The 57671-nt window shown below is 52.1% G+C and carries 58 protein-coding genes and 1 pseudogene (1 of these 59 running past the window's edge); 30 read left to right on the top strand and 29 right to left on the bottom strand.

What is annotated here, in order from left to right; all coding sequences use genetic code 11:
• On the bottom strand, positions 1-341 hold the 5' portion of the coding sequence (yiiM, locus tag OGX67_RS00825; protein WP_046671344.1) for a 6-hydroxyaminopurine reductase. 334 nt of this gene lie to the left of the window's left edge; 341 of the gene's 675 nt are visible here — the first part of the coding sequence; it begins with the start codon at positions 339-341; the stop codon falls past the left edge of the window.
• Positions 342-493: 152 nt separating this feature from the next.
• Here yiiM and OGX67_RS00820 point away from each other — a divergent pair, with 152 nt between their 5' ends.
• Positions 494-1390: a dihydrodipicolinate synthase family protein gene (locus OGX67_RS00820; RefSeq protein ID WP_048234205.1), complete on the top strand. Its 897-nt coding sequence runs from the start codon at positions 494-496 to the stop codon at positions 1388-1390.
• Between the two features lie 41 nt (positions 1391-1431).
• On the opposite strand, the gene kdgT is transcribed toward OGX67_RS00820, so the two are convergent.
• Positions 1432-2415 carry a 2-keto-3-deoxygluconate transporter gene (kdgT, locus tag OGX67_RS00815; protein WP_003028743.1) on the bottom strand — a complete coding sequence of 328 codons (984 nt, stop codon included), beginning with the start codon at positions 2413-2415 and terminating at the stop codon, positions 1432-1434.
• 233 nt (positions 2416-2648) lie between these two features.
• A complete protein-coding gene (gene sodA / locus OGX67_RS00810) occupies positions 2649-3269 on the bottom strand; it encodes a superoxide dismutase [Mn] (protein ID WP_003840480.1) in 621 nt (206 codons plus the stop codon).
• Positions 3270-3558: 289 nt separating this feature from the next.
• Here sodA and rhaT point away from each other — a divergent pair, with 289 nt between their 5' ends.
• Complete coding sequence (gene rhaT, locus OGX67_RS00805; protein ID WP_003840477.1) at positions 3559-4593, top strand: L-rhamnose/proton symporter RhaT; 1035 nt, start codon at positions 3559-3561, stop codon at positions 4591-4593.
• On the opposite strand, the gene rhaR is transcribed toward rhaT, so the two are convergent.
• Both rhaR and rhaS read right to left on the bottom strand, forming a co-directional pair.
• On the bottom strand, positions 4590-5438 hold the full coding sequence (gene rhaR / locus OGX67_RS00800; protein WP_003847872.1) for an HTH-type transcriptional activator RhaR: 849 nt from the start codon (positions 5436-5438) through the stop codon (positions 4590-4592). The two genes, rhaT and rhaR, sit on opposite strands and share 4 nt — an antisense overlap.
• Before the next feature lie 131 nt (positions 5439-5569).
• Positions 5570-6418: an HTH-type transcriptional activator RhaS gene (rhaS, locus tag OGX67_RS00795; RefSeq protein WP_003840473.1), complete on the bottom strand. Its 849-nt coding sequence runs from the start codon at positions 6416-6418 to the stop codon at positions 5570-5572.
• Positions 6419-6721: 303 nt separating this feature from the next.
• Between rhaS and rhaB the strand changes: the two genes are divergently transcribed.
• The 5 genes from rhaB to rhaM are packed head-to-tail and all read left to right on the top strand — an operon-like array spanning position 6722 to position 11801.
• Positions 6722-8191, top strand: a complete 1470-nt coding sequence (gene rhaB, locus OGX67_RS00790; protein WP_071696221.1) for a rhamnulokinase — start codon at positions 6722-6724, stop codon at positions 8189-8191.
• On the top strand, positions 8188-9447 hold the full coding sequence (rhaA, locus tag OGX67_RS00785) for an L-rhamnose isomerase (protein WP_003028731.1): 1260 nt from the start codon (positions 8188-8190) through the stop codon (positions 9445-9447). The genes rhaB and rhaA overlap by 4 nt, the downstream gene beginning before the upstream one ends.
• Positions 9448-9505: 58 nt before the next feature.
• The gene (rhaD, locus tag OGX67_RS00780) at positions 9506-10330 is read left to right on the top strand and encodes a rhamnulose-1-phosphate aldolase (protein WP_032950687.1); all 825 of its coding nucleotides are present in this window, start codon (positions 9506-9508) and stop codon (positions 10328-10330) included.
• Between the two features lie 11 nt (positions 10331-10341).
• A complete protein-coding gene (gene fucO / locus OGX67_RS00775; protein ID WP_257651933.1) occupies positions 10342-11490 on the top strand; it encodes a lactaldehyde reductase in 1149 nt (382 codons plus the stop codon).
• Entirely contained in the window at positions 11487-11801 is a 315-nt protein-coding gene (rhaM, locus tag OGX67_RS00770; protein WP_032950683.1) for an L-rhamnose mutarotase, read from the top strand. Before fucO ends, rhaM begins: the two co-directional genes overlap by 4 nt.
• A 57-nt stretch (positions 11802-11858) precedes the next feature.
• On the opposite strand, the gene OGX67_RS00765 is transcribed toward rhaM, so the two are convergent.
• Positions 11859-12407: a helix-turn-helix domain-containing protein gene (locus tag OGX67_RS00765; RefSeq protein WP_286525650.1), complete on the bottom strand. Its 549-nt coding sequence runs from the start codon at positions 12405-12407 to the stop codon at positions 11859-11861.
• 101 nt (positions 12408-12508) lie between these two features.
• Between OGX67_RS00765 and OGX67_RS00760 the strand changes: the two genes are divergently transcribed.
• The 6 genes from OGX67_RS00760 to OGX67_RS00735 all read left to right on the top strand — a co-directional run bounded on the left by OGX67_RS00760 (position 12509) and on the right by OGX67_RS00735 (position 18381).
• On the top strand, positions 12509-13168 hold the full coding sequence (locus OGX67_RS00760; protein WP_003028720.1) for an AzlC family ABC transporter permease: 660 nt from the start codon (positions 12509-12511) through the stop codon (positions 13166-13168).
• Entirely contained in the window at positions 13168-13491 is a 324-nt protein-coding gene (locus tag OGX67_RS00755) for an AzlD domain-containing protein (RefSeq protein WP_048234211.1), read from the top strand. Before OGX67_RS00760 ends, OGX67_RS00755 begins: the two co-directional genes overlap by 1 nt.
• 182 nt (positions 13492-13673) lie before the next feature.
• Entirely contained in the window at positions 13674-14120 is a 447-nt protein-coding gene (locus OGX67_RS00750) for a PTS fructose transporter subunit IIA (RefSeq protein WP_046671347.1), read from the top strand.
• A gap of 10 nt (positions 14121-14130) precedes the next feature.
• Entirely contained in the window at positions 14131-15576 is a 1446-nt protein-coding gene (locus OGX67_RS00745) for a PTS fructose-like transporter subunit IIBC (protein ID WP_286525647.1), read from the top strand.
• Positions 15566-16636, top strand: a complete 1071-nt coding sequence (locus tag OGX67_RS00740) for an aminopeptidase (RefSeq protein ID WP_257651927.1) — start codon at positions 15566-15568, stop codon at positions 16634-16636. Before OGX67_RS00745 ends, OGX67_RS00740 begins: the two co-directional genes overlap by 11 nt.
• Positions 16636-18381 carry a putative frv operon regulatory protein gene (locus OGX67_RS00735; protein WP_204583124.1) on the top strand — a complete coding sequence of 582 codons (1746 nt, stop codon included), beginning with the start codon at positions 16636-16638 and terminating at the stop codon, positions 18379-18381. The genes OGX67_RS00740 and OGX67_RS00735 overlap by 1 nt, the downstream gene beginning before the upstream one ends.
• A 56-nt stretch (positions 18382-18437) precedes the next feature.
• On the opposite strand, the gene OGX67_RS00730 is transcribed toward OGX67_RS00735, so the two are convergent.
• Entirely contained in the window at positions 18438-18650 is a 213-nt protein-coding gene (locus OGX67_RS00730; protein ID WP_003825262.1) for a YdgH/BhsA/McbA family protein, read from the bottom strand.
• 129 nt (positions 18651-18779) lie between these two features.
• Between OGX67_RS00730 and OGX67_RS00725 the strand changes: the two genes are divergently transcribed.
• Together OGX67_RS00725 and OGX67_RS00720 are read left to right on the top strand one after the other, a co-directional pair.
• Complete coding sequence (locus tag OGX67_RS00725; protein ID WP_115489730.1) at positions 18780-19301, top strand: Crp/Fnr family transcriptional regulator; 522 nt, start codon at positions 18780-18782, stop codon at positions 19299-19301.
• 58 nt (positions 19302-19359) lie between these two features.
• Positions 19360-19866, top strand: coding sequence for a YgjV family protein (locus tag OGX67_RS00720; protein WP_071696219.1), 507 nt, complete (start codon positions 19360-19362; stop codon positions 19864-19866).
• Here the strand turns inward: OGX67_RS00720 and fdhD are convergent.
• Positions 19833-20669: a formate dehydrogenase accessory sulfurtransferase FdhD gene (fdhD, locus tag OGX67_RS00715; protein ID WP_049016198.1), complete on the bottom strand. Its 837-nt coding sequence runs from the start codon at positions 20667-20669 to the stop codon at positions 19833-19835. The genes OGX67_RS00720 and fdhD overlap by 34 nt on opposite strands.
• Before the next feature lie 192 nt (positions 20670-20861).
• Between fdhD and fdnG the strand changes: the two genes are divergently transcribed.
• The 4 genes from fdnG to fdhE are packed head-to-tail and all read left to right on the top strand — an operon-like array spanning position 20862 to position 26385.
• Positions 20862-23912, top strand: coding sequence for a formate dehydrogenase-N subunit alpha (gene fdnG, locus OGX67_RS00710; protein ID WP_257651934.1), 3051 nt, complete (start codon positions 20862-20864; stop codon positions 23910-23912).
• Between the two features lie 12 nt (positions 23913-23924).
• Positions 23925-24827 (top strand): formate dehydrogenase O subunit beta, encoded by a 903-nt coding sequence (gene fdoH / locus OGX67_RS00705; protein ID WP_003028691.1) that lies wholly within the window; start codon positions 23925-23927, stop codon positions 24825-24827.
• Positions 24824-25459 (top strand): formate dehydrogenase cytochrome b556 subunit, encoded by a 636-nt coding sequence (fdoI, locus tag OGX67_RS00700; protein WP_003028686.1) that lies wholly within the window; start codon positions 24824-24826, stop codon positions 25457-25459. Before fdoH ends, fdoI begins: the two co-directional genes overlap by 4 nt.
• Positions 25456-26385: a formate dehydrogenase accessory protein FdhE gene (fdhE, locus tag OGX67_RS00695; RefSeq protein WP_003028685.1), complete on the top strand. Its 930-nt coding sequence runs from the start codon at positions 25456-25458 to the stop codon at positions 26383-26385. The genes fdoI and fdhE overlap by 4 nt, the downstream gene beginning before the upstream one ends.
• A 36-nt stretch (positions 26386-26421) precedes the next feature.
• On the opposite strand, the gene OGX67_RS00690 is transcribed toward fdhE, so the two are convergent.
• Together OGX67_RS00690 and OGX67_RS00685 are read right to left on the bottom strand one after the other, a co-directional pair.
• Positions 26422-26796, bottom strand: a complete 375-nt coding sequence (locus tag OGX67_RS00690) for a type II toxin-antitoxin system VapC family toxin (protein WP_003028682.1) — start codon at positions 26794-26796, stop codon at positions 26422-26424.
• A complete protein-coding gene (locus tag OGX67_RS00685) occupies positions 26796-27038 on the bottom strand; it encodes a ribbon-helix-helix domain-containing protein (protein WP_043018956.1) in 243 nt (80 codons plus the stop codon). Before OGX67_RS00685 ends, OGX67_RS00690 begins: the two co-directional genes overlap by 1 nt.
• A 205-nt stretch (positions 27039-27243) precedes the next feature.
• On the opposite strand from OGX67_RS00685, the gene OGX67_RS00680 reads away from it, so the two are divergent.
• Positions 27244-28152: an alpha/beta hydrolase gene (locus tag OGX67_RS00680; RefSeq protein WP_257651928.1), complete on the top strand. Its 909-nt coding sequence runs from the start codon at positions 27244-27246 to the stop codon at positions 28150-28152.
• 150 nt (positions 28153-28302) lie between these two features.
• Here the strand turns inward: OGX67_RS00680 and fabY are convergent, their stop codons facing one another.
• From fabY to yihU, 10 genes are all read right to left on the bottom strand, one after another.
• A complete protein-coding gene (fabY, locus tag OGX67_RS00675; RefSeq protein WP_003825286.1) occupies positions 28303-29244 on the bottom strand; it encodes a fatty acid biosynthesis protein FabY in 942 nt (313 codons plus the stop codon).
• Positions 29245-29288: 44 nt separating this feature from the next.
• Positions 29289-29726, bottom strand: a complete 438-nt coding sequence (dtd, locus tag OGX67_RS00670; RefSeq protein WP_003028671.1) for a D-aminoacyl-tRNA deacylase — start codon at positions 29724-29726, stop codon at positions 29289-29291.
• A complete protein-coding gene (locus OGX67_RS00665) occupies positions 29723-30595 on the bottom strand; it encodes a virulence factor BrkB family protein (protein ID WP_257651929.1) in 873 nt (290 codons plus the stop codon). Before OGX67_RS00665 ends, dtd begins: the two co-directional genes overlap by 4 nt.
• Positions 30589-31188: a glucose-1-phosphatase gene (gene yihX / locus OGX67_RS00660; protein ID WP_003028663.1), complete on the bottom strand. Its 600-nt coding sequence runs from the start codon at positions 31186-31188 to the stop codon at positions 30589-30591. The genes OGX67_RS00665 and yihX overlap by 7 nt, the downstream gene beginning before the upstream one ends.
• A gap of 90 nt (positions 31189-31278) precedes the next feature.
• Complete coding sequence (locus OGX67_RS00655) at positions 31279-32169, bottom strand: aldose epimerase family protein (RefSeq protein WP_071696215.1); 891 nt, start codon at positions 32167-32169, stop codon at positions 31279-31281.
• A 30-nt stretch (positions 32170-32199) separates the two neighbouring features.
• Positions 32200-33525, bottom strand: coding sequence for an MFS transporter (locus tag OGX67_RS00650; protein WP_257651930.1), 1326 nt, complete (start codon positions 33523-33525; stop codon positions 32200-32202).
• Between the two features lie 104 nt (positions 33526-33629).
• Positions 33630-35063, bottom strand: coding sequence for an MFS transporter (locus OGX67_RS00645; protein WP_071696214.1), 1434 nt, complete (start codon positions 35061-35063; stop codon positions 33630-33632).
• Positions 35064-35132: 69 nt separating this feature from the next.
• Positions 35133-36143, bottom strand: a complete 1011-nt coding sequence (locus tag OGX67_RS00640; protein WP_071696213.1) for a zinc-dependent alcohol dehydrogenase — start codon at positions 36141-36143, stop codon at positions 35133-35135.
• Between the two features lie 31 nt (positions 36144-36174).
• Positions 36175-37062 carry an aldolase gene (locus OGX67_RS00635; RefSeq protein ID WP_071696212.1) on the bottom strand — a complete coding sequence of 296 codons (888 nt, stop codon included), beginning with the start codon at positions 37060-37062 and terminating at the stop codon, positions 36175-36177.
• A gap of 25 nt (positions 37063-37087) precedes the next feature.
• The gene (yihU, locus tag OGX67_RS00630) at positions 37088-37978 is read right to left on the bottom strand and encodes a sulfolactaldehyde 3-reductase (RefSeq protein WP_286525628.1); all 891 of its coding nucleotides are present in this window, start codon (positions 37976-37978) and stop codon (positions 37088-37090) included.
• A 172-nt stretch (positions 37979-38150) separates the two neighbouring features.
• Here yihU and OGX67_RS00625 point away from each other — a divergent pair, with 172 nt between their 5' ends.
• Positions 38151-39047, top strand: a complete 897-nt coding sequence (locus OGX67_RS00625) for a sugar kinase (protein ID WP_071696210.1) — start codon at positions 38151-38153, stop codon at positions 39045-39047.
• Between the two features lie 39 nt (positions 39048-39086).
• The gene (locus OGX67_RS00620; RefSeq protein WP_071696209.1) at positions 39087-39875 is read left to right on the top strand and encodes a DeoR/GlpR family DNA-binding transcription regulator; all 789 of its coding nucleotides are present in this window, start codon (positions 39087-39089) and stop codon (positions 39873-39875) included.
• Positions 39876-39942: 67 nt separating this feature from the next.
• Here the strand turns inward: OGX67_RS00620 and typA are convergent, their stop codons facing one another.
• A complete protein-coding gene (gene typA, locus OGX67_RS00615) occupies positions 39943-41766 on the bottom strand; it encodes a ribosome-dependent GTPase TypA (protein WP_003028641.1) in 1824 nt (607 codons plus the stop codon).
• Positions 41767-42146: 380 nt separating this feature from the next.
• On the opposite strand from typA, the gene glnA reads away from it, so the two are divergent.
• From glnA to OGX67_RS00595, 4 genes are all read left to right on the top strand, one after another.
• A complete protein-coding gene (glnA, locus tag OGX67_RS00610; RefSeq protein WP_003028638.1) occupies positions 42147-43556 on the top strand; it encodes a glutamate--ammonia ligase in 1410 nt (469 codons plus the stop codon).
• Positions 43557-43837: 281 nt separating this feature from the next.
• Positions 43838-44887, top strand: coding sequence for a nitrogen regulation protein NR(II) (glnL, locus tag OGX67_RS00605; RefSeq protein ID WP_003028636.1), 1050 nt, complete (start codon positions 43838-43840; stop codon positions 44885-44887).
• 10 nt (positions 44888-44897) lie between these two features.
• Positions 44898-46307 (top strand): nitrogen regulation protein NR(I), encoded by a 1410-nt coding sequence (gene glnG / locus OGX67_RS00600; protein WP_003028633.1) that lies wholly within the window; start codon positions 44898-44900, stop codon positions 46305-46307.
• A 111-nt stretch (positions 46308-46418) separates the two neighbouring features.
• Positions 46419-46529 carry a YshB family small membrane protein gene (locus OGX67_RS00595; protein ID WP_003028631.1) on the top strand — a complete coding sequence of 37 codons (111 nt, stop codon included), beginning with the start codon at positions 46419-46421 and terminating at the stop codon, positions 46527-46529.
• A gap of 89 nt (positions 46530-46618) precedes the next feature.
• Here the strand turns inward: OGX67_RS00595 and hemN are convergent, their stop codons facing one another.
• The 3 genes and pseudogenes from hemN to OGX67_RS00580 all read right to left on the bottom strand — a co-directional run bounded on the left by hemN (position 46619) and on the right by OGX67_RS00580 (position 49044).
• The gene (gene hemN, locus OGX67_RS00590) at positions 46619-47992 is read right to left on the bottom strand and encodes an oxygen-independent coproporphyrinogen III oxidase (RefSeq protein WP_071667077.1); all 1374 of its coding nucleotides are present in this window, start codon (positions 47990-47992) and stop codon (positions 46619-46621) included.
• A 188-nt stretch (positions 47993-48180) separates the two neighbouring features.
• Entirely contained in the window at positions 48181-48690 is a 510-nt protein-coding gene (gene yihI / locus OGX67_RS00585) for a Der GTPase-activating protein YihI (protein ID WP_003028627.1), read from the bottom strand.
• 168 nt (positions 48691-48858) lie between these two features.
• Positions 48859-49044: pseudogene (locus tag OGX67_RS00580) on the bottom strand (hypothetical protein).
• A 209-nt stretch (positions 49045-49253) separates the two neighbouring features.
• Between OGX67_RS00580 and yihA the strand changes: the two are divergent.
• The gene (gene yihA, locus OGX67_RS00575) at positions 49254-49886 is read left to right on the top strand and encodes a ribosome biogenesis GTP-binding protein YihA/YsxC (protein ID WP_003847926.1); all 633 of its coding nucleotides are present in this window, start codon (positions 49254-49256) and stop codon (positions 49884-49886) included.
• 119 nt (positions 49887-50005) lie between these two features.
• Here the strand turns inward: yihA and spfP are convergent, their stop codons facing one another.
• On the bottom strand, positions 50006-50053 hold the full coding sequence (gene spfP / locus OGX67_RS26915; RefSeq protein WP_071892919.1) for a small protein SpfP: 48 nt from the start codon (positions 50051-50053) through the stop codon (positions 50006-50008).
• Positions 50054-50219: 166 nt separating this feature from the next.
• Positions 50220-53006, bottom strand: a complete 2787-nt coding sequence (gene polA, locus OGX67_RS00570; RefSeq protein WP_003028623.1) for a DNA polymerase I — start codon at positions 53004-53006, stop codon at positions 50220-50222.
• Between the two features lie 363 nt (positions 53007-53369).
• Between polA and yihG the strand changes: the two genes are divergently transcribed.
• A complete protein-coding gene (gene yihG / locus OGX67_RS00565; RefSeq protein WP_003028622.1) occupies positions 53370-54305 on the top strand; it encodes a 1-acylglycerol-3-phosphate O-acyltransferase, YihG family in 936 nt (311 codons plus the stop codon).
• A 13-nt stretch (positions 54306-54318) separates the two neighbouring features.
• Here yihG and dsbA read toward each other — a convergent pair whose 3' ends face one another.
• From dsbA to OGX67_RS00550, 3 genes are all read right to left on the bottom strand, one after another.
• The gene (gene dsbA, locus OGX67_RS00560; protein ID WP_003028621.1) at positions 54319-54942 is read right to left on the bottom strand and encodes a thiol:disulfide interchange protein DsbA; all 624 of its coding nucleotides are present in this window, start codon (positions 54940-54942) and stop codon (positions 54319-54321) included.
• A 16-nt stretch (positions 54943-54958) separates the two neighbouring features.
• Positions 54959-55945 carry a serine/threonine protein kinase gene (locus tag OGX67_RS00555; RefSeq protein WP_257651932.1) on the bottom strand — a complete coding sequence of 329 codons (987 nt, stop codon included), beginning with the start codon at positions 55943-55945 and terminating at the stop codon, positions 54959-54961.
• A 76-nt stretch (positions 55946-56021) separates the two neighbouring features.
• Positions 56022-56291 (bottom strand): YihD family protein, encoded by a 270-nt coding sequence (locus OGX67_RS00550; RefSeq protein WP_003028616.1) that lies wholly within the window; start codon positions 56289-56291, stop codon positions 56022-56024.
• 69 nt (positions 56292-56360) lie between these two features.
• On the opposite strand from OGX67_RS00550, the gene mobA reads away from it, so the two are divergent.
• Positions 56361-56945 (top strand): molybdenum cofactor guanylyltransferase MobA, encoded by a 585-nt coding sequence (mobA, locus tag OGX67_RS00545; RefSeq protein ID WP_003028614.1) that lies wholly within the window; start codon positions 56361-56363, stop codon positions 56943-56945.
• Entirely contained in the window at positions 56942-57445 is a 504-nt protein-coding gene (gene mobB, locus OGX67_RS00540) for a molybdopterin-guanine dinucleotide biosynthesis protein MobB (protein WP_286525614.1), read from the top strand. The genes mobA and mobB overlap by 4 nt, the downstream gene beginning before the upstream one ends.
• The last annotated feature ends 226 nt before the right edge of the window (positions 57446-57671 follow it).

Raw genomic sequence — 57671 nt, 5'->3', positions numbered from 1 at the left:
GTGACCTGAATCAACGCCTCTCCCCACTGGAAAATGTCACCAATATACACATTCTCTTCAGTCAGCCCCTCAGTAGAGAGGTTCTCACCAAACGCGGGCGCGACAAATAGCTCCGCCTGCTCCGGAAACGCTTGTCTCCAGTGCTGATAGTGTTCACGCGGATAGTGACACAGCGCGCGATCCGGCCCGCCATGAATTTTCGCTTCCGCCTGTTCATCTCCCGTCAGCCCCAGTTCGGTCAGCATCAGCTCACCGTCAATCTGGACTTTAGCAATCGCGCTTGGACGGCTTCCCGTGTAGTCCCGAACTTTGCCCGTAAAAACATCGACCGGATATCGCATCTGTTCCCTCTCCCGATAAATTTCCCCCATTACACCACATTTATTTTACCCCAGTCGCTCAAAATGAGAGCACGGTTCACATGAAACTTAGGGACACATGCTATCAATGTAAGCTGGTTTTGAAACATCATTTCAAATAAGGAGTCGACAACGTGACTGGTCAATCGCAATTTGCTGGCGTCTGGTGTCCTTCCATTACGCCAATGGACAATGACGGTAAGATCGATCTCAACGGTCTAAGCCAGCATCTCAAACGCCTTACCGAGGCCAAAATCGACGTGATTTTGCTGATGGGCAGCATCGGAGAATTTGCTTCCTTTACGCTCGAAGAAAGGCTGTTGCTGATCCGCGAGGCCCGCGCCATGAGCTCGCTGAAGATGGTCGCCAACGTCTCATCCACCTGCCAGAATGATGTATTGTTGATGGCGCAGGAAGCGTATCGCTCAGGTTACGATGCCGTGATGATCCTGCCGCCCTACTACTACGGACAAACGGCGAAACAGCTGCTGAGCTACTTCCGTCAGCTGGGGCAGAAACTCAGCGGCAAATGGTTTGCCTATAACTTCCCGGCACGCACCGGCTGCGATTTAACCCCCGAGCTGGTTGCCTCCCTCGCCGCTGAGTTCCCGAATTTCGCTGGTATCAAAGACACCGTCGACTGCCAGTCTCATACTCGCAGTATGATTCAGACCACCCGCGCCGTGCGGGAGGATTTTGCCGTGCTGTCCGGCTACGACGAATACTATATTCCCAACCTGTTGGCAGGTGGCGCAGGGATTATTTCAGGGTTGAACAACGTCATGCCGGAACTGTTTGTCAGCGCGCGGGAAGCGTTTAAACAGGGCGACCTGGCAGCGCTTCGCGATATTCAGGACCAGATTGGCACCTATATGTCCATCTATGCCATCGGCGAAGATTTTGTCACCACCATCAAAACCGTGGTATCGCGTAAGTTTGGCTATTGCTCCGGCGTGTCACGTAATGCCGGTGGAGAGTTGAACGAGAGTGAGTGTAGAACAATCGATGAGGTGTTTGTCGTCAAAGGGTAAATAATTAAGCCGGATGGTGCAGACCATCCGGCTTAAGAGACTTACTTCACGGTGCCACGAAGATCAATTTCTGCCGCCCTTGCTTTGGCCCTTTTCGACCAGATAGACGTGATAATCGGCACCAGAATGGAGGTCACAATCACCGACGTGGCGACCAGGGAAGTTGCTGCCGGTGCCATCGGTTTAAATGCCGGAACCATTTCAGCAATCAGCACAGGCGTAGCAACCGCCGCCCCCGCAGAACTGGAAGCCGCAATCCCCGCCGTACCATCGCCACCACCAATCAGTTTATCGGCGATAATCAATGGAATACCAGTGATGATAATCACTGCCACGCCCAGCAAAATACCCAGCACGCCGGTCTGAGCAATCACGCTCAAATCAATAGTGTTACCTAATGCGAAGGCAAAGAACGGGATCAGTGTCTGCACCGCTTTGCTGAAGAACTCCCGCAGTTCAGGGTCCAGATTCCCCAGCGCAAAGCCAATCAGGAACGGCAATACTGCGCCAACAAATACGTGCGGTTCAAACGACGCGATCCCTGCAGTTCCCAGAATCACCATGGTCATCAGCGGGCCAGACTCCAGCGACATAAGGACAAACGCCCCAGCCTCTTCTTTGGTGCCGTACTGCTGCATAATCGAGGCATACAACCCGCCGTTGGTCATATCCATGGCGGCCACCAGCGCCAGCGTAGACAACCCAGCGAAGAATCCGACCTCTACGCCATGTTCCGGCAGAATGCGTGAGGCAATCGCTGCAACCACCCACGCCACCAGAATCTTGGTTATGACTAACGTACCTGATTTACGCAGCACGGTGCCGGTGGCGCTTAGCTTGATCGACGCCCCCATGCAAAAGAACCAGACCGCCAGGATAGGTACCGTACCGGTGATCATACCGTTGGTAAAGGAGCCGAAGTATTTCCCGGCACCGGGGGAAAAGGTGTGACACAACGCGCCCAGGAAAAGCGGCACCAGCATCATACCGCCTGGGATTTTCTCTATCGTACGTTTGATCTGCATTTCCATCACCTGTAGACATAAAAATGGGGCAATTTTTATGGGCGATTGCATCTTGCTTTGAGATGCGCCCGTCTTGATGAAAAGAAGATAGACATTCATAGAGACTATAAAAGTGATCCCACTCGCATAATAAAACCTTGTTTCAATTTAAGTGGATCATTGTTTTTGTATTGAGTTTGATCACAAAAAAACCCCACAAGCATCGCTTGCAGGGCTTCGTTAAAGCATAGAACTTATTTTTTTGCTGCGAAACGCGCGGCAGCTTCGTCCCAGTTCACGACATTCCAGAACTCTTTGATGTAGTCCGGGCGACGGTTCTGGAATTTCAGGTAGTAAGCGTGTTCCCAAACATCCAGGCCCACGATTGGGAAACCGGAAGCGCCAGAGATAGCTTCACCCATCAGCGGGGAATCCTGGTTGGCGGTGGAAACAACAGCCAGTTTGTCACCTTTCAGCACCAGCCACGCCCAGCCGGAGCCAAAGCGGGTTGCCGCTGCTTTTTCAAATTCAGCTTTGAAGTTGTCAACGGAGCCGAAGTCACGTTCGATAGCCGCTTTCAGGTCACCCTGCAGCGTAGTACCGGTTTTCAGGCCTTTCCAGAACAGGCTGTGGTTAGCGTGACCGCCCGCGTTGTTACGCAGTACGGTTTTCTTGTCTGCTGGCAGTTGATCCAGTTTGGTGATCAGCTCTTCAGCGGACAGGCTGGCGAATTCTGGCAGGCTTTCCAGCGCAGCGTTCGCGTTGTTTACGTAAGCCTGGTGGTGTTTGGTATGGTGGATTTCCATCGTCTGCTTATCGAAGTGCGGTTCAAGGGCATCATAAGCGTACGGCAGGGATGGCAGTGTATAACTCATAATCATCTCCAGTGTTGTCGGGCGGCCAGTGTTAACGCCGCGTAAGCAGTTGGGTCATTATAGTTAATTAAATGATATTGAAAATGATTATCAATGCCGTACTTTTTACAAGGTTTTAATAGCGCATGTTGATTGCTAAAGATGTGAACCAAATCACCCAGTTAACGTGATGATTGCCAACATGCGCAAAATGGCGGCAATCGTTAAAAGGTTAACACCCTGCGTAATTTTTAAACTCGTTTGGTCGGAGGGGTCATTACCGACGATAAAAAATAACGAGGATTAAGTCATGAGTAACGCGATTACGATGGGTATCTTTTGGCATTTGATAGGCGCAGCCAGTGCCGCCTGTTTCTATGCCCCGTTCAAGCAGGTCAAACATTGGTCATGGGAAACGATGTGGTCGGTTGGCGGGATCGTCTCTTGGCTTATCCTGCCATGGACCATTAGCGCCATGTTGCTTCCCAATTTCTGGGCCTACTTCAGTTCTTTCAGCCTCTCTACGCTGGCGCCGGTGTTTCTGTTCGGCGCGATGTGGGGGATTGGCAATATCAACTATGGTCTGACCATGCGCTATCTCGGTATGTCGATGGGGATCGGCATTGCGATTGGGATTACGTTGATTGTCGGCACGCTGATGACCCCAATTATCAACGGCAACTTTGATGTGCTGATCAATACTTCCGGCGGACGCATGACGCTGCTTGGCGTACTGGTCGCGCTGATTGGCGTCGGTATTGTGACTCGGGCCGGTCAGTTAAAAGAACGCAAAATGGGCATCAAAGCGGAAGAGTTCAACCTGAAAAAAGGGCTGGTTCTGGCGGTCATGTGCGGCATTTTCTCCGCCGGGATGTCATTTGCGATGAACGCCGCTAAACCAATGCACGATGCCGCCGCCGCGCTGGGTGTCGATCCATTGTATGTCGCCCTGCCCAGCTACGTGGTTATCATGGGCGGCGGCGCGTTAGTCAACCTGGGCTTTTGCTTCATTCGTCTGGCAAAAGTGAAAAACTTGTCGATAAAAGCCGACTTCTCGTTAGCCAAACCACTGATTATCACCAACGTGCTGCTGTCTGCGCTTGGTGGCCTGATGTGGTATTTGCAATTCTTCTTCTACGCCTGGGGCCACGCGCGTATTCCGGCTCAATATGATTATGTAAGCTGGATGCTGCACATGAGCTTCTATGTTCTGTGCGGCGGGATTGTCGGGCTGGTGCTGAAAGAGTGGAAAAACGCGGGTCGCCGTCCGGTCAGTGTGCTAAGCCTTGGCTGCGTGGTGATCATTGTCGCGGCAAACATTGTTGGTCTGGGAATGGCCAGTTAATCATGTTGGTTGCTGAGATGACGCCACTGGCTCGGCGTCATCCCGGTTTCGCGCGTGAACACCACCGAAAAGTAGTTACTGTCCTCAAAGCCGCAGCGCATAGAAATCTCACTAATCATCAACCGACTATGTTTGAGCAGATACTGCGCATGGCAGACCCGCACCTGGCGGAGATACTGGTTGATGGTCATGCCGGTCTGGCTGCGAAACTGCTGGCGCAAAACGCGCTCGCTGCACCGTTCGCGCTCGCAAAACTTATTCAGTTCGAACGCATGCTCATGGCTACCGGCTAACGCGGTGATCAGTTTATCCAGCAGCGTTTCGCTCGACGTCGCCGGGAGCGTATCCGTGGCATAACGATGCCGCTTAAGGTGGGTCACCAGTTGCCCGAACAGCAGCTCAGCCATGGTAAAAGCCTGCGCATCACGTTGATTACTTTCATGCTCAAGCTGGCTTATCACCTGTCTGACCTGGCTCATGCCAACGCTACCGAGTCGCCAGTGCGGGTGCCTTGGCGCACCATCAAATCCGGGGATCGCCCCTTGCCAGTCAACATTCAGCGTCAACCGCTCCGGACAGTAGATGATATTTTGCAGCACAAGGTCGTTAACGGAAGTGTAGGAGTGTTTATCTTCGGCGCGAATGTAAAACAGATCGCCACGGGTTATCCGGTACGGGCGATCGTTAAGGACATGCAGGCCATTACCGCGCCAGACCAGAACCAGCTCGCAAAACTCATGGGTATGCTCAGCAAAGACATCCTGCGGATAACGATCGGCTACGGCGACAGCCTGCTGCTCATGCGCAAAAAAGTCTGATTTCAGAAGGACCAGATGGTTCGCCATCACAATATTCCCTGCCTGGTGGCGGCTACGTGTCACGTAATCTGTAGGCCGGATAAGGCGTAGCCGCCATCCGGCGTTAAGGGACATGATTATCTGAGATTCGGCGATAAAAAACGTTGATAGCTTTCGCGTTACTGGAGGCTGCTTGCCACAACGAGATCGCGCCCCTGACGAATATCGCGTGGCGACCACTTGAACTCACGGCGAAAAAGCGTCGAAAAGTGGTTACTGTCGCCGAATCCGCAGAGATAAGCGATGTCTGTCACGCTATCATCACTGTGACGAAGCAGATGCCGAGCCTTGATCAGCCGCAAGCGGTTAAGGTAGCGCTGCGGCGTCAATCCGGTTTGCTGTTTGAGCTGGCGATGCAGAGTACGCAAAGAGAGGGAAAACTTCTCGGCCAGCGCCTCCCAACATACCTCGTCGGCAAAGTTATCTTCCAGCCACGCCATCAGGAGGTTAAGCCGCGCGTCGTTATCGGTCGCTGCTTCCATCAGGCTGCTTTTACGCAGCAGCACCAGCAGCTGCATAAACAGGATCTCGCGATTTGCCGCCGTTGGTGTATCCATCCCCTCACCGAGCGCCTCCATCTGCCCCACCAGTTGTCGAACCTGCTGCAACACACCCTGATTCACCCGCCAGTGCGAAGGATACTGCCCATTCTGTTCCTGAGGTAAAAGCTGATTCAGCCCAGCCAGAAATTGAAACGCATCCGGGGAGCGATACAACACATTGGTCAGGCACAGATTGTCAGTATGTTCATATAAATGCCGGTCATGATCGCGAACGAAACACACCGTACCGCCGCTGATGGTGTAAGGCTGTCCGTTGAACACATGGATCCCCGTTCCATGTTCGACCACCACAATTTCATGAAAATCATGATGATGTTCTGGAAACGCAGGTTGAGGAAGCCGCGGTTCAATAGCCACTGGCGCTTTACCTGTCGGAAAAAAATCCACGCAATGCAATATCGTCATGATGACATCCTTCCCGATCAAATGAACATGGCTGAATAGTAATTAAGGGTTATCACCCTCACCTTAAATTTTTGACGCCAAAGTGCGTAAACACGGTCAATTCTTCAAGAAATGGCGGGAAAGATCGGGAATTGCGGAAGACGTCACATCCGCTAAAACCGACCCTATTAATAGAAATTGTGAACAGCATCACGTTCACCTTTGCCATGTTGCCAGCCGCTAATTGTGGCTGTCACTGTCAAGAAGGTACGCGTTATCTGGGGTTCTTAGACTGAGTGCAATAAAACTCAGAAGGACCTCGCTATGACTTTTCGCCATTGTGTCGCAGTCGATCTCGGCGCATCCAGTGGGCGCGTAATGCTGGCGCGTTACGACAGTGAACACCGCACCCTGACGCTGCGTGAAATCCACCGCTTCGTGAACTGCCTGCAAAAAACAGACGGTTTTGACACCTGGGACATCGACAGCCTGGAAAACGATATTCGTCTTGGCCTGAAAAAAGTCTGCGATGAAGGCATTCGGATAGACAGCATCGGCATTGATACCTGGGGCGTGGATTACGTTCTGATCGATAACGTCGGTCAACGTGTCGGTCTGCCGGTCTCTTACCGTGATAGCCGCACGACCGGCATTATGGCGCAAGCGATGGCGCAACCGGGTAAAGGTGAAATTTACCGCCGTAGCGGCATTCAGTTTCTGCCCTTTAACACCCTGTATCAGTTGCGTGCGCTGGTTGAACAACAGCCAGAACTGCTCCCGCAGGTGGCCCATGCCCTACTGATCCCCGACTACTTCAGCTTTCGCCTGACCGGTGAAATGAACTGGGAATACACCAATGCCACCACCACCCAGTTAGTCAATATCAATACCGACGACTGGGATGACACTCTGCTGGCGTGGACCGGAGCAGACAAAGCCTGGTTTGGTCGTCCGACGCATCCGGGGAACGTAATTGGTCACTGGATTTGCCCGCAGAAAAATCAAATTCCGGTCGTAGCCGTCGCCAGTCACGACACGGCCAGCGCGGTCATAGCTTCTCCGCTGGCCGACAAAAACAGCGCCTATCTCTCTTCCGGGACCTGGTCGCTGATGGGCTTTGAGAGCAGAACGCCGTATACCAACGATGCGGCACTGGCGGCGAATATCACCAACGAAGGCGGCGCGGAAGGGCGCTACCGTGTCCTGAAAAATATTATGGGGCTGTGGCTGCTCCAGCGCGTATTAAAAGAGCGCCAGATTTCCGACCTGCCAACGCTTATCAGCCAAACGCAAGCGCTGCCGGCCTGTCAATTCCTGATAAACCCGAACGATGATCGCTTTATCAACCCCGACGATATGAGTGCAGAAATTCAGGCAGCATGCCGTGAATCAGGCCAACCCGTACCCCTGCAAAACGCCGAACTGGCGCGCTGTATCTTCGACAGCCTGGCGTTGCTGTACGCCGACATCCTGCAAGAGCTGGCACAACTGCGTGGTGCAGCATTTAGCCAACTGCACATTGTCGGTGGCGGCTGCCAGAACACCTTACTGAACCAGTTGTGTGCAGATGCCTGCGGTATACGCGTGATGTCCGGGCCAATTGAGGCCTCCACGCTCGGCAATATTGGCATCCAGCTGATGACGCTGGACGAGCTGAACAACGTTGATGATTTCCGTCAGGTGGTGCGCGCCAACTACGAACTGACCACCTTCATTCCCAATCCTGAAAGTGAAATTGCCCGCTACCAGGCGCAGTTTCAATCACTACGACAGACAAAGGAGCTTTGCGCATGACCACTCAACTTGAACAAGCCTGGGAACTGGCAAAACTGCGTTTCGCCGCGGTAGGCATTGATGTCGAGGCGGCCTTACGCCAGCTCGATCGTCTGCCGGTCTCCATGCACTGCTGGCAGGGCGATGATGTCGCCGGTTTCGAAAATCCGGAAGGCTCGCTCACTGGCGGTATTCAGGCTACCGGTAACTATCCGGGTAAAGCGCGTAACGCCACCGAACTGCGGGCCGATCTGGAGCAGGCGCTGAGCCTGATTCCGGGTCCAAAACGTCTGAATTTGCACGCGATCTATCTGGAATCTGATACGCCGGTTGCCCGCGACCAAATCAAACCTGAGCACTTTAAAAACTGGGTAGAGTGGGCGAAAGCGAACCAGTTAGGACTGGATTTCAACCCATCCTGCTTCTCACACCCGCTGAGCGCCGACGGTTTCACGCTGGCCCACGCCGATGACACCATTCGCCAGTTCTGGATCGATCACTGCAAAGCCAGCCGTCGCGTCTCGGCGTATTTTGGCGAGCAGTTGGGTACGCCATCAGTGATGAACATCTGGATCCCGGATGGCATGAAAGATATCACCGTTGATCGTTTAGCGCCGCGCCAGCGTCTGCTGGATGCGCTGGACGAAGTGATCAGCGAGAAACTAGACCCGGCGCACCATATCGATGCCGTCGAAAGCAAGCTGTTTGGCATCGGTGCGGAAAGCTACACCGTGGGCTCTAACGAGTTCTACATGGGTTACGCCACCAGTCGCCAGACGGCGCTGTGTCTGGATGCGGGTCACTTCCATCCGACCGAAGTGATTTCCGACAAAATCTCCGCCGCCATGCTGTACGTGCCGCGCCTGCTGCTGCATGTCAGCCGTCCAGTGCGTTGGGACAGCGATCACGTGGTGCTGCTGGATGATGAAACGCAGGCGATTGCCAGCGAGATCGTGCGCCACAACCTGTTTGACCGCGTACACATCGGCCTCGACTTCTTCGACGCCTCCATTAACCGTATCGCCGCGTGGGTGATCGGTACCCGCAATATGAAAAAAGCCCTGCTGCGCGCGCTGTTAGAACCGACCGAGCAACTGCGCCAGCTCGAAGCCAGCGGCGACTACACCGCACGCCTGGCCCTGCTGGAAGAGCAAAAATCGCTGCCGTGGCAGGCCGTCTGGGAGATGTATTGCCAGCGTCACGACACGCCAGCGGGCAGCCAGTGGCTGGACAGCGTGCGCACTTATGAAAAAGAGATTTTGAGCAAACGTAGCTAACCGTGACACCAGGCTTGTAGGCCCGATAACGTTCGGGCAATAAACAGGAACACCGAACATGCAAAACATTACTACTTCCTGGTTCGTCCAGGGGATGATCAAAGCCACTTCTGATGCGTGGCTGAAAGGCTGGGACGAGCGTAACGGCGGTAACCTGACGCTGCGTCTTGATGAAGCAGATATCGCGCCATTTAGCGCCGATTTCCACGAAAAACCACGCTATATCGCGCTGAGTCAGCCGATGCCGCTGCTGGCGAATACGCCGTTTATCGTCACCGGTTCGGGGAAATTTTTCCGCAACGTCCAGCTCGATCCAGCAGCCAATTTGGGCGTGGTGAAAATCGACAGCGACGGTGCGGGCTACCACATCCTCTGGGGCCTGAATCACGAGGCTGTACCGACCTCTGAACTGCCGGCTCACTTCCTCTCTCACTGCGAACGCATTAAAGCGACGAACGGTAAAGACCGCGTGATCATGCACTGCCATGCCACCAACCTGATCGCTCTGACCTACGTGCTGGAAAACAACACCGCGCTGATTACCCGCAAGCTGTGGGAAGGCAGCACCGAGTGCCTGGTGGTGTTCCCGGATGGCGTTGGCATTCTGCCGTGGATGGTGCCAGGTACAGATGAAATTGGTCAGGCGACCGCCGAGGAAATGCAGAAACACTCGCTGGTACTGTGGCCATTCCACGGCGTGTTCGGCAGTGGACCCACCCTCGACGAAGCGTTCGGTTTGATCGATACCGCAGAGAAATCTGCAGAAGTTTTAGTCAAAATCTATTCGATGGGCGGTATGAAGCAGACCATTACGCGTGAAGAGCTGATCGCACTTGGCAAACGCTTCGGCGTGACGCCGCTGGCCAGCGCACTGGCATTGTAAGGAGAATAATGATGAGCTTTATGTTGGCACTGCCAAAAATTAGCCTGCATGGCGCCGGCGCGATTGCCGATATGGTGAACCTCGTGGCGAATAAGCAATGGGGTAAAGCGCTGATCGTCACCGATGGTCAACTGGTAAAACTGGGCCTGCTGGATAGCCTGTTTGCCGCGCTGGATGAACATCAGATGTCTTACCACCTGTTTGATGAAGTGTTTCCAAACCCGACGGAAGAGCTGGTGCAGAAAGGTTTCGCGGCGTATCAGGACGCAGAATGTCACTACATTATTGCCTTCGGTGGCGGTAGCCCGATCGATACCGCTAAAGCGGTGAAGATCCTGACCGCCAACCCCGGCCCTTCTACCGCTTACTCCGGCGTAGGCAAAGTGAAAAATGCAGGTGTACCGCTGGTCGCCATCAATACCACCGCCGGAACGGCAGCAGAGATGACCAGCAACGCGGTCATTATCGACTCTGCCCGTAAGGTCAAAGAGGTGATCATCGACCCGAATATCATCCCGGATATCGCCGTGGATGACGCCAGCGTCATGCTGGACATTCCGGCATCCGTCACCGCCGCAACCGGTATGGACGCCTTAACCCACGCGGTGGAAGCCTATGTTTCCGTTGGTGCGCATCCGCTCACCGACGCTAACGCGCTGGAAGCGATTCGCCTGATCAACCTGTGGCTACCAAAAGCGGTTGACGATGGTCATAACCTCGAAGCTCGTGAGCAAATGGCGTTTGGTCAGTATCTGGCGGGGATGGCATTTAACAGCGCTGGTCTCGGTCTGGTGCATGCGCTGGCGCACCAGCCGGGCGCAACCCATAATCTGCCACACGGCGTCTGCAACGCCATCCTGCTGCCGGTAATCGAAAACTTTAACCGCCCAAATGCCGAGGCTCGCTTTGCCCGCGTGGCGCAGGCGATGGGCGTCGATACCCGCGACATGAGTGATAAAGCGGCAAGCATGGAAGCCATTAACGCCATTCGCGCCCTGAGCAAGCGTGTCGGTATTCCAGCCGGTTTCAGCCAGCTTGGCGTGACCAAAGAGGATATTGAAGGCTGGTTGGATAAAGCATTGGCCGATCCGTGTGCGCCGTGCAACCCGCGCACCGCCAGCCGCGACGAGGTCCGCGAGCTGTATCTGGAGGCGTTATGATCCGCAAGGCCTTTATAATGCAGGTGAATGCCGACGCGCACGTTGAGTACCAGCGTCGTCATAACCCCATCTGGCCAGAACTGGAAACAGTGCTGAAAGAACACGGCGCCCATCACTACGCGATTTATCTCGACGAGGAGCGCAATCTGCTGTTCGCCACCGTTGAGATTGAGTCCGAAGAACGCTGGAATGCCGTTGCCAGCACCGACGTTTGCCAACGTTGGTGGAAGCATATGCGTGACGTAATGCCAGCAAACCCAGACAACAGTCCGGTCAGCGCAGAGCTAAAAGAAGTGTTTTATTTGCAGTAGTCTTCCAGGCCGGATAAGGCGCTAACGCGCCGCATCCGGCACAACGCAACATAACAGTTAGTTCTGCTCAGAAACCAGAATCGCCTGGGTGTCAGGCTCCAGCGCTTTAAAGATATGCGCCTGGTCAGCGGGGTAACAAATATAGTCGCCCTCGCCTAACTCCTCCGGTGCTTCCGTCAATCCCACCATCGCCTTACCCTGCGTCACGATGATGTGATCAACCGATCCCGGCGGATGCGGCTGTGAAATCCGATCCGCGCCCGGCTGCGTCAGCAGCAGATAGATATCCCGCCGTGCCCCCGGTGGGCAGGCGGCCAGTAAAATGGCCTGATAGTGGGCCTGCTCAGCCACGACTTTTGTTCCTTCGCCACGGCGAATCACCTGCGTTTTTTGTTCCTGTGGTTCCAGCAGGCGCGCAAAGGGAATATCCAACGCCACACACAGCGACCAGAGCGTTTCCAGGCTAGGATTGCCATTGCCCGCTTCCAATTGCGAGAGTGTCGATTTTGCAATCCCTGCGCGACGGGCAATCTCTGCCAATGACAAACCGGTGCGCTGACGTTCACGCACCAGGCTTTTCGCGATCATACTGATGGGCTGGGTCATTCACGACTCCATGTTCTTTATATCGAACGAATCGTTCGACTTGTAATATTAACTGGTCGCGTTCATTATAATGGAAATTCGTTCGATATGGCTAAAATGGTATGAAACATTATTTTTCCAGTCTCAAAGGCGACACAATAAAAGCAATATTTTTAGTCTGTCTGGCCGTCGGCGTAGTCGGCATGTCATACGGCTCGCTGGCAATGGCCTACGGCTTCCCGCTGTGGGTACCGTTTGTGCTCTCAATTACCGTGCTGGCGGGTGCATCCGAGTTTATGTTTATCGGCATCGTCGCCAGCGGCGGTAACCCACTGGCGGCTGCGGCTGCCGGTTTACTGGTCAACGCCCGACACATCCCGTTTGGCGTCACGGTGCGCGATCTTGTGGGCTCCCGGGCTGCGAGTTTCCTCGGTTGTCATATCATGAACGACGAAAGCGTAGTATTCGGCCTGTCGCAAAAAACGCCCGAACAACGTAAAGCAGCCTATTGGCTGTGCGGTCTGGGCGTCGCGATTTTCTGGCCTGTAGGCACACTGATCGGCGCGGGCGTCGGCAAACTGCTCCCCGCCCCAGAAACCATCGGTCTGGATGCCGTCTTCCCTGCTATTTTATTGGCCTTAGTGGTCCCGGCCTTTAAAAACCGCACCACGCTGATTCGCGCCTGTAGCGGTGCCGGGTTGTCGCTTGCCGCCATCCCCTTTGCGCCGGTCGGTTTACCGGTTTTGCTCTCACTGTTTGGCTTACTGACGAGGAAAAAATAATGGGCAACATGACGCTGTTTATCGTCGGTATCGCCATCTTATCTCTGGGAACCTATTTAATGCGTTTAGGCGGAGCGAAGCTTGGGGGTCGTTTAGCGTTCTCGGAACGCTCGCAGGCGCTGCTTTCCGACGCCGCAACGGTATTACTGTTCTCCGTTGCGCTGGCGACCACCTTTTACGAAGGCGAACACTTTGCCGGTATGGCGCGGGTTCTTGGGGTTGGCTTCGCGGTATTTCTCGCCTGGCGCAAGCTGCCGCTAATCGTGGTGATCGTTGCCGCCGCGGTGGTGACCGCATTGTTAAGGATGGCGGGAATACACTAAAAAAATAATTACCCTGGCGAAATATTCATCAGGGTAATCGCCTGTAGCGTTGTGTGTTTTACCCCACAAAACCACGCGCTAACTCGGCCCCAAATTGTCATTCCACGCTGACATATTGCCGCTCATCTCTTCGCCATCTCGCCGTTAGAATCAAATCAAATAGTTTTAACAGAGCCCCCCACATGACAACCCTTACAGCTAACTGCATTGACCTGAATATTCAGGGGAATAGCGTGTATGCCATCCTCAAGCAACTGGCAGATATGGCGTTTCAGAATGGCTATGTCTCCGATCGCAGCATTTTCCTGCAAACGCTATTGCTGCGCGAAAAGCTGCATTCCACCGGCTTTGGCTCGGGTATTGCCGTCCCGCACGGTAAGAGCGCCTGCGTCAGGCAGCCCTTTGTGTTGTTCGCGCGCAAATCAGAAAACGTGGACTGGAAAGCCAGCGACGGCGAGGACGTCAACTGCTGGATCTGCCTCGGCGTGCCGCAAACCGGCGAGGACGATCAGGTCAAAATCATCGGCACCCTGTGCCGCAAAATCATTCATCAGGATTTCATCGATCAACTGAAGCAAGGTGACGCCAGCCAAGTGCTCGCCCTACTTAATCAGACCTTAACCTCATAAGGACGCGGCTATGGAGTCATCCTTACGTTTAGTGGCGATCACCAACTGTCCGGCGGGGATCGCCCACACTTATATGGTGGCAGAGGCGCTGGAGCAAAAAGCGCGCTCGCTCGGCCACACGATTAAAGTCGAAACCCAGGGCTCAAGCGGCGTCGAAAACCGCCTGAGCAATGAAGAGATTGCCGCTGCCGATTATGTCATTCTGGCCACCGGTCGCGGCCTGAGCGGCGAAGACCGGGCACGTTTTGCCGGGAAAAAAGTCTATGAAATCGCCATTTCCCAGGCGCTAAAAAATATCGACCTGATTTTTACGCAGTTACCGACGCATTCCCAACTTTTCGCCGCCGATAGCAGCGTGAAACTGGGAAAACAGGAGGTCCAGCACGGTAGCGTAATGAGCCACCTGATGGCGGGCGTTTCCGCCGCGCTGCCGTTTGTTATCGGCGGCGGTATTCTGGTCGCCATCGCCAATATGCTGGTGCAGTTCGGTTTGCCCTATACCGATATGTCGAAAGGCGCGCCGTCGTTCACCTGGATTGTTGAATCGATCGGCTATCTGGGCTTTACCTTTATGATCCCGATTATGGGGGCATATATTGCCTGGTCGATTGCCGATAAACCTGCTTTTGCCCCAGCATTTCTGGTGTGTTATCTGGCGAACGATAAAGGCCTGCTGGGTACGCAGTCCGGCGCAGGATTTCTCGGCGCGGTCGTACTCGGGCTGGCAATTGGCTACTTTGTCCTTTGGTTTCGCAAGGTTCGCCTCGGCAAAGCGCTACAGCCACTGCTTGGTTCTATGCTGATCCCGTTTGTCACTTTACTGGTGTTCGGCGTACTGACTTACTACGTCATCGGCCCGGTGATGTCCGACATTATGGGCGGTCTGCTGCACTTCCTGAACACCATTCCTCCATCCATGAAAATGGGCGCGGCCTTCCTCGTTGGTGCGATGCTGGAGTTTGATATGGGCGGGCCAATCAATAAAACGGCCTGGTTCTTCTGCTTCTCACTGCTGGAAAAACATATCTATGACTGGTACGCCATCGTCGGCGTGGTGGCGCTGATGCCGCCCGTCGCGGCGGGAATCGCTACCTATTTAGCGCCCAAACTGTTTACGCAACAGGAGAAGGCCGCCGCCAGCAGTGCGATTGTCGTCGGCGCCACCGTCGCCACCGAGCCGGCCATCCCCTACGCACTGGCCGCGCCGCTGCCGATGATTACCGCCAATACGCTCTCCGGTGGCGTTACCGGCATGCTGGTTATCGCCTTTGGAATCAAACGCCTCGCGCCGGGTTTAGGTATCTTTGATCCGCTGATTGGCCTGATGTCTCCGGCGGGATCATTTTACCTGGTGCTGGCTATCGGTCTGGCACTGAACATTTCGTTAATTATTATCCTGAAAGGGTTGTGGCTGAAACGTAAAGCCGCGCAGCAGGAGCTTGCCCATGAACATTGAGTTACTTCAGCAGTTATGCGAAGCCAGCGCCGTCAGCGGCGATGAACAGGAAGTTCGTACTCTTCTCATTAACGCGCTGGAATCCAGCGTCGATGAAATCACCTTCGACGGCCTCGGTAGCTTTGTCGCCCGCAAAGGCAACCGCGGGCCGAAGGTGGCGGTTGTCGGCCATATGGATGAAGTCGGCTTTATGGTCACGCATATCGACGAGAGCGGATTTTTGCGCTTCACCACCATTGGTGGTTGGTGGAGCCAGTCGATACTGAACCACCGGGTCACCATTCGCACACGCAAGGGATTTAAAATCCCTGGTATTATCGGCTCCGTCGCTCCGCACGCGTTGACGGAAAAGCAGAAACAGCAGCCGCTGACCTTTGACGAGATGTTTATCGATATTGGCGCTAACAGCCACGAAGAAGTAGAAAAATACGGGATTGCGATCGGTGACTTCATTAGCCCGGAAGCCAATTTCGCTCGCTGGGGCGAAGATAAGATCGTCGGTAAAGCGTTGGATAACCGCGTCGGCTGCGCGCTGATGGCTGAGCTGTTACAAACCGTCGATAACCCTGACATTACCCTGTACGGCGTGGGCAGCGTGGAAGAAGAGGTCGGGCTGCGCGGAGCGCAAACCTCGGCCGAGCATATCAAGCCCGACGTGGTGATAGTGCTGGATACCGCAGTTGCGGGCGATGTGCCCGGAATCGACGCCATCAAATACCCGCTCAAGCTTGGCGATGGCCCTGGCCTGATGCTGTTCGATAAGCGCTATTTTCCCAATCAACAGCTGGTCGCCGCGTTAAAAGCGTGTGCCAAAAACAGCGATGCGCCTTTGCAGTTCTGCACCATGAAAACCGGGGCGACGGACGGCGGACGCTATAACGTTATGGGAGGAGGTCGTCCGGTGGCGGCACTCTGCCTGCCGACACGCTATCTCCACGCCAACAGCGGCATGATTTCCGCAGCAGATTACGACGCGCTGTTTACGCTGGTGCGCGAGCTGCTGAGCTCGCTGACGGCAGAAAAAGTGAAATCCTTCACCGACTTTCTCCAGGTGAATTAATGTTATCGGAACGCCAGTTAAAAATTGTGGATATTCTTGAACAGCAGCCGTGTCCGTTGGGCGAGCTGGCGCGACAAACTGGCGTTTCGAGTCGAACCATCCTGCGTGATATTGATTACCTCAATTTTACCCTCAGCGGTAAGGCTCGTATTCAGCCTGGCGGCAACGCGGGTTATCAACTGGATATCGTCGACAGACGCGGTTATTTTCAGCTTCTGCAACGCCATGATAATGATGACCGGTTGCTGGCCTTTCTTCTGCTTAATACCTTTACACCCCGCGTACAGCTGGCTTCAGCACTCAATTTACCTGAAACCTGGGTGGCAGATCGTCTCCCGCGTTTGAAACAGCGCTATGAGCGCGCCTTTTGTCTAGCCAGCCGCCCGGGCGTCGGTCATTTCATTGATGAACCAGAAGAAAAACGCATAATCCTGCTGGCAAATCTGCTTAAAAAAGATCCACTCTTAATTCCACTGCCAGGTATTACCCGAGACAACATCGACAGGCTCAACACTGCATGTGAAAAACTTGATGAATTCCCGTTCATCTCGGGAGAGTACCTGGCAAGTCTGGTGCTGGCAGTCTACGCCCTGCGTAATCAGCTCACCGGATCGTGGCCGGAGTGTCGGTATATATCACTGAAAAATGCGGTGGAACAAGGAGGAGTCTACCTGGGCGAAAACGCTTTCAGAACCCTGATCGGTCTTCTGGAAATCAGGCAACGTCAGGCAATGACCATCTCGGCCGATGCGGTGACCTGCTTGTTAAAAAGCGTTCCCGGCATTGCCGCGTTGAACGTTATCGATGCCCAACTGGTTGAAAATATTACTGGCCACCTGTTGAGATGCGTCTCTGCCCCGGTTTGGGTACCGGAGCATCGCCAGAGCAGTATGCATAACCTGAAGTCTACCTGGCCTGCCGCTTTCGATTTGAGTTTGCGTTTTATCGCCCTGTTGCGCGAAAAACTGGATATCCCGTTGTTCGATAGCGATCTCATCGGGCTTTACTTCGCCTGTGCGCTGGAGCGGCATCAAAACGAGCGTCAGCCGGTCATTTTATTATCCGACCAGAATGCTATCGCCACCATCAACCAACAGGCTATTGAGCGGGATGTCCTGAATTGTCGGGTGATCATTGCGCGAAATACAAGTGAAGTCAGCGCCATCAGCGAAGAAATCACCCCGCTGTTAATCGTCAACAATAGTCACTATCTGCTTGATGAATCTCTAAAAAACACCCTAACCATCAAGAATATTATCACCGCAGCGGGTACCGAGCAGATCAAACACTTCCTTGCGACGGCCTTTATCCGCCAGCAGCCCGAACGTTTCTTTTTACAGCAGGGCTGCTTCCATTACGCCAATATGAAGGCCGAAAGCTGGCAGAGCATCATCGGTCGGATCTGCGGCCAGCTTGTGGCCCAGGGCCATATCACTGAGGACGAAGCGCTACGCATTTGCGCCCGGGAGCATGAAGGTGAAAACTTGATAGTGAATCGCCTGGCGATTCCTCATTGCTGGAGCGAACAGGAGCGTCGTTTCCGCGGTTTCTTTATCACCCTCGCACAGCCCATTTTGGTGAATAACGAACCCGTCAGTCATGTCCTGATCGCCTGTGCCGCCGCCGAGGCGCGGCATGAACTAAAAATCTTCAGTTATTTATCCAGCGTACTGAGCAGCCATCAGGCTGATACTATTGCGGGATTGACCGGATATGAAGCGTTTATTGCATTGCTCAGTCAGTAAATATCAGAAATGAAAAAAGCGCCTCAAGGGCGCTCTTTCGACAGTACTGAGGTATCTTATTTCAGCAGTTCAGCAGTCATGTGCACGCGGTTACCGGTGTAAGCCTGAGTGATTTTATAATCGCTGGCGCCTGCACGTTCAGCCTGGGCGGCAATTTTTGCTTCAGCACTTTCCAGCGTAGAACCGGTTGCAGTAACTGTCTGAGCAGCGAAAGAACCGAAAGAAGTAGCCAGAGCGATAACTGCGACAAAAGTTTTGATGCTTTTCATGATATAAACCCTTTAACATAGTTGTTTGAGTAAGGCACCGTGCCTTGATGTGATAAATAATAGCCCTCACATCGCACAACTAAAAGCGGAAGGATTTGCCAGTCTTATTCAAATTATTTGAGAGATAAGATGTCACGTAATCAGGAACCACAATGGCTTGCTGGCAGCCGTAGAAAAACGCAACCGGCAGGTAGTTGGTTACTTCGTCAGGGTGAACCACAAAGTAAAATTCATCTTTTACATCATGGTGTTGCTCGTGCGGTTTATCACGCGGACAACGGTGTTGAAAGGGTTAAAGAGTTCTACTTTGCCGGGGAATACTGCTTTCTGTACCTGAACTGGCTAACTAACACGCCTGCCGATTACAGTCTGCAAATGATTGCCGCTGGAGAAACCACTGAAATCCCCTTGGCATTGCTGGATGCGCCGGAAAATCTGGATATTAAGACCCAGCTACTGGTCCAGCAATTGATCTACAAAGAGAAAAAAGAGCAAATGCTGCTGCTCAATACTCCAGAGCAACGCTACCAGTACGTACAAACACACTTCCCGGACTGGGAGTCGCAGCTCACTCAGCGCGATCTCGCCAACTATATCGGCATTACCCCCGTTAGCCTGTCCCGTATTCGCCAGCGTCTTAACAAAGGTTAACGCCTTACGTTGATGCGTCGATTATTGTCCCGTCACTCTTTAATCGATGGCGACCACAATGAACGCATTTCTTCTCTCTCAGATGCTGGCTGGCATCAGCTTCTTACTGGATATTTCCGCTTTTCATTTTCAACGCCGGGCTATCACTTTAACGCTGCTCACCGGCTCTACTTCCCTGTTAGCTATCCATTTCTATCTTTTGGATCAACACACTGCGGCTGGGCTAATGATCATTGCCGCTTGCCGCTATGCGACGGCCATCATCACGTTTCACCGCTGGGTGATGTGGGGATATATGCTGGGATCGCTGCTGTGTAGCATTTATCTTTGGCAAAATCTGTCGAGTATTTTGCCGCTGATGGGAAGCCTGTTGATGACTTTTGCGTCGTTTCAAAAACGCAGCGGAAAATTACGGGGATACACATTGTGCGGAAGCCTGTGTTGGCTACTGAACAATGTGATTGTTGGCTCGCCGGTTGCCGTAATCATGGAACTAGCATTTTCAGGCAGTATTATGGCCGCCTGGTGGCGTCACTGCGCGACCAGACGCTGTGGATGCGTATAAATCGTCGCCCTGCCCGGTTTGCAAAAACCCACCAGCGTCAGGTTGCAGCGCTCGGCAACTTCTACCGCCAGCGTTGTCGCCGCAGAAACAGCAAACAGGATCTCCACGCCGCACATCGCCGACTTCTGCACCATCTCGTAGCTGGCGCGGCTGGAGACTAATACCGCGCCCTGTTGCCAGGTTTCCCCTTCGATTGCGCGTCGCCCCAGCAGTTTATCCAGCGCAACATGACGCCCAACATCTTCATGCCCGCCCGCCAGATGACCTGACGGCTGTACCCAGGCAGCCGCGTGCGTGCAGCCTGTCAGTTGCCCCACGGGTTGAAAATCATTGAGATGTCGTAAAGCGTGATCGAGATTCACCAGATCGAATGTCTGGGTAAACGGAAGCGGCTGGACTGGCTTGCCAATGTCATTGAGCTGCTCCACGCCACAAACGCCGCAACCGGTGCGACCGGCCAGCGCGCGACGACGCTCCTTCAGCCCCATAAATCGACGACTGGACAGCTCAACCTGCACTTCTAATCCGTTACAGGAAGGAACCACTTCCATTGCGTAGATATCCTGTGGGCGCTCAATAATGCCTTCAGAAAGTGAAAAGCCCATCGCAAAGTGCTCAAGATCTTTCGGTGACGCCATCATTACCACGTGCGAAATCCCGTTGTAAACCAGCGCAACCGGTACTTCTTCAGCGACGACATCCGGCTGAGGATGCTGCAAATCCTCGCGTTTCCAGAGGGTCAACTGGCGCGATCCTGTCAAAGTCGTCACATTTTTGATGTTTTCTCGAATAATCTTATTCACTTTCTTTTAACCATATTGGAACACGCATACCAACATTGTGGTATTCTTTACAAACCCCTCCTGGACGGAGGGAAATTCACCCAATTCTGGACCTTTGCGGTCCCGTCCGCAAAGAAAAATAACAACCACTTCCCTCACGCTCGAGTAACGGAAAAGTGAGGGAACGTGACAATGTCGAAAAAGGAGCAAACCATGCAGGTCAGCAGAAGGCAGTTCTTTAAGATCTGCGCTGGCGGTATGGCAGGCACCACGGCAGCGGCACTGGGTTTTGCACCCGGCGTAGCGCTCGCGGAAACACGGCAATATAAACTGCTGCGTACCCGCGAAACCCGTAACACCTGCACTTACTGTTCCGTTGGCTGTGGACTGTTAATGTACAGTCTCGGTGACGGAGCAAAAAACGCCAAAGCATCCATCTTCCATATCGAAGGGGACCCGGATCACCCGGTTAACCGTGGCGCGCTGTGCCCGAAAGGGGCAGGACTTGTGGACTTCATCCACTCCGAAAGTCGCCTGAAATTCCCGGAATACCGCGCACCAGGCTCTGATAAGTGGCAACAGATTAGCTGGGATGAGGCATTTGACCGCATCGCTAAACTGATGAAAGAAGATCGCGACGCAAACTACGTTGCACAAAACGCCGAAGGCGTAACCGTTAACCGCTGGCTTTCCACCGGGATGCTGTGTGCTTCCGCTTCCAGTAACGAAACCGGCTATTTAACGCAAAAATTCTCCCGCGCGCTCGGTATGCTCGCGGTCGATAACCAGGCACGCGTCTGACACGGACCAACGGTAGCAAGTCTTGCTCCAACATTTGGTCGCGGTGCGATGACCAACCACTGGGTCGACATTAAAAACGCCAACCTCGTTGTGGTGATGGGCGGTAACGCCGCTGAAGCTCACCCGGTCGGATTCCGCTGGGCGATGGAAGCTAAAATTCACAACGGCGCGAAGCTGATTGTGATCGATCCGCGCTTTACGCGAACCGCAGCGGTGGCTGATTTCTATGCGCCGATTCGTTCCGGTACTGACATTGCTTTCCTGTCAGGCGTCTTGCTGTACCTGCTGAACAACGAAAAATTCAACCGCGAATACACTGAGGCCTATACCAACGCCAGCCTGATCGTGCGTGAGGATTACGGTTTCGAAGATGGCCTGTTCACTGGCTACGACGCGGACAAACGCAAGTATGACAAAACCAGCTGGAACTACGAGCTGGATGAAAAAGGCTTCGCCAAACGCGATGTCACCCTGCAACACCCGCGCTGCGTGTGGAACCTGCTGAAACAGCACGTCTCCCGCTATACGCCGGACGTTGTAGAAAATATCTGCGGTACGCCAAAGGCTGACTTCCTGAAGGTCTGTGAGTACATCGCAGAAACCAGTGCCAAAGATAAAACCGCGTCGTTCCTGTACGCCCTTGGCTGGACACAACACTCCGTAGGTGCGCAGAACATCCGTACCATGGCGATGATCCAGTTGCTGCTTGGCAACATGGGTATGGCCGGCGGCGGTGTTAACGCCCTGCGCGGTCACTCCAACATTCAGGGTCTGACCGACTTAGGCCTGCTGTCACAAAGCCTGCCGGGCTATATGACGCTGCCGAGCGAAAAACAGACTGACCTGCAAACCTACCTTGCCGCCAACACGCCAAAACCGTTGCTGGAAGGTCAGGTGAACTACTGGGGCAACTACCCGAAATTCTTCGTCTCAATGATGAAAGCCTTCTTTGGCGATAAAGCGACAGCGGAAAACAGCTGGGGCTTCGACTTGCTGCCGAAGTGGGATAAAGGGTACGACGTGCTGCAGTACTTCGAGATGATGAACCAGGGCAAAGTGAATGGCTATATCTGCCAGGGCTTTAACCCGGTCGCGTCATTCCCGAATAAAAACAAGGTCGTGGCTTCACTGTCCAAACTGAAATTCCTGGTCACCATCGACCCACTCAACACCGAAACGTCTACCTTCTGGCAGAACCACAGTGAGTCGAACGATGTTGACCCGTCGAAAATCCAGACCGAAGTATTCCGTCTGCCGTCCACCTGCTTCGCCGAAGAGAACGGTTCTATCGTTAACTCCGGTCGCTGGCTGCAGTGGCACTGGAAAGGCGCGGATGCCCCGGGGATTGCCGTTACCGATGGTGAAATCCTCGCCGGTATCTTCCTGCGCATGCGCAAGATGTATGCCGAGCAGGGTGGCGCGAACCCGGAACAGGTGCTGAGCATGACCTGGAACTACTCCACACCACACGAACCGGCTTCGGAAGAAGTGGCGATGGAGAGCAACGGTAAAGCGCTGGCCGACATTACCGACCCGGCAACAGGTGCAGTCATCGTCAAGAAAGGCCAACAGCTTAGCTCGTTCGCCCAACTGCGAGACGACGGCACCACTTCCAGCGGCTGTTGGATTTTTGCCGGTAGCTGGACGCCGGAAGGCAACCAGATGGCACGTCGCGATAACGCCGACCCATCAGGCCTTGGCAACACGCTGGGCTGGGCATGGGCGTGGCCGCTCAACCGACGCATTCTGTATAACCGCGCTTCCGCTGATCCGCAGGGGAATCCGTGGGATCCAAAACGTCAGATCCTGAAATGGGATGGGGCGAAATGGAGCGGGATGGATATTCCGGACTACAGCGCCGCCGCACCTGGTAGCAACGTTGGGCCGTTCATCATGCAGCCGGAAGGGATGGGACGCCTGTTTGCTATCGATAAGATGGCGGAAGGTCCGTTCCCGGAACACTACGAGCCTTTTGAAACGCCGCTGGGGACTAACCCGCTGCACCCGAACGTCATATCTAACCCTGCCGCGCGCATCTTTAAAGGTGACGCGGAAGCACTGGGTAAAGCAGATAAATTCCCGTACGTCGGTACGACCTATCGTCTGACCGAGCACTTCCACTACTGGACCAAGCATGCGCTGCTGAACGCCATCGCACAGCCGGAACAGTTTGTGGAAATTGGCGAGAAGCTGGCGAATAAACTCGGTATCTCTCATGGCGATACCGTCAAAGTCTCCTCTAACCGCGGCTACATTAAAGCCAAAGCAGTGGTGACTAAACGTATTCGCACGCTGAAGGCCAACGGTCAGGATATCGACACCATCGGTATTCCGATTCACTGGGGCTACGAAGGTGTGGCGAAAAAAGGCTTTATCGCTAACACGTTAACGCCATTCGTCGGTGATGCGAACACGCAGACGCCGGAATTTAAGTCCTTCCTCGTGAACGTGGAAAAGGTGTAACGGAGACGACCTATGGCTTATCAATCGCAAGACATCATTCGTCGTTCCGCCACTAACGGTTTCACCCCCGCGCCTCAGGCGCGGGACCATCAGGAAGAGGTGGCGAAGCTTATCGACGTCACCACCTGTATCGGCTGTAAAGCGTGTCAGGTGGCGTGTTCAGAATGGAACGACATCCGTGATGAAGTGGGCAACAACGTTGGGGTGTACGACAACCCAGCTGATTTGACCGCTAAATCCTGGACGGTGATGCGTTTCTCAGAAGTGGAACAAAACGACAAACTGGAGTGGCTTATCCGCAAGGATGGCTGTATGCACTGTGCCGATCCGGGCTGCCTGAAGGCGTGTCCGGCTGAAGGCGCAATCATTCAGTATGCCAACGGTATCGTCGACTTCCAGTCCGAGCAGTGTATCGGCTGTGGCTACTGTATCGCAGGCTGTCCGTTCGACGTGCCGCGCCTCAACCCGGAAGACAACCGCGTCTACAAATGTACGCTGTGCGTTGACCGTGTCGTGGTCGGGCAAGAACCGGCCTGCGTGAAAACCTGCCCAACCGGCGCGATTCATTTCGGTACTAAAGAGTCGATGAAAACGCTGGCAGGCGAGCGTGTGGCGGAGCTGAAAACGCGTGGTTACGAAAACGCGGGTCTGTACGATCCGGCAGGCGTTGGCGGTACGCACGTCATGTACGTATTGCACCATGCTGACAAGCCGAATCTGTATCACGGCCTGCCGGAGAACCCGGAAATCAGCGCCACCGTGAAATTCTGGAAAGGCATCTGGAAACCTCTCGCAGCCGTCGGCTTTGCAGCGACATTTGCGGCCAGTATCTTCCACTACGTCGGTGTAGGCCCGAACCGCGCGGAAGAGGAAGAAGACAACCTGCATGAAGAAAAAGACGAGGTGCGCAAATGAAACGACGTGACACCATCGTGCGCTACACGGCGCCGGAACGCATCAACCACTGGATCACTGCCTTCTGCTTCATTCTGGCGGCAGTGAGCGGGATGGGCTTTCTCTTCCCGTCTTTTAACTGGCTGATGCACATCATGGGCACTCCGCAACTGGCGCGAATTGTGCACCCGTTTGTCGGCGTGATCATGTTTGCCTCGTTTATCATCATGTTTTTCCGTTACTGGCACCACAATCTAATCAATCGGGATGATATCTTTTGGGCGAAGAATATTCGTAAGATTGTCGTCAACGAGGAAGTAGGTGACACGGGACGTTATAACTTCGGCCAGAAATGCGTATTCTGGGCGGCGATTATCTTCCTGGTCCTGTTGCTGGTGAGCGGAGTGGTCATCTGGCGTCCGTATTTTGCGCCTGCTTTCTCAATCCCGGTGATCCGATTCGCGTTAATGCTGCATTCATTTGCCGCAGTAGCGCTAATTGTGGTTATCATGGTGCACATTTACGCCGCCCTTTGGGTGAAAGGCACCATTACCGCGATGGTGGAAGGATGGGTTACCAGCTCATGGGCGAAGAAACATCACCCGCGCTGGTACCGTGAAGTCCGCCAGAAACAGGAAAAGTCATCTGAATGAGTATTCGCATAATCCCGCAAGATGAGCTGGAGAAGAGCGAGAAACGCACGGCGGATATGATTCCGCCGTTATTATTCCCCAGACTCAAAAATTTGTATAACCGCCGCGCTGAGCGCCTGCGCGAGCTGGCCGAGAACAACCCGCTGGGCGACTACCTGCGCTTTGCCGCGCTGATCGCCCACGCGCAGGAAGTGGTGCTGTACGACCATCCGCTGCAGATGGATCTGACCGCGCGCATCAAAGAAGCGAACGATCAGGGCAAACCGCCGCTGGATATCCACGTCCTGCCACGCGACAAGCACTGGCAAAAGCTGCTGCAGTCGTTGATTGCTGAGCTGAAGCCAGAGATGAGCGGTCCCGCGTTAGCGGTGATCGAGAATCTGGAAAAAGCCTCAGAGCAAGAACTGGAGCTGATGGCCAGCGCGCTGTTTGCCTCTGATTTTGCCTCCGTCAGCAGCGACAAAGCACCGTTCATTTGGGCTGCCCTGTCGCTCTACTGGGCCCAGATGGCAAGCCTGATCCCCGGCAAAGCCCGTGCGGAATACGGTGAACAGCGTCAGTACTGCCCGGTGTGTGGTTCAATGCCGGTCTCCAGCATGGTGCAAATCGGTACCACCCAAGGTCTGCGTTATTTGCACTGCAACCTGTGCGAAACCGAGTGGCACGTGGTGCGCGTGAAGTGCAGCAACTGCGAGCAGAGCCGTGATTTGAACTACTGGTCACTGGATAACGAACAGGCGGCAATCAAAGCTGAAAGCTGCGGCGACTGCGGGACATACCTGAAGATTCTCTATCAGGAAAAAGACCCGAAAGTCGAAGCCGTGGCCGACGATCTCGCTTCACTGATGCTGGACGCGCACATGGAGCAAGAGGGCTTTGCCCGCAGCTCCATCAACCCGTTCCTGTTCCCGGGTGAAGGGGAGTAAGTTCTTCGCACTACCGGGCGGCGTAAGTCGCCCGGGTTATAATGTATACGGTGTGACCACACCGGATAGGCCTGCAAAATCCTTAGTATTTCGCGTAACCAGCGTAAGACGATGAATCTGTGCTGTTGCCAAAATAATGGCATCCGGCAATTTCATCCCATATTCCTGTCTGATACTCACGCTTCGTTCAGCAATATCCTGTGAAACGCCGATCACGTTAAAAGCACCTAGCGCAACACGAGTACGGGCTTCCTGATGGTATTTTTTTGCACCCACCATCACCTCCATCCATGTAATGAGGCTGATTGCATTCTGCGGCGGCCATGTTTCTATCGCTAGTTTTGCTTCATTTCTCCCACTAAACAGATCGATGAGGATGTTGGTATCAAAAAGCGCGGATCCTTTGACCATTACCATTCCTCACGGAGTTTACGCTGGTATTCAACACCATCTTCCTCACAGCCTTGCCACAGCCCAAGAGCACGTGAAATTGTGGTTTCAGCCTGATCCTGCCTCTCAAGATACTGTTCAACGGCCTCCCGTAAAAGTTCTGCTCGCGGCAGGTTGCGCTGCACCTTGAGGTCATCAAGACGTTTAATCACTTCATCTGATAAATCGAGTAAAATTCTGCCCATATCCATCCCAGCCATCATACTCATATATACCTCCAGTATATCATCAGCGATTAATTTCCACACAACATACACCTGAAAAAAGCGAGAAAATAGCCTCCACGCGAACGATTTTTACTTTTGCGAGCCGCTTTCCAGATTCATTCCCACCCCTATTTTTCCCATTTTCATTCTTAGTAATCCAGGTTATAAACCTGTATATCCATACAGATAAGAGTATTTAAAAATGGTACTGGAAAGCGGGATTGCGCAGTTAGTGGAGGCATTTATCGCGGCGGGACGCCCTTCTTCCCGTGAGCAGAATATTGATGACCGGAGAGCGGCCTATATTGCCAGTACGGCGCTGGCCGGAGAAACTGAAACCCGCGTACAGGCTGAAGATATTGAACTCGATGCCATGGCATTTCGCGTTATTTCGCCGCGGGGCAGCACGGGAAATCTCCCCTGCGTTATCTATTATCACGGTGGCTGCTTTGTCAGCGGTGGATTTGCCACACATGATAACCAGCTAAGGCAACTCGCCTGGTACAGCGGCTGTCGGGTCATTGCGGTGCAGTATCGCCTCGCACCAGAGCATACCTTCCCGGCAGCACATAACGATGCTGAAACCGGGGCCAACATTATCTGGAAGTATGCCCAGAAACTGGGGGTAGACCGGGACAACATTACGCTTGCTGGCGACAGCGCAGGTGGACACCTGGCGCTAGTCACCGCACTACGCCTGAAAGCGGCCAGGCAATGGCAATCTGCACAGCTTATGCTGATCTACCCGATGCTGGACGCAACCGCCAGCTTTGCGAGCTATGACCATAATGGACAGGATTACATTATCACTCGCGATACACTGCTTTCGGGCTACGAAATGTATATGCCGAAAACCGATCCATTACATCCCGAAGTCAGCCCACTCTGGCGCAAAGACTTCAACGGTTTACCGCCCACGCACATCATTACTGCCGAATTCGATCCACTTAGAGATGAGGGTGAAGCCCTGTATCAACGGTTCCTGGAGCAAGGCGTGGAGTGCTCTTGCCAACGCTATCTCGGCGTCATCCACGGTTTTTTCCAGTTGGCAGGGGTGAGCCCGGCGGCACGAAATGTGATGCGAGATGTGGCCTGGCGGCTTGGCCAATAAGGATGTTCATGAGTTCTAAAATTAAGGAAGGTACCCGTCAATACAATTATCGACAGCATGCGATTTTTATCAAAATGCGGATTATGGCATTTTCATAATCCGCATTTTACATCAGCAAATGAACCCAACATTACATTTTAGCCAGAGGACCTACTCTTCCTCGTTACCGCCTTCTTCATATGCGCCAAACGGTTTCGCAGGTAGCACAATGTAAGTACCTTCAAACACGACGCCCGGAGTGTCATCGCCAAACACCCCGACCTGCATCTGAACTCGCGCCTTGCGACCTCTTGCCAGGCGGTCGAGGTCACCGCTCAACGACCCCAGATCGGCAATAGCAGTTGGTTTCCCGGTGATCGGCCTGCTGTATCGGATATGCGCGTCGGCCAGGATTATTGTCCCACCCAGATGACGCTCGCGCAGCATCAGCCAGATAAGTCCCCAGCCCGTTAGCGTAGCCAGTGAAAACAGGCTACCGGCAAACAGGGTATGGTGCGGATTCTGATTGCCTGTCTCGGGCATCGTGGTGATAAATTTCTGCCCAGTGTACTGCTGAATGCGTACGCCCATTTTCTCACTCAATGGAATATGTTCGTACCAGGCTTGTTGTAGCTGTCCGCACCAGTCACCGCGATGGAGAATATCGTCCAGCGTCGCAATGGGCTTAATCATCAAAAAGTGGCGCACCGGCGTGGTTTGTGGCGTGGTGATTTCCCCCTGGCTCACAAAACCGAGCTTGGCGAAAAATTCGACCGCATCTTCACGGGCACTACAGGTTACGCGTTTGACCCCTTCCTGACGCGCCACAGACTCCAGAGTCATCGCCATCAGCGTGCCCAACCCTTTCTCTTGCACGGAAGGATCTACGGCCATAAAGCGTATGGAAGCTTCGTTATCCGCGTTGATATACAGACGCCCTACCGCAACCAGATTCCCCTCTTCGTCCACCACCATCTGGTGATGCGCCATCGCGTCCCAGGCATCCCGTTCGGAGCCTTTTGGCTGGTGCAATGGTTTACGCAGCATCTCCCAGCGAAACTGGTAGTAGCGCTCCAATTCTTCTTCTGTTTGCGGTACTCGAAGGTGATACATAGTCGTATTCTCTCTTGTTGTCCGCGGCCATACCGGTAGCTGGTTCATACTTGTAACCAGAACGTCACCGGGCCATCATTAACCAGTGAAACCTGCATATCCGCAGCGAATCGACCGGTTTGCGTATTCATTTCCTGTTGGCGGCAACGCTCAACAAAGTATTCATACAGCGCTTCTGCACGCTCGGGCGCTGCGCCTTTCGAAAACCCCGGGCGCATGCCACGCTCGGTATCTGCCGCCAGCGTAAACTGTGAAACCACCAGCACGCTGCCGCCTGACTGCTGCACGTTGAGGTTCATTTTACCTTCGGCATCGCTAAAGATTCGATAACCGAGTACACGCTCGCACAGGCGATTCGCTTTCTGTTCGTCATCATCCCTTTCGACACCTAACAGGACCAAAAGTCCTGGGCCAATTTCACCCGTCACCTCGCCCTCCACGGTGACGCTGGCACGGGTTACGCGCTGAATTAATGCAATCATGGTTGCTCTGCTTCTTCTTCTTTTGCGGCTTGTTTAAGTTTGCGGTATTCCCCGAGAGTGACAGTTATTTCCGCGCCTAGCAAGACGATACACCAGGTCCAGTATACCCAGACAAATAAAATGGGGATCACCGCCAGAACACCGTAAATGAGCTGATAAGACGGGAACATCGTGATATAGAGCGCAAATCCTTTCTTTCCGGCTTCGAACAACACAGCAGCCACAAAGGCACCAATAACCGCATCACGGTTGGGTACACGCGTAGTCGGTACAATGCTGTAAAGCAGCCAGAACGAGAGCCAGGAAAGCACCAGCGGGAAAATACGCAGGACGTTATCAATCACCGTGTTGAGATCGCTGGCCCAGCGCAATGACAACAGATAAGAGCTGATCGCCAGACTGGCCCCCGCCAACATCGGCCCCAGCGTTAAAATCATCCAGTAGACGGCGAAAGAGTAAACTTTAGGGCGAGTACGCTTACTGCGCCAGATAGTATTCAACGCATTATCAATGGCATACATCAACAATAACGCTGTGACAATCAGCCCGCATGCCCCGACTGCCGTCATTTTGTTCGAGTTGGCGACAAACTGTTCGATATAACGTTGAATGACGTCTCCCGTCGCCGGGATAAAGTTTGCGAAAATAAAATGACGTAACTGGACACTGACGTCGGAAAACATCGGAAATGCGGCGAAAAGCGCAAATACGACGGCAATAAGCGGCACTAATGAGAGCAACGAAACGTAGGCAAGATTCCCTGCCAGCGTCGTCATATTGTCCTCATCAATCCGCTGCCATAATAGCTTCAGCCAGTCTCGTACAGGACGCGTATGATGCCTGGCTTGCTGCTGAACATTTTTTAGCATAACAACGTCGCGAAATAGTCAGGAATGGTCTTTTTATCGACGACCTGGATACTGGTGATCCCTAATCGGTTAGCCCCTTCAATATTATCGGCGTTATCGTCAAAAAAGACCGCATCGTGCGCAGAAAAACCTTCAGACTGCAGGACGTGCTGGTAAATCCGCGCTTCCGGTTTACGCATGCCCAGTTCCTGGGAAAGGTAAATATGGTCAGCAGCCTGACGGATCTCGGGATATTCATCCGGCCAAAACGTGGTGTGCAGGCGGTTGGTATTCGACAAGACGACCACCCGATGCCCCTGCTCACGCAGCTTTTGCATGATGTCGATGACCTCAGGGCGCAAGGCGACAAAAACGGCCTGCCAGCCGTGAGAGAACTGCTCGTAACTTAGCGGCAGCGCCATCTCATGACATAGCGCCTCGGCAAAGGCTTCATCCGTTATTTCACCTCGCTCGTGCTGGTGAAAAGCCTCCCCCATGGTGAAACTTTGCTTTAGCGAAGCCAACGGTACACGACTTAGATCGCTCCATGTGCCCAACACGCGGTTGAAGTCGATATCGACAATCACATTACCCAAATCAAAGATATAGAGCATGCCCTTCTCCTTATTCGCCGTGGATGAATAACTGTAGCGGGAAAGGAGAAGTTTGACTATGCGTCCCTGTCGGGATTATTGGCTAAGCCATCAGAATTCCTGTGTAAATTGCCAGCGCGACTCAATCACCAACGGAAGACCTGCACTGACAAACTGCGGTGTCCTATTTATCGCATTTGGCGCCTGAGTAAGCGGATTGACACATGTTGCGTCGGGCTGTTTGTCAAAGATAACCAGACTTTGCGCACTCGATGTCATCGTCATACTCAGCTTACCTGGCCACTGTAATCTGACATTGAGACCGTCATTAAAACCAAAGCAGTCATCCCACGGACCTGATTGCGGAGGGATTTTATTACCTGTTGGTAACTCATTATTCCCGGCTTCTTCCTGCCAGTTGGCCTTAAAACATACCAGTAATTCATCTTCTTCATTCTGCTGGCCCAGTTGTTTTACAAACCAGGGGTGCCATCCAGCAGATGCCGGAAAAGTTTCAGACATGGTGTGAATTTCAAGTCGCAGAATTAACGCATCGTCTTCAAGAGTCAACGTCTGCAGGACCTCTCCTTGCCAGGGCCAAGGAGCGCCAAGTGGCATGCGCAGTTTCAAGGTGTCTGCTTTATGTTCGACAATTTCCCATGATGAATAACAGGCCATACCATGTAGAGCATGGGGCGGTTTGTTAGCAGGTAATGCGTACTGCTTCTCCCCCATTGTTAACGTTGCATCGCCAAGGCGGCCTGCCCAAGGAACCATAGGAAAGCAGCCATACTGAAATGCTTTACGCTGTGGCTCCCATTGACGTAACACTTCAAAACCAAATGCCTGTAGCGAGGTGATTCTGGCACCATCACGCGGAAAAACTTGCAGATGTAAATGTCCTTTTTCCAGCAAAATAGGTTGGCCGATCGGTCCCGGCCAGGCGGTATCAAAAGCACGCTGTAATGCTTGATAATGCTCAGTATTCAATTCATTGTTCATGTTATTGCTCTCTGATATTTCGGTAAGAAGTTAAATGTTATTAGCGTCATTTTTATTGTCTGAATGTGGCTCTATAAGCCAGACGCAAATAAATGAAAGTATTGAGATAACAAACAGAAACAGTGCTACATACCACGGTTTCCCGCCTCCCAGTGCCAACAAGCTGGAAGCAATTAGCGGGCTTAACCCACCCAGAATTGCTGAGAACTGATAGGCAAATGAAAGACCCGTATAACGCACTCGTGTTCCGAACATACGGGTAAATAAGGTGGGCTGTACAGCAAACATCATCGTTGGCCCCAGGTTATAGCCAATAATCATGCAGCACCAAATAATGAGTGTGCTTTTTGTATCCAGGAGCATGAAGAATGGAAATGCGAAAAGGATGCAAAAACCAGCGCCAAACAAATACATCCGCCGTTGCCCAACGCGGTCGGAAATCCAACCAATTAATGGACAACATACAATGCCAATTGCCGAAGCGATCAACATACCGTTGAGTGGAATATCCCTGGATAACGCCAGCTGACTAGAAATATAGACAATCCCAAACGCATTAATAATATTCGACGAAACGCTCTCTGCCAGTCTCGCGCCAAGCGCCAATAAAATATTACGTGGATGTTTGCGGAAAAGTTCAATCAACGGCGGCGCTGATTTTTTCTTCGATACTGCCGTTTTTTGTTTCTTAAAGTCCAGAGTCTCTTCAGTATGCAGTCGTATGAACATCCCAACAATTAACATGATGGCAGACAGCCAAAAAGGGATACGCCAACCCCAATCCAGAAACTCTTCTTGGGTTAGAAAGTGATTACATATTGCAAACACCCCTGTCGCCAGCATAATCCCAACCGAGGCTGCCGTTTGTGGAAGCGAACCTAAAAATCCTCGTTTTGCTTCAGGCGCAGATTCAATAGTCATTAATGCGGCTCCGCCATATTCCCCACCGAGACCGAATCCCTGCACCAGACGCAAAACCATCAAAATAATCGGAGCCCAGATACCAATATCCTTATATGTTGGTATGAAGCCGATTAAAAACGTTGATGAACCAACAATCGCTAATGTCCAAATCAACGTTATTTTGCGACCGACTTTATCGCCAAAGTGGCCAAAAACAATGCCCCCTAACGGACGTGATAAGAAACCAACACCAAAAGTCGCGAATGCGGCGATCAGACCAATAAAAGGATCGCTATCAGGGAAAAATAGAGGAGCGAAGATAAGCCCCGCTGCCGTTCCGAAAATGAAAAAATCGTACCATTCCATCAGTGCGCCAGCGAAACTTCCCATGACAACGCGCCTCATGGCTTTGCCGGATAGTTCTTTCCCTTGTGCCTGTACTATTTCAGCCATAATTTTCCTCTCCGGGTCGGCGAGAAATCTGCGCAATAAAATCACTAAAAAAGCGGCGGATTTATACGAAAAAGCGCGTCGACATTTTGCGACGCGCTTGCTTGTTATTTATCCAGCTCAGCCAGTACCTCAGCGTCTTCAGCGTCAACGTTTGCACCAAGTGGTTCCCACTTGATCAATACGCATGTCAGGAAACCAAGGAAAGGAACAACTGCCAGCCAATAGAATGCATCTGTCTTTAGCGCTCCCCATAACATAGGCCAGAAAATAAGTCCGGCAATTGCCCCTGTACGCATAATGGCACGAGCAAATCCTACGCCGGTCGGGCGAATAGATGGTGGATAAGAAAGTGTGGCAATGGTCATTCCCAGGCCGCCCGGGCCCGCTGAATGGAAGAAAATGATTGCGCCCAACAAACCTAAAGAAAGCCATGGGTTGGTGGTTGCTAATGCACCTAAAGCCAGTAATGCAACCGTTACGACGGCGAAACCATACATCGACTGAAAGCGAGTACCCAAACGCTGGAGGATAAGTGAACCAATCAATCCACCTGTAATGCCACACAGGGCATTCACTACCGCAGAACCGCTAAGAGCCCCAGTTAATCCACCGCTCAGTATTCCCGCCAAAGTCAGAGGTAAATAAACACCCACGGCGTTATATTGCCAGGCTTGCATCGTCGCCACAACGCAGCCGAGAATAGTACGTTTGCGATAACGTGAGTTAAATAAAATCCCATAACCACCATGAAACTTACTTTCTGTTTTTTCAGCAGAAAAATCATCGCTTTTTGGTTTGGCAGCAACGCGAGCATGAACACCATAGCGTTTAGCCAGAATATCGCAGGCTTTATCATAACGTCCGACTCGTGCGGCCCACATTGCAGACTCACCGATGAAGAAATAACGCAGGATCATGATAATGACGGCAAAAATAGCACCAATGAAAATACCATAGCGCCATAATTGCTCTTCTGCGATACCCGACAACAACAGTGGAAGCAGCACAAGATAGACGACCGTAGTTGATACATACCAGGCCATTTGCCAGAGATTAACTGACGAACCGGTTTTCTTAGATGTTGAGCCGCGTAGTTCTGCCACCGCATTTGTTGCCAGCGGGAAATCAATACCCAAGCCAAATCCCATGATTACGCGACACACCAGCACCCACCAGATGTTCGGGGCTATCGCGACGGCTGCGGCACCTATTGTGCACAGGCCCATTCCGATGATAAAAGCACGCTTTTGACCAAAGCGGTTAATCACACGGTTCGCCAGTAATCCACCAATCAGGGCGGCGACTAAAACAGAGGCGTTAACCGTCGCCGCCAGCCCCGGTGAAATACCAAATTGCAATGCAATATATTTATTACCAAACCCCACCATCGCCGCCTGATAGGCATCAATTAGAATGCCGCCAAGAGCGATAAAAATGACGCCGACACTGGTGTTTACTGCTGAATGTTTGTTAACAATATCAATCACGTCCTGGGGACGGCCGATCGAGTAAGGTGTAGGACTGGTGATGTGACTCATCGCAGCATCCTTTTTCATTGTTGTAGGATGGCGCTACCCATAAGCAGCGCCAGACAGAGGGTTACAGCATCAAACCTCAGCAAATTGCAGCATGACTTTTATAGAGTCATTTTGCTGCGCACGTTCAAACGCCTTATCCGCATCTTCGACAGGGAAGAGATCAGTCACCAGTTCGCTGGTGTCAAACCGCCCATCCGCAAGCCATTCAATCACGGCATCGAAGTCTTCCGGGATATACATGCCGGAATTCAACAAATCGCGTTCGAAGCGCTGCATCATCGGAAGAGGTATTTCACGTGGGCCACTCGGTACCCCCATGCACACTACCGTTCCGCCAGCATAAACGTGGGTAAATGCATCATTCAGCGTGGTCTGGGCAGCAACAACATCAATTGCCCCCGTAAAACGGACCTGTGCATCCAATTCCCCCGGAGCCCAGACTTCGGTGGCACCTAGCTTTAACGACAACGCGCGCTTGGCGGCATCAGGTTCGATGACGGTGATCTTTCCCGCGCCCATGATGCGCAATGCTTGAACGATGGATAAGCCTATTGTCCCTGCACCTATCACTAGTACACTTTCCAATGACGCTTTCGGCATACGGCTCACGCAATGACGCGCGCAGGCTGCGGGCTCAGCGAAAGCCAGTGCTTTTAGTGGTAACGAAGCAGGTGCAACATGGCAATTTCGTGCAGGTACAATGTGCTGCGAGCGGGCAAAACCCGGTGCCCGGAAGCCTGCAACCTGTGGCGGCTCACAGAGATTAAAGCGGCCCGCTTTACAAGCACGACACTCCATGCAGGCCATTATCGGGTCGACTACGACATGATCGCCCGGCTTAACATTCGTTACTTCACTGCCCACTTCAGTTACGCGTGCCGCAATTTCATGTCCAGGCACAACCGGAGGTTTTGCAAATGGGTGTCCTCCTTTCAGTACATGCAGATCAGAGCCACATATTCCGTAAAACACCGGAGCAATGCGGACTTCTTGCGGTTTAAGTTCCTGGTGCGGCAGCTCAACATATTGGGTGGTCACCTTCCCAATATCAGAAAATAGAACTTGGGTAATCTTATCCATGGTTCTTCTCCAGATTCGTTAAAATGGGTGATTAACGCTGAGAAATCCCTTCATCGACGATTTCTGCCAGACGTTGTAAGCGTGGAACCGACACATCACGCAACATTGTTTGCGGATCTTGAGCACCAACAACCGATGCCCAAACGGCACGCCCTGCCAGGAATCCGGAAGCTCCACCCTTTATGGCGATACGGACCGCACGGCCAAAAATATCCGCATCAACACCAGAAGAGAGAATGACCCACGGCATTTTCATTTGTTCATGCAACTTTTGACACGCAGCAAGTAGGGTCTGTTCATCACCTTTGCCGCCTAATGGCATTTCAGCTTTATAGAGGTCAGCATCGGTGCAACCGAGTTCAGCCGCTGCGGCAACGATGGCACTTTCCCGGTCAAATTCCCAACCACGACGAGGAGGTCGGACGACCGGTTCAATGATGCTGACCAACCCTGCGCTACGGCAGCGTTGAACAAACTCAGCCACCATAGCCAAACGTTCTTCTGCAGGTTCATCTTCACGCCACAGCACCAACAACTTCATGGCTTTCGCACCCATTTCGCGGGCTTTATGCGGATCAATCGCTCTGTCAATTTCGACACTATCAACTGGAATACCATTACCCGGAACAAAATGGTCAGCCGCCACAATCAGTCCACATGAATCAGCCACTGCACCTTGAGAGACAATCTGATCGAGACAAAATTGTTTATCTGCCAGAACCGCTGAAGCGTAAGGAGACAGAATTTGTGTTGCTGCAACTTTAAAATCAGTCAATACGCTGTCGGCAACCGGTTTAGGGTGTCCAGACGCTGCAAACATCAGGCGCATTGCTTCACGCTGATCAACGGCCAGCATGGCAAATCCACCGCCAGGGCGAGAAATATCTTTCAGCGTGTATGGGGTATTGTGGGAAGACATAATAACTCCTGTAACTGTTTAAAATTTAGAGTGAATCTGGTCGGCCAGCCTGCTGACGAACCTGAGATAACAGTGCACTCCAGTCCTGACGGCCTCGACCGTTCTCGCTGGCACGGGTGTAATAGGTTTCTGCTGCAATGCCCATATTGAGCGGCGCGCTGGTCTGACTAGCGACATCGACGGCAATGCGCAGGTCTTTCAACGCGAGGTCCACCATGAATGCCGGAGAAAGGTCTCCTTTAAGTACCTTGCCAGGCCAGGTTGTCGTAAAGTGCCCCTTGCCTGCGGCAGTACCGCTCATGACTTTAATGGCCACATCAAGGCTCAAACCCAATGATTCGCAAAGAACAGCGGCTTCCGCTGACAAGGCGTTCAGCGCAATACTCATATAGTTATTGATGAGCTTTACGCGGATCCCCATACCGGGACCGCCAGCTTCCACCAGCTCATTCCCCATACACATCAGCACAGGGCGAGCACGTTCAACCTGTTCAGGCGTTCCGCCAGCAAGAATCAGCAGCGTGCCGTCAATCGCGTTAACTGACGTCCTGCCCACGGGGGCATCCATCATGCTGATGCCTTTCTCTTTCATCTCATGGATCAATGCATCGGTCTGCAATGGATGAATCGTGGACATGTCAATAACCAATGCATTGGGAGACAGGCCTTCGCTTACGCCATCTTTACCCAGCAGAACTTGCCGAACGATGTCGCCATTTGGCAGCATAGTGATAATGAATTCGGCACCTTTAGCGGCTTCGGCAGGTGTTTGAGTAGCAGTCGCACCTTTTTGTACTAATTCATTGACTGCCTGTTGGTTTACGTCGAACACACGCAAAGCATGTCCCTTTTGCAACAGATTATTAGCCATTGGGCTGCCCATCTGGCCCAAGCCCAAAAATGCAACGGTTGTCATGAATGCTCTCCTGTCTCAGGTTGACAAAATAATTACAATTAAAAAATCGTTTTCGTCTGTTTTTGAGCATATTTGTAATTTATGACTAAAAACAAGACACACGTCACTAATTTGATCATTTATGTCATTAAAATGGACAAAAGAAGACAAGATCACACAGGACTAACCAAATATGACCAGAATTGCATGTGTTGGAATCACCGTTCAGGACCGTATTTATTCTCTAAACAGCCTGCCCGATGGCGGGGGGAAATATCAGTCAAATCAATATCTGGAGACAGGTGGCGGCCCGGCAGCAACGGCAGCTGTCGCCATTGCCCGGCTTGGTATTGACGTTGATTTTATAGGACGTGTAGGCGATGACAGTTGTGGGGATACCTTGCTTAACGAGCTTCAGAGCTGGGGGGTCAATACGGCGTTCTGCCGGCAATACCCGAACTCCCGTTCATCCCAGTCCGCAATTTTGGTCGACCAGCATGGCGAACGCATCATCGTGAACTATCCAAGCCCAGATCTCGATACGGATGCAGGGTGGCTGGAGTCGATTGATTTTTCCCGTTATGACATCGTTCTGGCCGATGTACGTTGGCATGAAGGAACGTTGAAATCCTTCGAACTGGCACGTGCCGCTGGAGTTCCAACGCTGTTGGATGCCGATATGACACCACAAGATATAACCCCATTGGTGGCGCTGGCCGATCATGCCGTTTTTTCAACTCCAGGTCTGAAAAGAATGACCGGGCAAGATGATGCACAACAGGCACTTAAACTGGCCGCTGAGCAAACCAATGGTAAAGTGTACGTTACGCTTGGTGGCGAAGGGTCACTATGGGTCGAAAATGGGCATATGTGTCAACAGACTGCATTTTCTGTCAATGTTGTGGATACAACCGGTGCAGGCGATGTTTTCCATGGTGCAATGGCAGCAGCTCTTGCAGAGCAAATGCCGACTGACCAGGCGATTCGCTTCGCAAGTGCGGTGGCGGCGATGAAATGCACTCAGGCGGGTGGACGAGCCGGAATTCCTAATCGTGCGCAAACCGAATCATTTTTGTCATTTTATGCGTAAAATAGCCAACAATTACGGGGAAGAAGTCCAGGAGTATTCATGAGCATCATTGAAGTCACCGGTAATCCGCGACACGATCAACTTGTTCATTACATTACAGAACGCGGCTATATGAATATCGAAGAGCTCGCACAATTGCTGGACGTGTCCACGCAAACCGTGCGCCGGGATATTCGTAAATTAAGCGAACAGGGCTTGATCACCAGACATCATGGTGGAGCCGGACGTGTATCCAGCGTCATGAATACCGCCTTTGAACAGCGAGAGTTGTCCCTTACCCAGGAAAAAGAAGCGATTGCGGAAGCGGTTGCTGATTATCTTCCTGAACGCTGTACAGTATTTATTACCATTGGTACAACGGTGGAAGCCGTCGCACGAGCTTTGCTGAACCGCCGGGATCTCCGCATCATTACTAACAGTCTTCGTGTTGCACAGATCTTATATAAGAATCAAGATCTTGAGGTCATGGTGCCCGGTGGAACGCTACGTGCTCATAATGGCGGTATTGTTGGTCCAGGAGCAGTGAACTTTATTGAAGGATTCAGAGCCGACTATTTGATTACTAGTATTGGTGCCATTGAGGAAGACGGCACCCTATTGGAATTTGACGTTAACGAAGCGCTTGTCGCCAAAACGATGATTAAGCATGCACGTAATACGCTGTTAGTTGCTGATCATACTAAGTTTACTGCCTCAGCCGCTGTATCCATCGGTAATATGCGTAAAATTCAGGCATTTTTTACCGATTCCCAGCCACCAAATTCATTCAAGCAATTGCTTGATTTAGAAAATATTGAGCTAGTCATTGCAGAGCAGGAAACGACCTGATCTTTTAGATAAAAAAAGCCGCTGATAATCAGCGGCTTTTTTATGCTTACCTGAGAAAGAGCGTTAATTACTCTTCTTTCGCGCCACGCATTGCACGGCGACGATCGTTTTCAGTCAGGTGACGCTTACGAATACGGATAGAGGTTGGAGTAACTTCTACCAGTTCGTCGTCATCGATGAATTCCAGAGCCTGCTCCAGAGTCATCTTAACCGGCGGAACCAGAACCGTTGCTTCGTCAGTACCGGACGCACGCATGTTGGTCAGTTTCTTACCGGTCAGGCAGTTTACAGTCAGGTCGTTAGAGCGGCTGTGAATACCGATGATCTGGCCTTCGTAAACTTCAGCACCGTGACCCAGGAACAGCTTACCGCGGTCCTGCAGGCTGAACAGTGCGAACGCAACTGCTTTACCCTGGCCGTTGGAGATCAGTACGCCGTTCTGACGCTGACCCACATCACCCGCACGAACATCGTCGTAGTGGCTGAAGGTGGAGTACAGCAGACCGGTACCGGAAGTCATGGTCATGAATTCTGAACGGAAGCCGATCAGACCACGGCTTGGGATCACGTAGTCAAGACGTACGCGGCCTTTGCCATCTGGATTCATGTTTTTCAGGTCGCCTTTACGCTCACCCAGAGCCTGCATGACAGAACCCTGATGCTGCTCTTCGACGTCCAGCGTTACGTTTTCGAACGGCTCTTGTTTACGGCCATCGATTTCGCGGAAGATAACTTTCGGACGGGAAACCGCCATTTCGAAACCTTCACGACGCATGTTTTCAATCAGAACAGACAGGTGCAGCTCACCACGACCGGATACGCGGAACGCATCCGCATCTTCGGTTTCTTCAACGCGCAGCGCAACGTTGTGCACCAGCTCTTTGTTCAGGCGGTCAAGGATCTGACGAGAGGTAACATATTTACCTTCTTTACCACAGAACGGAGAGGTGTTTACGCAGAAGAACATGGTTACGGTCGGTTCATCAACGGACAGAGCCGGCAGCGCTTCGACGTTCTGCGGATCGCAGATGGTGTCGGAGATGTTCAGTTCGCCCAGACCGGTAATCGCGATGATATCGCCGGCTTCGGCAATATCGCTCTCGATACGTTCCAGACCCAGATGAGTCAGAACTTTACCGACTTTACCGTTACGGGTTTTGCCTTCGCTATCAATGATAGTGATCTGCTGGTTCGGTTTAACTTTACCGCGTTTAATGCGGCCGATGCCGATTACGCCAACGTAGTTGTTGTAGTCCAGCTGAGAGATTTGCATCTGCAGCGGGCCATCAAGGTCTACGTTCGGAGCCGGTACACGATCAACGATGGTCTGATACAGCGGAGTCATGTCTTCAGCCATATCTTCGTGATCCAGACCTGCGATACCGTTCAGCGCGGAAGCGTAAACGATCGGGAAGTCCAGCTGTTCGTCGGTAGCGTCGAGGTTAACGAACAGGTCGAATACCTGATCAACAACCCAGTCAGGACGCGCGCCAGGACGGTCAACTTTGTTGATAACAACAATTGGCTTCAGGCCATGGGCAAAGGCTTTTTTGGTCACGAAGCGCGTCTGCGGCATCGGACCATCCATTGCATCCACCACCAGCAGCACGGAGTCGACCATGGACATTACACGTTCAACTTCACCACCGAAGTCGGCGTGCCCCGGGGTATCAACGATGTTGATACGGTAGTCATTCCATTTGATAGCGGTGTTTTTAGCGAGGATGGTAATCCCACGCTCTTTCTCCAAATCGTTGGAGTCCATCACGCGCTCTTGGGTTTCAGCACGTGCATCGAACGTACCGGATTGTTGGAGCAGCTTGTCTACCAGGGTCGTTTTACCATGGTCTACGTGCGCGATGATGGCGATGTTACGCAAATTTTCGATCACAACTTTGCCTCAGGCATTTTAGAAATAGCGCGTTATTGTACACGGATTAATCGCAGTACAAAACAGGATCACAAACATCCTCCGCAAACAAGTATTGCAGAGTTTCTTTGTGATCACATTCACGGAGCGTTAAAAGGGGTAATCTGACATGCTTTGCACCAATATGGTGCTTAATGTTCACATTAAAGCACTATAATGGTGCAATACAACCTTCATGGTGCAGCCCCTTTGCACGATAGTGCGCATGATAACGCCTTTTAGGGGCAATTTAAAAGTTGGCACAGATTTCGCTTTATATTTTTTACGGCGACACGGCCAATTTTTTGCAGAATTGAAGACTTCGTTACCACGACGACCATGACCAATCCGGGAGAGTAAGTATGTCCGCTGAACACGTTTTGACGATGCTGAACGAACACGAAGTGAAGTTTGTTGATTTACGCTTCACTGATACCAAAGGTAAAGAACAGCACGTCACTATTCCTGCTCATCAGGTAAATGCCGAATTCTTTGAAGAAGGCAAAATGTTTGACGGCTCCTCAATCGGTGGCTGGAAAGGCATTAACGAATCAGACATGGTTCTGATGCCAGATGCGTCGACTGCACTCATCGACCCGTTCTATGAAGAGTCTACCCTGATCATCCGTTGCGATATCCTGGAACCCGGTACACTGCAGGGCTATGACCGCGACCCGCGCTCCATCGCAAAACGCGCTGAAGAGTATCTGCGTTCTACCGGCATCGCAGACACCGTTCTGTTCGGGCCAGAGCCAGAATTCTTCCTGTTTGACGACATCCGTTTCGGCGCGTCTATTTCCGGTTCCCATGTGGCAATCGATGACATCGAAGGCGCATGGAACTCCTCCACCAAATACGAAGGTGGTAACAAAGGTCACCGTCCTGGTGTGAAAGGCGGTTACTTCCCGGTTCCTCCGGTAGATTCTTCTCAGGACATCCGTTCTACCATGTGTCTGATCATGGAAGAGATGGGCCTGGTTGTTGAAGCGCATCACCACGAAGTGGCGACCGCTGGCCAGAACGAAATCGCGACCCGCTTTAACACCATGACCAAAAAAGCGGACGAAATTCAGATCTACAAATACGTCGTGCACAACGTTGCGCACCGTTTCGGTAAAACCGCGACCTTTATGCCAAAACCGATGTTCGGTGATAACGGTTCTGGTATGCACTGCCACATGTCCCTGTCCAAGAACGGCGTAAACCTGTTCTCTGGCGACAAATATGCGGGTCTGTCTGAGCAGGCGCTGTTCTACATCGGCGGCGTAATCAAACACGCTAAAGCGATCAACGCCCTGGCTAACCCGACCACTAACTCTTATAAGCGTCTGGTCCCAGGCTACGAAGCGCCGGTAATGCTGGCTTACTCTGCCCGTAACCGTTCTGCTTCTATCCGTATTCCGGTGGTTGCTTCTCCGAAAGCGCGTCGTATTGAAGTGCGTTTCCCGGACCCGGCTGCTAACCCATACCTGTGCTTCGCAGCACTGCTGATGGCCGGTCTTGACGGCATCAAGAACAAGATCCACCCGGGCGAAGCCATGGACAAAAACCTGTACGACCTGCCGCCAGAAGAAGCGAAAGAGATCCCACAGGTTGCTGGTTCTCTGGAAGAAGCACTGAAAGAACTGGATCTGGACCGTGAGTTCCTGACTGCAGGCGGCGTGTTCACCAATGAAGCGATCGATGCGTACATTACGCTGCGTCGCGAAGAAGATGACCGTGTGCGTATGACTCCGCACCCGGTAGAGTTTGAGCTGTACTACAGCGTTTAATCGTTTGAGTTGCCGTGGAACTTTTAGCCTGCTCAGGCAGGCTTGAGATCGATGGCGAATGATAGGACGCCTGATGGCGCAAGCTTATCAGGCCTACCGGTAACATCACCTTGTAGGCCGGATAAAGCAAAGCCGCCATCCGGCATCTGCGTTTGCCAGTCATCTGTAGCCCATCCCAGGATGGGCTTTTTTCTCCACTAACAACCTGCTTTCTCGCGCTTTTTTGATGTAAAAAGCTATAATGCACTAAATTGGTGCAACACTTTTCAGGAGACTGCTGAATGGCAACCGGCACGCTGCCCGATGCTGGGCAGATCCTCAATTCTTTAATCAACAGCATTTTGCTCGTCGACGATGAGCTGGCGGTACATTACGCCAATCCGGCGGCACAGCAGCTGCTCGCCCAAAGCTCCCGCAAACTGTTTGGTACACCGCTTCCCGATCTGTTGAGTTATTTCTCCTTAAACATCGGACTGATGCGAGAGAGCCTGGAAGCAGGCCAGGGCTTTACGGATAACGAAGTGACGCTGGTGATAGACAGCCACTCACATATCCTGTCAGTGACCGCTCAGAGGCTGCCTGATGGCCTTATTCTGCTGGAGATGGCGCCAATGGATAACCAGCGCCGTCTGAGTCAGGAGCAGCTCCAGCACGCCCAGCAGATTGCCGCCCGCGATCTGGTGCGCGGTCTGGCGCACGAAATCAAGAACCCTTTAGGTGGATTACGCGGCGCAGCGCAGCTACTCAGCAAAGCGCTTCCGGACCCGGCGCTAACCGAATATACCAAAGTCATTATTGAGCAGGCCGACCGCCTGCGTAATCTGGTCGACCGTCTGCTGGGACCACAACAGCCTGGCATGCATGTCACGGAAAGTATTCACAAGGTGGCGGAGCGCGTGGTGGCGCTGGTCTCAATGGAGCTCCCGGAAAACGTCACGCTGATTCGTGATTACGACCCGAGTCTGCCCGAATTACTGCACGACCCGGACCAGATCGAGCAGGTTCTGTTAAACATCGTGCGCAATGCTTTGCAGGCGCTGGGAGCTGAAGGCGGTGAGATCATTCTGCGTACCCGCACCGCGTTTCAGCTCACGCTGCACGGCGTACGTTATCGCCTGGCGGCACGGATTGATGTAGAGGACAACGGTCCGGGTATTCCCTCGCATTTGCAGGACACGCTGTTCTACCCAATGGTCAGCGGTCGCGAAGGCGGTACCGGGCTTGGATTATCCATCGCCCGCAATTTAATTGATCAACATTCCGGCAAAATTGAATTTACCAGTTGGCCGGGTCATACCGAGTTCTCGGTTTACCTGCCTATCAGGAAATAAGGTGACGTTTATGCAACGAGGAATAGTCTGGGTCGTTGATGACGATAGTTCCATCCGTTGGGTGCTTGAACGTGCGCTCGCAGGGGCAGGGCTAAGCTGTACCACATTTGAAAGTGGTAAAGAGGTACTGGACGCGCTGGCCAGCAAAACGCCTGACGTACTGTTGTCGGATATTCGCATGCCGGGCATGGACGGTCTAACGCTGTTAAAACAGATTAAACAGCGGCATCCGATGCTTCCGGTCATCATAATGACCGCGCACTCCGATCTGGATGCTGCCGTCAGCGCCTATCAGCAAGGGGCGTTTGATTATCTGCCCAAACCTTTTGATATTGATGAAGCCGTGGCGCTGGTCGAACGTGCCATCAGCCATTATCAGGAACAGCAGCAGCCGCGCAATGTTCAGATCAACGGCCCAACAACTGACATCATCGGCGAAGCGCCGGCAATGCAGGACGTCTTTCGCATTATTGGCCGCCTGTCCCGATCGTCAATCAGCGTATTGATTAACGGGGAGTCCGGGACCGGTAAAGAGCTGGTCGCCCATGCGCTGCACCGTCATAGCCCGCGCGTCAAAGCGCCGTTTATCGCCCTGAACATGGCGGCAATCCCAAAAGATTTGATCGAATCTGAGCTGTTTGGTCACGAGAAAGGCGCGTTTACCGGGGCGAATACCATTCGTCAGGGGCGCTTTGAACAGGCTGACGGCGGTACGCTGTTCCTCGATGAAATTGGCGATATGCCGCTGGACGTGCAAACGCGTTTATTGCGCGTATTAGCCGATGGACAGTTTTACCGCGTTGGCGGCTATGCGCCCGTGAAGGTGGACGTACGTATTATCGCCGCCACGCACCAGAATCTGGAACTACGCGTACAGGAAGGCAAATTCCGCGAGGACTTATTCCATCGTCTGAACGTCATCCGCGTGCATTTGCCGCCGCTGCGTGAACGTCGGGAAGATATCCCACGTCTGGCGCGCCATTTCCTGCAGGAGGCCGCGCACGAACTGGGGGTTGAAGCCAAACAATTACACCCGGAGACCGAGGCGGCGCTGACCCGTCTGGCCTGGCCGGGTAACGTGCGTCAGCTTGAGAACACCTGCCGCTGGTTAACCGTCATGGCCGCCGGCCAGGAAGTACTAATTCAGGACTTACCAGCCGAGCTGTTTGAAACCACCGTGCCTGACGCACCGTCCCATATGCAGCCAGACAGCTGGGCAACCCTGTTGGCACAGTGGGCAGACCGGGCCTTGCGTTCCGGTCATCAAAACCTGCTTTCTGAGGCTCAACCGGAAATGGAGCGCACGCTGTTGACCACCGCGCTACGTCATACCCAGGGGCACAAACAGGAAGCCGCACGCCTGCTTGGCTGGGGCCGTAATACCTTGACGCGTAAGTTAAAAGAACTCGGAATGGAGTGACGATTCGTCACTGTGTAAAGATTGATAATTGAGCGCAAATTGCTGCTATTTTGCGCTTTACTGTTCCGATGAGTTAAGTATGATCGTGCCCGGCAAACGGGGGAAGTCATCATGCTGGAATCAATGATTAATCTGCTGTCGAGCGGTGCGGTCGAGAGCCATACGCCACAAACTGCGGTTGCCGCAGTGCTGTGCGCGGCGCTGGTTGGGCTGTTCAGCTGAAGGCGCGCCGGATGGCGCTAACGCTTATCCGGCCTACAGATTATCGCGACGTGTAGGCCCGGTAAGCGTAGCGCCACCGGGCAACCCGGTTAAATGACGCGGGAGAACTGCTGCATGCGTGCTTTCTGCCGCAGATAAGCATCAAAGCACATGCAAATATTACGAATTAGCAGGCGCCCCTTCGGCGTAACCTGAATCCCCTTCTCATCCACATCCACCAGCCCATCTTTCGCCAGTGGTGCCAGCAGTTTCAGGTCTTCGGCAAAATAGTCAGCGAAGTTCAGATCCCATTGCTGTTCCACAGCGGCATAGTCGAGGCGGAAGTTACAGATCAGGAGCTTAATAACATCACGACGAATGCAGTCATCGCGGGTCAGGGCAATTCCGCGCCACAGTGCGTTCCCCTGCTCGTCAACCTGCTGATAATAGCGCTTCAGCTCTTTCTGGTTCTGCGCGTAGTTGTCACCAATCATACTAATGGCTGACACGCCCATTCCCAACAGATCGGTATCACCCTGGGTGGTATAACCCTGGAAATTACGATGCAGCACACCCTTGCGTTGAGCAATCGCCAGCTCATCATCCGGCCGAGCAAAGTGATCCATACCAATGAACTGATAACCGGTTTCGGTCAGTGAAGAAATGGTTTCCTGCAGGATATCCAGCTTCTGCTGCGCGCTGGGCAGGTCGGCGTCTTTAATCTTGCGCTGAGCGGCAAATAGCGTCGGCAGGTGCGCGTAGTTGAAGACGCTCAGTCGGTCTGGATTCAGCTCAGCAACGCGTTTCAGGGTAAAGGCGAAACTTTCCGGCGTCTGTTTTGGCAAACCATAAATCAGATCGATATTCGTTGAGGTAAAGCCAATCTCACGCGCATGATTCAGCAGCGCAAAGATAAACTCCTCATCCTGCTCACGGTTCACCAGGCGCTGAACTTCTTTATTGAAGTCCTGCACCCCCATGCTCAGGCGGTTAAAACCTTCAGCGCGTAAATGATCGAGCACATCCAGCTCAATTTCACGCGGATCCACTTCGATCGAGATTTCGGCGTCGTCGTTAAAGTTAAAGTTGCCACGCAGCAGCGACATCAAACGGCTGATTTGCGCTTTATTCAGATACGTTGGCGTGCCGCCGCCCCAGTGCAGTTGACTGACATGACGTCCGGCAAACAGCGGTGCGCGATGAATAATTTCTTGTTCTAAGACATCGAGGTATTGATCGGCTTTATGCTGCTGGCGAGTCACGACCTTGTTACAGCCGCAGAAATAACACAGCTTGTGGCAGAACGGGATGTGAACGTACAGCGAGAGAGGACGCTCAGGATAACGCGCCACGGCCTTTAGAAATGCTTCAGTGCCGTAGTCTTCAGAAAACTCCAGCGCGGTCGGGTACGAGGTATATCGTGGCCCGGAATAGTTATATTTCTGGATCAGGGCCAGGTCCCAGTCTATTAACTGCTCTGACATGCTCACTCCTTCCGATGGCGTCTCTGGCGGGTACGGCGTACCGACTTAACCCCAGTACGGGTGATAAGTCGGTTGCGCAGCCACTTCTGTCGCCGCGACAACCGCTGTAGTTTAACGAATAACCACACCAGATAACATATAACCGGAAGGGTTATAAGCAGGACGGGAAGACCCACGGTGTAAAACCGTTAGTTGCCGCCTTTCAGCAGGCGCATCATGTCTTCCTGCTTTTCTTCTTCTTCCTCTTCTTCCTCGTCATCGTAAGAAAGACCCAGCTTTTGCATCAGCTCATCAATGCGGTCCAGCTTGGCATCAACCCAGGACTGATCTTCCGCGCTCAGGGTCTCTCCTGCTTCAAGACGCTCCAGCAGCGCATCCAGGCGCTCATCCGTTTCCAGTAAATCCAACTCAGCCTGTGGTGAAAGCATAGGTTTCTCACTCTTCGGTTTGTGCTGTTTGGTGACTTTTTCGGTCACACCCAATGGAATGGGGGTTTTGCTGCCAATACGAGGATCTTTTTGCTTATTTTGGTTTCCGCCACCAGATGCGCCTTCGCTACCGGACGCACGGCTACCTGCCGCATGACCACGGTGTTTTTTCTGGCGCTTACGGTCGCGGGCTTCCTGGTTAATTTCTTCGCGTGTTTTACGACGCGCTTTTGCAGGACCTTTACCGCGTGGTGTAGAAGTTGGTTTCATCATGATTCGTCTTTGGCTGTTTTATTCAGTATATAATTGCGCCGGAATCTAGCAGAAATAAAGAAAAAAGGCGACAGAGTAATCTGTCGCCTTTTTTCCTGACTCTCAACCCTTACGGGCTCTACAATCCCTGTTGGCTATCAACACACCCTGTTTTTCCCTTAGCCTCTAACATTCCGTGTTGTTTCCATTTCCTTTTACTAACGTCTCCGGACGTTTGTCTTCCTGACAATCCTGTGTCTTCGCCTCCTGGCGCTCCTGACCCTCATCCTGAGTTGTCTATCCTGTCAGCTTCCTCGCTATGGACGCTACTTTACCGTTTTGGTTTAAACGTACAAGTAACCTGGGTAACAATTTCTGATTTTAAGAATAGCGCCCAAATGTAACTCTATGATTTATTTTAGTTCTGTCATTTTTTACTCTGTCATCTCGTATAGAAACTGTCGGCAATGTCTCACAAAGCGCGTGGTTTTTACTCACACAGCCCACTCGTCGAAAAACCAGCCTTTTGCTGGGGTTCAGGTATAATCGCTGCAAAGCCCTGATTGATGGAGAGGACTGCTTTGACTAACTTGAATTATCAACAGACGCACTTTGTGATGAGTGCGCCTGATATTCGCCACTTACCTTCCGACACCGGTATAGAAGTGGCTTTTGCTGGCCGTTCCAACGCAGGCAAATCCAGTGCGCTAAATACCCTGACGAATCAAAAGGGTCTGGCACGTACATCTAAAACGCCAGGTCGTACTCAGCTCATCAACCTGTTTGAAGTCGTTGACGGCAAACGCCTGGTCGATTTGCCTGGATACGGTTATGCCGAAGTTCCAGAAGAGATGAAGCGTAAATGGCAGCGCGCGCTGGCTGAATATCTGGAAAAACGTCAGAGCCTGCAAGGTCTGGTGGTACTGATGGATATTCGTCACCCGTTAAAAGATCTCGATCAACAGATGATCCTGTGGGCGGTTGAGAGCAACGTTCAGGTTCTGGTACTGCTGACTAAAGCAGATAAGCTGGCCAGCGGTGCACGCAAAGCGCAACTGAATATGGTACGCGAAGCCGTACTGGCATTTAACGGTGATGTGCAGGTAGAAGCATTTTCATCGCTGAAAAAGCTGGGTGTGGACAAACTGCGGCAAAAACTGGATAGCTGGTTTAGTGAACTGGCACCGGTTGAAGAGATGCAGGACGGGGAATAACCCACCGTATTGCCGGATGGCGCCGCTGCGCGTCTTATCCGGCCTACAGCATGTACAAAACTTTTCTTTCGCACAATAAAAAACGCCCCAGTCATTACTGACTGGGGCGGCTAAAATATTCAGCCAAATCCGATTACGTGAAGTAAAAGGTCTGAAAGATAGAACATCTTACCTCTGTACCCTACGAGAATAACTTTACTCTTTTTTGAGCAGCTCAGAAAGCACTTTTTGTAATTTTTTTTCATTCCTTACATAGGGAATTCTAATGGACATCACAAAAAGCTCTTTCTTATGTTGCTTAGTTACGAAAAATAGCCGTTATTCAGTAAACCCTTAGTGCGCCTGATCCCAGTTTTCGCCACTACCGACTTCCACCAGCAACGGCACGTCAATCTGGGTCTCGTTTTCCATCAGTTGGTGGATCTTTTTAGAGACGCTTTCGAGGTCATCTTTATGCACTTCAAACACCAGTTCATCGTGTACCTGCATGATCATACGCACACGCGGTTGCTCGGTTTGCAGCCATCTGTCCACCGCAATCATCGCTCGTTTGATAATGTCTGCGGCAGTACCCTGCATCGGGGCGTTAATTGCCGCGCGTTCTGCACCTGCACGACGAGCACCATTACTGGATTTAATATCCGGTAAATAGAGACGGCGACCTTCCAGCGTTTCTACATAACCCTGCTCTTTCGCCTGCGCGCGGGTACGTTCCATATATTCCAACACGCCTGGGTAGCGTTCGAAGTAGAGATCCATGTACTTCTGCGCTTCTTTACGCGGAATATTCAACTGGCGCGCCAGACCAAAGGCGCTCATCCCGTAGATCAAACCGAAGTTAATGGCTTTCGCGCTGCGGCGTTGCTCGCTGGTCACAGAATCAAGCGGTAAACCAAAGACTTCTGCCGCCGTTGCGCGGTGAATATCTTTCCCTTCGGCAAACGCGGTAAGCAGACCTTTATCACGTGAAAGGTGCGCCATGATACGCAGTTCAATCTGTGAGTAGTCCGCAGAGACAATCACGTAGTCTTCTGGCGCAATGAACGCCTGACGAATACGACGACCTTCGTCATTACGTACCGGGATGTTTTGCAGGTTCGGATCCGTTGAAGACAAGCGACCCGTTGCGGTAACTGCCTGATGATAGGAAGTGTGCACGCGCCCGGTCTTCTTGTTAATCATCAACGGAAGCTTATCCGTATAGGTCGACTTCAGTTTTGCTAACCCACGATATTCCAGGATAACTTTCGGCAACGGATAATCCAGCGCTAACTCTTCCAGCACCTCTTCCGACGTTGATGGTGCGCCGCCCGGCGTTTTCTTCAGCGGCTTAATACCCTGCTTTTCAAACAGGATGGTTTGCAGTTGCTTGGTGGAAGACAGGTTAAACGCTTCTCCGGCGATCTCGTGCGCTTTTTGCTCCAGCTCGTTCAAACGCAGCGTCAGTTCTTCTGAATGCTTGTGCAGAACAGCCGGATCGATTTTCACACCGTTGCGCTCAACACGAGACAAAACTGGCACCAGCGGCATATCGATATTTTCAAAGACGTTCAGTGGCCCTTTATGCTGCTGTAATTCTGGCCACATTTTCAGATGCAGCTGTAGCGTAACGTCGGCGTCTTCCGCAGCGTAACGCCCGGCTTCTTCCAATGCTATCTGGTTAAAGGTCAGCTGGTTTTTGCCTTTTCCAGCGATCTCTTCAAAGGTGATAGTTTTATGTTTAAGCCAGCGGTCCGACAGGCTGTCCATATCGTGTCGGCCAGCGACACTGTTAAGAATGTAGGATTCAAGCATGGTGTCAAAGGTGATGCCGCGCAGCTCGATGCCATAGTTCGCCAGGATACCGCGATCGTACTTCAGGTTCTGCCCGACTTTATGCGCATTCTCATCTTCAAGCAGCGGCTTCAGCAGCTCCAGCGCGCGATCGCGAGCTATTTGATCGGGGGCATCCAGGTAATCGTGGGCAACAGGAACATATGCCGCCACACCCGGTTCAATGGCAAAAGACAGGCCAACCAGATTCGCGGAAATATTGTCCAGGCTGTCAGTTTCCGTATCGAAGGCAAAGACAGGTGCTTTTTTCAGCTTCGCGATCCACTCTTCCAGCGTCGCTTCGTCCAGAATCGTCACATAGTTATCATACGAAAGAACCGTAGCCGGCTCCTCAGGCGTTTCATCGACGACAATAGTTTCTTGCGGTTTTGCCGCCGGCTTCGTCCCTTTCGCCTGTAGCCATTTACCCGCTTCAACGTCAGTAACCCAACGTTTGAATTCATACTGTTTAAACAGGCCAAGCAGTTCTTCTGCTGCCGGTTGACGGACTTCCAGCTGCTCGCAGGTCAACTCCAGCTCAACATCCGTTTTGATAGTAGCCAATTGATAAGAGAGGTACGCCACCTCTTTATTCTGCTCAAGTTTGCCCGCCATGGTTTTCGCACCACGGAATGTCAGCCCCGCAATTTTGTCTGATTCAGCATAGAGAGTATCCAGCCCACCCAGCCCCTGCAGCAGAGCCTGCGCAGTTTTTTCACCTACGCCTGGAACGCCAGGAATGTTATCTGAGGAATCCCCCATCAGCGCCAGGAAATCGATGATCAGTTCCGGCGGGACACCGTATTTATTCACCACTTCATCCGGGCCGAGGATCGTATTGGTCATGGTGTTGATAAGAGTGATATTCGGCGTCACCAACTGAGCCATATCTTTATCACCAGTGCTAATCAGCACCGGACGACCCACCTTCTCCGCTTCCCGCGCCAGCGTACCGATGACATCATCCGCCTCCACGCCAGAAACCGCCAGCAATGGCAGCCCCATCGCTTTTACCATCGCATGCAGAGGTTCAATCTGCGCACGCAGATCGTCCGGCATGGGTGGGCGGTGCGACTTATAGTGTTCGAATAACTCATCACGGAAGGTTTTACCCTTGGCGTCGAATACCACCGCCGCGTGGGTCGGCTGATATTGCAAAATCAAGCTACGCAGCATGTTGAGGACACCGTACATCGCGCCCGTAGGTTCTCCTGCGCTGTTAGTCAGCGGTGGGAACGCGTGGTATGCGCGATACAGGTAAGATGAGCCATCTACAAGGATAAGTGGGTTTTCTGGGATCTGAACCATAATGTCCGTGCCTGTTTATCAGATTATGGGTAAAGGATGCCACAGACAGGATGAAAACATGAGTTTTTCGCCGCATTTGTCGAAAAACTTTTGTAGATCTTCTGCTTTGCTCGCAAAGACATCTGTGGATAACTTTGTGAATAAATAATTTACAGCTCTTTAAATATAACAAGGCAATTACTGCCTCATAATATTTTTATATGTATTTCAATAAATTAAATAAATACACAGCATTTTATTCCATTTTTACAGCTTATATCCTGATGTGGATAGATATTCCTCTTTTTTCTATTGAGGGAAGATCCATCATTTGGTTCGTTTTCTGATAAAATCAGTCCCTTGCGCCTCTTTCGCGCACTGTCTATGGCTAACCTTTTGAATAATTTAATTATGACGAGAATACTCGCTGCGATAACGCTGTTGCTGAGTATCGTATTGACCATATTGGTCACGATTTTTTGTTCTGTGCCGATCATCCTTGCCGGGGTTGTGAAACTCCTTTTGCCTATTCCTGTCGTCTGGCGCAAGGTTTCTGTCTTCTGTAATTTCATGATGTACTGCTGGTGTGAAGGTCTGGCGCTACTGCTGCACCTTAATCCACGGCTAAAGTGGGATGTTGAAGGACTGGAAGGTCTTAGCAAGAAAAACTGGTATCTGCTCATTTGTAATCATTACAGCTGGGCCGATATCGTTGTGCTTTGCGTTCTGTTCCGTAAGCACATCCCGATGAATAAATATTTTCTCAAGCAGCAGTTGGCCTGGGTACCCTTTATTGGCCTGGCCTGCTGGGCGCTGGATATGCCGTTTATGAAACGCTATTCACGTGGCTATCTGCTTCGCCATCCGGAACGCCGTGGTAAAGATGTCGAAACAACGCGTCGTTCCTGCGAGAAATTTCGCGTACACCCGACAACCATTGTGAATTTTGTCGAAGGTTCGCGCTTTACCAAAGATAAACGTGAGCAAACCCGCTCGCCCTATCAAAACCTGCTCCCTCCTAAGGCGGCCGGTATTGCAATGGCATTGAATGTACTGGGTTCACAGTTCGATAAAATGTTGAACGTCACGTTGTGCTATCCGGAAAACAGCAGTCGACCGTTCTACGACATGCTGAGCGGTAAGTTAACGCGGATTGTCGTGCGGGTGAATCTGGAGCCAATTCATGAAGAGTTGCACGGTGATTACGTGAACGATAAGGGATTCAAGCGTCGGTTTCAGCTCTGGCTAAATACGCTATGGAGTGAGAAAGACGCGCAGCTCGACGCGATTAAAGCCTCAAATAAAAAAGCCGGTCAGTGACCGGCTTTTGCTTTTATTTCTGACCAACCAGGTACTTCACGGTATCCGCATACTGTTGTACGAAAATATCCATGCTGCTGGTATCCATGCCCTGCGGGTTGACCTGATATTTGCCATTCACGAACATCGCCGGAACGCCCTGCAGCTGTAAATCAGCCGCCGCTTTTTCCTGCTGTGCCACGAGTGATTTCACCACGAAGCTGTTCCATGCCGCATCATAGTCTTCACCTTTAATACCTGCGTCGACAAACACTTTACGGATATCAGCAACAGACTGAACGGTCTGGGTTTTCTGAACGCCTTCAAACAGCGGAACGGTGACCTGATCTTCAACGCCCAGCGCCATTGCAACCGCCCATGCCTGCGTCAGATCTTTACCCAAAGGCCCGAGAAACTCGACGTGGTATTTGGTCATCTTGGTGCCTTCCGGCAGCTTTTTCTTCACATTATCAGATACGTGAAGCACTTCTTCAAACTGGTAGCAGTGCGGGCAGTAGAAGGAGAAGAACTCCAACACTTGCGGTTCACCCGCAACTGGCTTTTCCAGAGTGATGTATTGTTTGCCATCCTGGAACTGCGCTGCAGATGCGCTAAAAGCTAAGACCATACCAGCCAGCGCCAGCCATATTTTTTTCATGTTCAAGTTTCTCCGGTTAATACATTGGCGTTAATTGTAAGGGGGGCTCTTGCAGAATTTTTGCCTGCTCAATAAAGGTCGCGGTCTGACGATGCCAGTAATCTTCCCCGGTTAACCACGGGAAGTTTTTTGGAAATGCAGGGTCAGCCCAACGTCGAATTAGCCAGGCAAGATAATAAACTAAACGCATAGCGCGTAAAGGTTCTATCAGTCCGATTTCAGAGATGTCGAACTCACTAAACTCATCATAAGCCTCGATAATGGTTTCAAGCTGCATACGTTGTTCAGCTTTATCGCCATTGAGGAGCATCCATAAATCCTGAATAGCCGGACCGTTGCGGGCATCATCTAAATCGACAAACATCGGGCCATCGCGCCACAGAATATTACCGGCATGACAATCACCGTGCAGGCGTAACGTGGTAAAACGCGTATGCCAGCGTTCGGTAACGATCGCGATAAGCGCATCCGTTGCTTTCAGGAAGGCCGCTTTTTGCCCTGATGGGATTAGCTGTGCGTGTTCAAAAACTTTACGTGGCTCAGTCAGGTATTCTTCAAGGCCGATCGTTGGGCGGAAGGCAAAAGTACGCTTGCATCCGGTCTGGTGCATACGCCCGAGATAGCGCCCCACCGCCTCCATCTGATCGATGTTGTCGGCTTCAAACTGGCGTCCACCGACGCTGGGGAAGATCGCATAATGGAAACCCTGATGGCTTAATAGCGTTTGGCCGCTGAATACCAGCGGAGCAGCTACCGGGACTTCATCGCTTACCAGTTCCAGAGCAAACTGGTGCTCTTCCTGGATCTGATCGACAGACCAACGTTCAGGGCGATAAAACTTAACGACAAAGCGTCGACGGTCTTCGTCCTGAAATTGATAGACACGGTTTTCATAGCTGTTAAGCGGGGTAAGCCCGGAGTCCACCCGGATCCCCTGCTCAAACAGTGCATCCATGATGGTATCCGGGTGTAGCGTCTGGAAATTAAAAGCGTTGTCGTTCATCCCATCATCCGGAAAATACTACGAATGATTCAGGATATCATTTCGCAGCGCTTTCGGTGGCGGCGATTACAAGCTTTTACTCTTTAATTACGCCACGTGCGCGGAGTAGTGCAGTTTTAAAATCTTCTTCATAATCTTTCTGAATACCTGGAATGACCGCATCTTTCGCCGAGTCACGCATTTTCAGGTGATAGATCAGAATGTCATCAGTTAAATCCGCCAATTCGCCGTCAAAACCTGACTCTTGCGCCAGTTTCTGTAAAAATTGCATCAGGTTAAGATCGGGTTCCTTCTGCCAGGCAGGCTGGAGGAGTTCAATAACTTCATTCAGACGTTTACATTTCATGGTTGTGCTCCTTAGGCTCAATACAGATACGTTAGCAGGGTCAATCCCACATTAAAAGAGGCGATATCAGTGATTCTGGATAGTGCAATAACAGGGGTTGTGCTGGCTGGCGGTAAGGCCAGACGGATGGGCGGAACCGATAAAGGTCTGCTTGAGCTGGACGGTAAACCTCTTTGGCGACATGTGGCCGACATTCTCGCTTTGCAGGTCGAAACCGTGGTGGTTAATGCCAATCGCCACAGGGATATATACCAGCAAAGCGGCCTGAAAGTTATTCCCGATTCATTGGCCGATTTCCCTGGCCCACTGGCCGGGATGCTATCGGTATTCCTGCAGCAAACGGGAGAATGGTTTTTGTTCTGCCCGTGCGATATGCCCTATATTCCTCACGATCTGGTCGCTCGTTTAAAAGAGCAGCGCAAAGCAGCACCGGTTGTCTGGGTGCATGATGGCGAAAGAGATCACCCAACCATTGCGCTGATGCACCGCTCTATGCAGCCTTTACTGCAGGATTATCTTCAGTCCGGTGAACGACGCGTTATGGTCTTTATGCGTTTGGCAGGCGGTCATGCTGTCGATTTCAGCGATCATAAAGATGCGTTCGTAAACGTGAACACCCCCGAAGAGCTCGCAAAATGGCAGGAAAAATCATGATCCCATTACTCGCCATTGCGGCATGGAGCGGCACGGGAAAAACCACGCTGCTCAAAAAGTTGATCCCGGAACTACGTGCCAGAGGTATACGTCCCGGATTGATTAAGCATACTCATCACAAGATGGATGTCGACAAGCCCGGTAAAGATAGCTATGAGTTACGCAAAGCTGGTGCAGCACAAACTCTGGTCGCCAGCCAGCAACGTTGGGCATTAATGGTAGAAACACCGGAAGAGCCCGAACTGGATTTAGCGTATCTGGTAAGCCGGATGGACGCTTCAACGTTGGATATGGTGTTGGTTGAGGGATTTAAGCATGAACCTGTCGCTAAGATCCTACTTTTCCGCGAAGGCTGCGGGCATAGTCCTGAGGAATTGGTGATGGATGACTATGTTATAGCGGTTGCCAGTGACGTTCCGCTGGCGGCGGATGTTCCATTGTTAGATATCAACAACATACAGCAAGTAGCTGATTTTGTTACGCAATGGGCCACAAGATAACTGCGATGTCGTGATGTGCCTGATGCGCTGCGCTTATCAGGCCTGCACAATACGTTCAGCCCGGCGGATTTGTCCTCCTCAGGAGAGCGCTCACCGACAGACCACAGATAAAACAAAAGGCACGGTCTTTCGACCGGGCCTTTTGTTTTTATTTGATGCCTGGCAGTTCCCTACTCTCGCATGGGGAGACCCCACACTACCATCGGCGCTACGGCGTTTCACTTCT

This window comes from Citrobacter sp. Cf118 (genome assembly GCF_030334095.1).
Taxonomy (GTDB): domain Bacteria; phylum Pseudomonadota; class Gammaproteobacteria; order Enterobacterales; family Enterobacteriaceae; genus Citrobacter; species Citrobacter freundii.
The sequence above is the reverse complement of the archived record's forward strand: the minus strand, read 5'-3'. Positions and strand labels throughout refer to the sequence as shown.

Bases quoted from the DNA above. Each gene is read 5' to 3' on its own strand.
- rhaD (WP_032950687.1), top strand. From the start codon at position 9,506: ATGCAAAACATTACTACTTCCTGGTTCGTCCAGGGGATGATCAAAGCC.
- glnL (WP_003028636.1), top strand. From the start codon at position 43,838: ATGGCAACCGGCACGCTGCCCGATGCTGGGCAGATCCTCAATTCTTTA.
- polA (WP_003028623.1), bottom strand. From the start codon at position 53,006: ATGGTTCAGATCCCAGAAAACCCACTTATCCTTGTAGATGGCTCATCT.
- sodA (WP_003840480.1), bottom strand. From the start codon at position 3,269: ATGAGTTATACACTGCCATCCCTGCCGTACGCTTATGATGCCCTTGAA.
- yihX (WP_003028663.1), bottom strand. From the start codon at position 31,188: ATGCTCTATATCTTTGATTTGGGTAATGTGATTGTCGATATCGACTTC.
- OGX67_RS00720 (WP_071696219.1), top strand. From the start codon at position 19,360: ATGAACGCATTTCTTCTCTCTCAGATGCTGGCTGGCATCAGCTTCTTA.
- OGX67_RS00665 (WP_257651929.1), bottom strand. From the start codon at position 30,595: ATGCTAAAAAATGTTCAGCAGCAAGCCAGGCATCATACGCGTCCTGTA.
- rhaR (WP_003847872.1), bottom strand. From the start codon at position 5,438: ATGGCGAACCATCTGGTCCTTCTGAAATCAGACTTTTTTGCGCATGAG.
- yihI (WP_003028627.1), bottom strand. From the start codon at position 48,690: ATGAAACCAACTTCTACACCACGCGGTAAAGGTCCTGCAAAAGCGCGT.
- glnA (WP_003028638.1), top strand. From the start codon at position 42,147: ATGTCCGCTGAACACGTTTTGACGATGCTGAACGAACACGAAGTGAAG.
- OGX67_RS00755 (WP_048234211.1), top strand. From the start codon at position 13,168: ATGGGCAACATGACGCTGTTTATCGTCGGTATCGCCATCTTATCTCTG.
- OGX67_RS00555 (WP_257651932.1), bottom strand. From the start codon at position 55,945: ATGAACGACAACGCTTTTAATTTCCAGACGCTACACCCGGATACCATC.
- yihG (WP_003028622.1), top strand. From the start codon at position 53,370: ATGGCTAACCTTTTGAATAATTTAATTATGACGAGAATACTCGCTGCG.
- OGX67_RS00550 (WP_003028616.1), bottom strand. From the start codon at position 56,291: ATGAAATGTAAACGTCTGAATGAAGTTATTGAACTCCTCCAGCCTGCC.
- OGX67_RS00735 (WP_204583124.1), top strand. From the start codon at position 16,636: ATGTTATCGGAACGCCAGTTAAAAATTGTGGATATTCTTGAACAGCAG.
- fdhE (WP_003028685.1), top strand. From the start codon at position 25,456: ATGAGTATTCGCATAATCCCGCAAGATGAGCTGGAGAAGAGCGAGAAA.
- OGX67_RS00625 (WP_071696210.1), top strand. From the start codon at position 38,151: ATGACCAGAATTGCATGTGTTGGAATCACCGTTCAGGACCGTATTTAT.
- rhaB (WP_071696221.1), top strand. From the start codon at position 6,722: ATGACTTTTCGCCATTGTGTCGCAGTCGATCTCGGCGCATCCAGTGGG.
- fucO (WP_257651933.1), top strand. From the start codon at position 10,342: ATGAGCTTTATGTTGGCACTGCCAAAAATTAGCCTGCATGGCGCCGGC.
- OGX67_RS00730 (WP_003825262.1), bottom strand. From the start codon at position 18,650: ATGAAAAGCATCAAAACTTTTGTCGCAGTTATCGCTCTGGCTACTTCT.
- OGX67_RS00740 (WP_257651927.1), top strand. From the start codon at position 15,566: ATGAACATTGAGTTACTTCAGCAGTTATGCGAAGCCAGCGCCGTCAGC.
- OGX67_RS00645 (WP_071696214.1), bottom strand. From the start codon at position 35,063: ATGAGTCACATCACCAGTCCTACACCTTACTCGATCGGCCGTCCCCAG.
- dtd (WP_003028671.1), bottom strand. From the start codon at position 29,726: ATGATTGCATTAATTCAGCGCGTAACCCGTGCCAGCGTCACCGTGGAG.
- OGX67_RS00685 (WP_043018956.1), bottom strand. From the start codon at position 27,038: ATGATGGCTGGGATGGATATGGGCAGAATTTTACTCGATTTATCAGAT.
- OGX67_RS00650 (WP_257651930.1), bottom strand. From the start codon at position 33,525: ATGGCTGAAATAGTACAGGCACAAGGGAAAGAACTATCCGGCAAAGCC.
- OGX67_RS00690 (WP_003028682.1), bottom strand. From the start codon at position 26,796: ATGGTCAAAGGATCCGCGCTTTTTGATACCAACATCCTCATCGATCTG.
- OGX67_RS00745 (WP_286525647.1), top strand. From the start codon at position 14,131: ATGGAGTCATCCTTACGTTTAGTGGCGATCACCAACTGTCCGGCGGGG.
- rhaT (WP_003840477.1), top strand. From the start codon at position 3,559: ATGAGTAACGCGATTACGATGGGTATCTTTTGGCATTTGATAGGCGCA.
- yihU (WP_286525628.1), bottom strand. From the start codon at position 37,978: ATGACAACCGTTGCATTTTTGGGCTTGGGCCAGATGGGCAGCCCAATG.
- fdoH (WP_003028691.1), top strand. From the start codon at position 23,925: ATGGCTTATCAATCGCAAGACATCATTCGTCGTTCCGCCACTAACGGT.
- kdgT (WP_003028743.1), bottom strand. From the start codon at position 2,415: ATGCAGATCAAACGTACGATAGAGAAAATCCCAGGCGGTATGATGCTG.
- OGX67_RS00655 (WP_071696215.1), bottom strand. From the start codon at position 32,169: ATGAACAATGAATTGAATACTGAGCATTATCAAGCATTACAGCGTGCT.
- glnG (WP_003028633.1), top strand. From the start codon at position 44,898: ATGCAACGAGGAATAGTCTGGGTCGTTGATGACGATAGTTCCATCCGT.
- fabY (WP_003825286.1), bottom strand. From the start codon at position 29,244: ATGTATCACCTTCGAGTACCGCAAACAGAAGAAGAATTGGAGCGCTAC.
- dsbA (WP_003028621.1), bottom strand. From the start codon at position 54,942: ATGAAAAAAATATGGCTGGCGCTGGCTGGTATGGTCTTAGCTTTTAGC.
- OGX67_RS00620 (WP_071696209.1), top strand. From the start codon at position 39,087: ATGAGCATCATTGAAGTCACCGGTAATCCGCGACACGATCAACTTGTT.
- hemN (WP_071667077.1), bottom strand. From the start codon at position 47,992: ATGTCAGAGCAGTTAATAGACTGGGACCTGGCCCTGATCCAGAAATAT.
- rhaA (WP_003028731.1), top strand. From the start codon at position 8,188: ATGACCACTCAACTTGAACAAGCCTGGGAACTGGCAAAACTGCGTTTC.
- OGX67_RS00640 (WP_071696213.1), bottom strand. From the start codon at position 36,143: ATGGATAAGATTACCCAAGTTCTATTTTCTGATATTGGGAAGGTGACC.
- mobB (WP_286525614.1), top strand. From the start codon at position 56,942: ATGATCCCATTACTCGCCATTGCGGCATGGAGCGGCACGGGAAAAACC.
- OGX67_RS00680 (WP_257651928.1), top strand. From the start codon at position 27,244: ATGGTACTGGAAAGCGGGATTGCGCAGTTAGTGGAGGCATTTATCGCG.
- fdoI (WP_003028686.1), top strand. From the start codon at position 24,824: ATGAAACGACGTGACACCATCGTGCGCTACACGGCGCCGGAACGCATC.
- OGX67_RS00635 (WP_071696212.1), bottom strand. From the start codon at position 37,062: ATGTCTTCCCACAATACCCCATACACGCTGAAAGATATTTCTCGCCCT.
- OGX67_RS00760 (WP_003028720.1), top strand. From the start codon at position 12,509: ATGAAACATTATTTTTCCAGTCTCAAAGGCGACACAATAAAAGCAATA.
- rhaM (WP_032950683.1), top strand. From the start codon at position 11,487: ATGATCCGCAAGGCCTTTATAATGCAGGTGAATGCCGACGCGCACGTT.
- OGX67_RS00765 (WP_286525650.1), bottom strand. From the start codon at position 12,407: ATGACCCAGCCCATCAGTATGATCGCGAAAAGCCTGGTGCGTGAACGT.
- OGX67_RS00725 (WP_115489730.1), top strand. From the start codon at position 18,780: ATGTCACGTAATCAGGAACCACAATGGCTTGCTGGCAGCCGTAGAAAA.
- OGX67_RS00750 (WP_046671347.1), top strand. From the start codon at position 13,674: ATGACAACCCTTACAGCTAACTGCATTGACCTGAATATTCAGGGGAAT.
- OGX67_RS00595 (WP_003028631.1), top strand. From the start codon at position 46,419: ATGCTGGAATCAATGATTAATCTGCTGTCGAGCGGTGCGGTCGAGAGC.
- rhaS (WP_003840473.1), bottom strand. From the start codon at position 6,418: ATGACGATATTGCATTGCGTGGATTTTTTTCCGACAGGTAAAGCGCCA.